The sequence below is a fragment of the Acinetobacter sp. YH12069 genome, assembly GCF_013419675.1.
GTDB classification, from domain to species: Bacteria; Pseudomonadota; Gammaproteobacteria; order Pseudomonadales; family Moraxellaceae; genus Acinetobacter; species Acinetobacter amyesii.
The window spans coordinates 1-57671 of sequence record NZ_VOZS01000011.1 but is presented as its reverse complement, the minus strand read 5'-3'; the positions used below and the strand labels follow the sequence as shown (position 1 = coordinate 57671).

Here is a 57671-nt window from a genome sequence, read left to right as displayed (position 1 = left end):
TAGGCGAAGACATGGCGAATCGTGAGCGTATTCTAAAATTATTACGCTTTGCTTCGTCAAATAATGATGAAGTGAAAACATCATTTGCAGACTATAAAGCCAATATGAAAGAAGGCCAAAAGGCAATTTACTATGTGACTGCTGATAGTTTAAATGCTGCGAAAAACTCACCACAACTTGAATTGTTCAAGAAAAAAGGTATCGAAGTGCTGCTCATGACTGAACGAGTGGATGAGTGGGCGATGGAATTTGTTTTTGAGTTTGATGGAACACCATTACAGAATGTATCGAAAGGTGCAGTTGATTTGGGTGATCTACAAGATGCTGAAGAGAAGAAAGCACTTGAGGAAGCTGCTGAGCAGTTTAAACCTGTTGTTGAAAAACTGTCGGATGCGTTAAAAGATAAGACCTCTGAAGTGCGTGTAACAACACGTTTAGTGGACTCTCCTGCGTGTTTGGTGGTGGCTGAGGGTGAGTTATCACCGCAACTGGTCCGTATGCTAAAACAAGCAGGACAAGCGGTTCCCGAGTCAAAACCAGTCTTGGAAATCAATCCATCCCATCCGTTGGTACAAAAATTAGAAAGTTCGGTGCAGTTTGATGACTTAGCAAATGTTATTTTTGATCAGGCGTTGATTGCTGAAGGCGGTTTACCCGAAGATCCTGCCCAATACATTAAACGGATTAACAGCTTATTGCTGAAGTAACGGTAGATATGAAATGAACCTCCTTCGGGAGGTTTTTTATTTGGTTTTTCGATAGAGCACATGAATAAAAACGTCCATGTTTCAATCTTTAAAATAAATTAAAAATAAATAATTAATCTATAATAACGATCATTAAGTGTTGGGAATCTTAAGATGAAAATTTTAGTGATCGCTGCAGTGGGCTCGCTGCTCTCTATGGGTCTCATGCAATCTGCTCAGGCAGATAGCGCTAAGCAAAAAATGGTGCGTAATGACCGTGTGCAGGTTTCAAAACAAATCGCACAATATGATATTAATCCTTTTGTAGATAGTCGCCGTGTGATGTGAAATGATCGTGTTCAGTATAGTTTTCCTAAAGTGAAAAAAGTCGCTGAAAAACAGCCGAGTATTCTACGTAATGATCGTGTGCGTGTGATTAAGAAAAATTGAAGCTGAGTTATTTAAAAAAAGCCCATCCTGTTGAGATGGGCTTTTTATTCGCTGTGAAATAGCGGGTTCTAGAACAAGGCTTCAAGGCGCACTAAAGCGCCCACAAAGTGGCTTTTATCGTCACGATGGTTGTTGAGGTAGTTGAGATCACCTTGGATATAAAACCATTCACGTAGAAAGGGCTGTCGCCATGATACATAGGGTCCCCAACTGTTTAAACGCAGTTGATCGTTATTGTAAAAACCACCTGTATATAGGCCGTAGTTGAATCGGTTACCTTTAAAAAATTGGTGTTGGCGGTAACTGAAGTTATCCCATTTCAGATCATCATCCTGTGCATCTGCATAGGTCAGGTTGAATTGGTTTGAGATAAAGGGTTGGCCTGGACGGGCATGGGTTAATTCTAAATTGGTTCTTAGATAATTTTCACTATCGATACCATAACGATAAATTTGTTCGGCTAAAAAACTGTAATCATTGTCGAGTTGCCATTTTTTAGCTGCTTTTAAGCGGACATATAGGTCATCACCAGAACGTAAACCTAGATCAACGTCAGTTTCGAAGGGCAGTCGATCTGAAATTTCTGACCAACGTAACGCGAGCGAACTGTTATCTTCACGGGTTTGCTTATTGTCATAATTTTTATCACTACGCCCCGCAGGGTTTTCATTGGTAATTGCAGCATTATTTTCTAATTCATTATCAAGTGAGTCATCACCAAAGACCACACTCAATTTTTTTTCTAAAGTGGGAAGCTTAATTTTACCGCGAATACGTGGCTTAATTTCGTATTCATCGTGCTTATTCCAACTGTTGTCTAAAATCACCCTAAGGGTAGCATTGGCTGGTTTATCAGGCTCACTTTGCCCAAACCAGTTATCCATGCGAACGGCCGTTCGATCTGCCCAATTTCGGACTTTCTTCTGTTGTCGATCGGTCCAGCTATTATTTTCCGTTTGTTCTGTTGTCGGAACAATGGGGTGATCTGATTGTTCAGGTAAGAAGGTCGGTGTTGCATCAATCCAACGTGGAATTTGATCTAAAAAATCATAGGTCTTTGGCGTGATATACGATGAATTTTGCTCAGTTTCAGGCACATCCTGCGAATGTTCACCCTCAGTTTCATTGACGACAGCATCAGTTTCATTAGCCCAAGCAACTTGATACATCAAGCTCATTGATGCGGAAAAAAGCAAAGTCCGAATAAAGTACTGTTGTTTTTTATGCATATGTTTTGGCTCTATTTAATTATCATCTGAGTATCCTGCATCTGTAGTTTTGTTATTTTTGTCGGATAAATGCAAGCCAAACTACAAAATAAATGCAATTAATCTTGGGTCATTTGCTTAAGTGCTTGATAAAGCGAAATCACATCAATGGGTTGAGGTAATTGTTGGATCACATTTTGGATGCTCTGCCAATTTAAACCTTGCTGTCGATGGAGGATCAAATAGGGAAGGGCTTGTTCGGTACGCAAGAGTGCCATGCGTTTTTGACCGTGGATTAACCGTATTTTTTGACGTTCTTGTAATAATAACAACGGGGTATGTAGCGTCGGTTCAGGTTCATCAAAATGAATGAATTTTTGCGTATGAATTAATTGTGCCGGGATAAAGGGGTAATGGTCGTTTTGCGACCAAATCATTTCAGCCTGCTGAGACTGTTGATAGAGCTGATCAGGTTCAGCACAGAGTTGTTCTAGATTGTCCCATGATAAGACTTTAATCGCAGCAAGTTCATGTTGATGTTGTTGGCAAAATAGCCGAGAGAGTCGAATGGCTTCCATCTGCGTTTGCGCACCAAACAACAAGAGATATTTGATGAAGCGACCTTCGGTATTGATTTGTTCTGCTAAATACAGCGGCTGGTTTTTCCAATCTGTACCATCTGTCGTATGCAATAGAACATCAAGCTGCGTTGTGAGTTCAGGCTGATCCATAAACTGCAATTCATACAAGGCCAATTGCGCATCGATATTTTGCAGCGTTTGAACGCGAGCGGTGTATTGAGCGATTTGAATCTGTTCAGTAAGTTCAACGCCTGCCATTGTCGAGTTGAGATGTTCCTCTGATGGCGCATGTGTTGGTTGCTCAATTAGAACAAGAGGAGCGGTATCAGGTGCAGAAGGCTCCGGTTTATCTGTATTTGAGTTATCAAGCAACAGATCCGCTTCATTGATTTGCTTCTCGCTATGATCTAGATCGACAGATACGTCATTATTTATCGTTTCAATCGGCAGTAGGATATCCACACTTGCTGCAACATTGCTTGGTGCTGTGCTGACTTCTTCTTTTAGGCGTACGGCATGTAGACGTAGATCGGTATCACTGATTAAACATTTATATAGCTGTTGTTGCTCAATTAACCAATCATAGCATTCGCTAAAATTGCCCCATTCACTGAGTAAAGCCGTGCGCTGTTTGGCTGGAATCATCCACACTTGCCAACCTAACTCATGGTCATGCAGCAAGGCCCAACCCATTTCTGGATATTGATATAAATCACTTTCGAGTGCAGCATCATGGTTAAAATAGCCACGAAATAACAATGAATATGGCGTTTGTTTGGAAAATTCAGTTGCAGCCATTTGTGGCTTAGTTAATGCACGATAACTTAATATTTGCTTTTGAAAAATCGGTTCATCGCATAAGGCAAAAATTTCATGAATCCGACGTTTAGAAAGCGCAGTTTCATAAAAACTCAAAGCACGGTGTTCAAGTTGATGGGTCAGTACATAGATTTCTTTTATTAATTGTACTTTCTCTTGTAAATTCATTTGTCCACTTCCTAAAGGACTTTTTGTGCTTTTTCTAAATATTTAGCCAATACAATATTGGTTGCAAGTTCTACTAATTTATATTCAGCCGAATTCGGGTTTCGATATGTATTGGCCAATTCAATCAGGCGTTCAATATCTATAACCTGCGGTGAAATTTTTCCTTGTATCAGTGCCTGAAGTTCTTGCATAGGACAATGTAAATTTAAAAATAAAGAAGTCGATTAGTTAATTTGATTATAGAGATTTCATTAAAAAAAACATGGAAATAAATGTCAGCTTCTGCAAATTAAGCGTTAAATATGACAATTAATGCGCATTTTGTTTAAAAATAATACCAAATCATTAGCTTAAAGATAGGTTTTGCAAAAGATATAGCGGTATGGTTTGATCAATTTTTTTGAATTCATCATCAGCGATCGAGCGCTTTTAGAAGTTCATTTTTAATGTTAAGTAAAGAATAAAGCCCAAAGTAAAGGCATATAAAATAAAAAACCGATGGTGGGAGCCATCGGTTTTTTTTGGAAAAATCAGCTAAAAATTAAGCTTTTTTTTCTGTGTTTGTTATAACTTCAGTTGTATCAGCAGCTGGAGCTTGGCTCTCTGCATTGGCAGTTTCAGCAGTCACAGCTTTTTTTACTGGAAAATCTGGTACATAAACGATTTGTGCAGAAACAGTTGCAGAAAGCGCCATCACAGCAACAGCCATAGCATATTTGATTGCGTTCATTTGTGTATTCCTATCAATCATTAGTGACTCAAAATTGAGTCAGGGAGAAAATTAATCACTTGAATTTATGTGAAAATAATATCAAAAAATAATCAATTAAAAATGATCGATTCGGCAACGCAAGATAAACGGTATGAATTTTTATTTATATAAAACAATCTATTAGAGTTATTGCTCTAGAGCTTTTGGTGGCTGAGTGACAGCGTTGTATCACTCAGATAAAGATGAAAAATCTATGAATGTTTGGCACATTTCTTTTCATAGACTTTGCCTGCGATACCACCAATAATGGCACCGCTGATCGTGCCAAAAACGGGCAAAATACTGCCTGCAACAGCACCGATCGCAGCACCTTTGACGGTCGGAGAAAAACGCGAGAGAAAGCTATTCTTCCCTGTTTGCGACTCGTTGGCGGTTGCTTGAGGGGTTGTATTGGTAGATAGATCGGTTTCAGCAGAAGTTACTTGAGGTTCAATTGTCATGACATTACTCCCGAGCATGATCATTAGAAGAATGAAGCTTTTAGCCTAATCGGAAGCGACCGCAGCTTAAACAGAAAGCATGTAATAAATGATGGTCAGTTTGTAATCCCTCGAAGTGGAATTCACTCCTGTGTAAGACATGTAATATTTTGCTGTTTTGATGTTTAAAAAATAACCAAAATAAGCGACTTAATCATATGATGAAGATTCAAAATCATAACAATGAGGATAAATACAATGTCTGTTGCTAAAGTCGTTGAAGTAAATGCAAGTAGCACAAAAAGTTTTGAAGATGCAATTCAAACGGGAATTAATAAAGTCACTGAAACTGTGAAAAACGTTCAGGGTGCATGGATTAATGAACAAAAAGTCGTGGTGAAAGACAATAAAATTGCAGAATATCGAGTGAACTTAAAAATCAGCTTCTTGGTGGAATAAGTTTCATTTTATTGATGTTAAAAACTGATCATAAAAAATCCCCGAAGTTCGGGGATTTTTGTTTGAACACGCTGAATTATTTTTCAGGCGTTTCACAGCTTTCATCATTACATACAGGTGTAGGAGCAAGTTCAGGAAGTTCCGCAGCTTTGTCCATCACTTGTTTAAACACGTCTTTCGGTTGAGCGCCAGCTAATGCAATACGTTGCTCAAAGACAAAAAACGGTACACCGGTGACTTTAAGTTGGTCGCGTGCTACTTCTTCGTCGTATTTAACGAAATCGGCAAATTCATCTGAGTCTAATAAGTCATCAACTTCAACAGGGTTTAGACCAATACGAGATGCAACATCTTCTATGGTTTCACGTTCACCAATGGCCAAGCCTTGCGTCATATAGCTATAGAAGAACGCTTCTTTGGCTTCACTACCGAGACCTTTGCTTTGTGCAAGATGAATCAAGCGGTGCGCGTTGAAAGTATTGCCTGAATTGGCTTTTTGCCAGTTAAATTCAATACCTTCAGCTTTTGCCATTTCGGCAATATTGCGCTGCATTTCTTCAACTTCTTCAATACTACGGCCATATTTTTGAGCCAGACGTTCAGTATTAGAAATTTCTAGGCGAGCGGGCGCATCTGCATCAAGTTGATAGCTATGCCAAAACACTTCAAGTTCTACACCCGATTCTTCGGCAGCAGCTTCAAGGCGTTTTTTCGCAATATAACAAAATGGGCAAACCACGTCTGACCAGATATCTACACGCATGGGAAATCTCTTTTCTATGTTCTGGGAAAATGATGGGGGCAAATCCTAAAATTTAAAGCCAAGCAATGCAAACCATTTTTGTCGAGATGGCGTAATGTGGAATTTTTTGATGCGATTACAACGCTTGAACGATGATCTGTCGGGACATCTAATCTGTGATTAAACGTTTACCCAAACAAATTACCTCAACCTCTTCATAGCCCAATTGTTCATAAAAATTTTGTACGTCAATGTTGTCTTGGCGAATCAGTAATTGAAGTTTGGGGCAACCTAAAGCAATTAAGCGTTTTTCTAATTGCTGAATGAGGGCGGTAGCGACGCCATTTCGCTGAAAATGTGGATGTACGGCAAGATAATTGACCCAGCCTCGGTGTCCATCATAGCCACCCATGACAGTTGCGATTAATTGATCATCTTTGACAGCCAATAAAAATAGTTGGTCACGTTGAGCCAATTTTCGAAATATATCAATTTCAGGGTTATTCCATGGACGGGTCAGATCACACAGTTCCCAAAGTGCAATCACTTCATCTAAATCAGATTCGAGATAGGGGCGGATAATAAACATAATTTTTGTTTTAGCATGTATTTTGACCAATTTAGATTAGTCGAGTTTTGCAGACTTGATAAGTCATATTGAAAAATAAAAGCCATAAAAAAAACGCTCCGAAGAGCGTTTTCTTATTTCACTGTCAATTAAGCAGTTTTAACTTCTGGTTGAGCAGCTAACATGTGGCCGTTCTCTTCGAAGTTGATGTGCCAAGACAATGCTTCACGTAGAAGGTGAGGTGTTTGACCACCTTTCGCACATGCACGGTCGAAGTAATCATTTAGCGCATCACGGTACATAGGGTGAGCACAGTTGTCGATTACTGCACGAGCACGTTCACGTGGAGCAAGACCACGTAAGTCAGCAAGACCTTGTTCAGTAACTAAGATGTCAACGTCGTGTTCAGCATGGTCAATGTGAGAAGCAAATGGAACAACAGAAGAAATGTCGCCGCCTTTTGCAATTGATTTAGTCACGAAGATCGCCAAGTGTGCATTACGTGCGAAGTCACCTGAACCACCGATACCGTTCATCATTTTTGTACCGCAAACGTGAGTTGAGTTCACGTTACCGTAGATATCAAACTCAAGCGCAGTGTTGATACCGATGATACCTAAACGACGTACAAGTTCTGGATGGTTCGAAATTTCTTGTGGACGTAATACAAGTTTGTCTTTGTATTGTTCAAGGTTATTAAATACTTTTTCGCCATATTTAGCAGAAAGCGTAATAGAAGAACCTGAAGCAAATTTCATTTTGCCTGCGTCGATCAATTCAAATGTACAGTCTTGAAGTACTTCAGAGTACATGATCAAGTCTTCAAAGTTTGAATCTTTAAGACCAGTCAATACTGCGTTTGCAATTGAACCGATACCTGCTTGTAATGGACCAAGGTTTTTCGGTAAACGACCTTCTTCTACTTCTTTTTCAAAGAAAGCGATCAGGTGGTTTGCAATACCTTGAGTTTCATCATCAGGTGCAGTCACTGTAGATGGAGAGTCATGCAATTCGTTGTTAAATACGATACCTACGATTTTTGAAGGATCGATGTTGATTGCATGTGTACCAATACGTTCGTCAACTTGAGTCAATGGAATCGCTTGACGTGTTGGACGATACGTTGGGATATAAATATCGTGTAAGCCTTCGAATGCTGGGCTTAAGTTGGTGTTGATTTCAACAATCACTTTTTCAGCAAAAATTGCGAAGCTTGCAGAGTTACCTACAGAAGTTGTAGGGATGATGCCACCATCTTCAGTGATCGCAACAGCTTCAATAATTGCCACATCAGGCTTTTTAAGCTGAAGGTTACGCATTTGTTCAACTGTTTCAGACAAATGCTGATCGATGAACATCACTTCGCCTTTGTTGATGGCTTTACGTAATGTATTGTCTACTTGGAACGGTAAACGACGAGCAAGAACACCTGCTTCAGTCAATTTTTTGTCCAAATCGTTACCCAAGCTCGCGCCAGTAATTAGGGTAATTTTAAGAGGATTAGCATGAGCCTGTTGAACCAACGCTAAAGGTACAGCTTTCGCTTCACCTGCGCGTGTGAAACCACTCATACCTACCGTCATACCATCCTGAATGAATTCAGCAGCTTTTTCTGCGCTGATAACTTTGTCGTGAAGGGCAGCTAAACGGATGCGATCTAAAGACATCATATACTCTCGTGAAATTCTCAAAACTGATACGGATTGTACCGATCAAAAAAGCCATTTTGCATACCTGTTAGGCTAAGGTCTAATTTTTTGAAAAAATGTGGGTATAAGATTTTATTATGTTTTTTAAACTACTGAATAATAAAGTTAAAAATATCAATGGTTAAAGCTTAAACAAAACTGTTCGTTGCTTTTTTGAACGCTTGTTAAAAGCGTTCAGTTAAACTTTGCTTAATTTTTTCCAATGGGCTGTTGTTTAATATTTCATCATTTTCGAGTTTTTGCAGTGGTAAAGAAATGATCGCTTCGAGTCCACCTTCTGCTCGATTGTGAATTGAAAGTTGACCTTCGTGAATATCCACAATACGTTTTACAATGGCTAAACCGAGTCCACTGCCTTGAATGGTACGTGCATCATTACCACGTACAAAAGGTTGCATCAGGTCTTCAATTTGGTCTTCAGGAATCCCTTCGCCATTATCGGCAACGCGAATTTGAATATGGTCACCTTCATATTCGGTAGACAGTTCAATCGGCTCGGCACCATAGCGTTTTGAGTTATTGATTAAGTTGCCTATTAATCGTTTTAAGGACAGGCTACGTGCTTGAATAATCGGTAAGTCTTGAGGTTCAAAGCGAATATCTAAAGGTTTAAATTGAATCACTAATTCCTGCAATAGCGCATTTAAATCAGTATCTTGCGGAACCTCATCAGAGCCATCTCGCATATACGAAATGAACTGATTCAGAATTGCATCCATATCTTCAACATCGTAAATCAGACCTTCTTTTAGGAAGTCATCATCAGGCATCATTTCTGCGCTGAGTCGAATACGGGTCAGCGGAGTACGCAAATCGTGGGAAATACCGGCCAACATGATGCGGCGATCACGTTCAGTTTGTTCCAGCGTGTAGACCATGTGGTTAAAGGCTTGGTTTACTTCACGGATTTCTTGTGGCCCATGGTTGGTTTCTAAATAAGGTGCAGTGCCGTGTTTACTATAGTTGTTTGCCGCATCTTGTAAACGTTTTAGTGGACGGTTGAGCTGACGAACCAAGGTTAAGATAATGATGCCAGCAATCAGCGGAATACCCAATAACCAGCCTAAAATCAGCTCTGCGCTATAGTTGGCATAGGTTTTTAAAGGCTCGCGAACCCAGTTGCCATTCATTTCTGGAGTTTGAATCCAGATGCGTGGGTCAGGTTTAAATTGGAAATACACGGTCGCATTATCAATGCGCATTTCTTTGGCCAGTTTCTTTTCAATTTGATTGGTAAAGAACTCTGCAATGACTTTGTCTTTGACATTGGGGAATTCTTTCGGATCGGTCACATATTCGATCCCGACACGGTTGCGCATCCAGTCGTCGACATCCACTTCGGCATTGTTATGAAAAATCCGTAAATCAGGATTGTTAATGATTTCAAGCTCGACCGCGAGGTAACGAGCATGTTGTTGAATTTCGGGTAAATAGAGTGTGCGCCAAAAGAACCATAAGGACATAAACAGGCTAAAAAACACCACAAATAAGACCAATACGGTGGTCCGCATGGCTGCAGAGCGGGGTTTGATTTTATCGAGGAAGCGTTCCCAAGGTGTCCGTTTTTTTTCGGAGTAGGTAACGTAGTCGGTAAATTCCTGTGGGTCGATGGGTTCGAGTTTCACGCAGAATCCTTTAAGCAAATTTTTTGAAAGGCAGTTTTTATTCTTTGCGATGGAATCTTACTGCTGGAACGTTCTTTGGGAGGAGTTCGTTATGTTACTTTTTAAAAAAGTAACCAAAATTTTTGCCATTCGCTGAACTCGCGCACATTACTTTTATTCATTCAATTTTAAGTGACTCAGACAGCAGCGAATGGCATTTCCGGACATGAGGTACGGTGGCTCGATTCTCAGGTCTTATTTTATGGCTTATTCAGCACCATCTGGAACAAAGACATAACCTACGCCCCAAACGGTTTGAATATAGCGCGCACGTGCTGGGTTTTCTTCAACCAAACGACGCAGGCGAGAAACTTGAACGTCAATTGAACGTTCCATAGCACCCCATTCACGACCACGAGCAAGATTCATTAACTTGTCGCGTGTCAGTGGTTCACGTGGGTGTTGAACTAATGCTTTGAGTACGGCAAATTCACCCGTTGTTAATGTGACGACTTGACCTTCACGGGTTAATGTACGAGTAGACAGGTCGAGTGACCAAGGACCAAAAGACACCACTTCCATTTGTTGGCTTGGTGCGCCCGGAACTTCACGCACTTGACGACGTAATACGGCACGAATACGTGCCAAAAGCTCATTCGGGTTGAATGGTTTTGGTAAATAGTCATCTGCACCGGCTTCAAGTCCAGCAATACGGTCTGAATCACTACCACGAGCGGTCAGCATAATGATTGGGGTATCGATGCTAGATTGGCGCAGACGGCGACAAATACTCAAGCCATCTTCAACAGGTAACATAAAGTCGAGCACAATCAGGGAAAAGAGTTCCCGCTGCAACAGACGATCCATCTGAGTCGCATCATGTGCGGTTTTGACCACAAAACCTTTATCTTCTAGGAAGCGTTGTAAGAGGGTGCGTAGACGCACATCATCATCGACAACCAGAATGCGTTCGACTCGGTCGGTTTCGGCTTGTACGGCATCTGTTTTTTCAGCAGGTACAACTAAACTCATGACGTGCTCCTTATTCTTTATTGTCATCGTAAACAAAAAGTCGATTTCACTTGAGTATACGATTCATTTATATAAATTTACTATGCTCTAAAGCAACAAATATTGCAGTTAAAATCAAGACATAGATACCAAATGTATACATGTTGTTCGAATCAGTTTGCTTGTCTAAGTCTCGCTAATTTGCTGTTTCATAGTCAGTTTCGTAAAAAAATGTGTATTTGAGATGAATTGGCATTAAAAACCACGAATAAATTTATAAAAACAATTGTGGATTTTATGGTCTTGGTCTTTATAATCATGGCTTTTAGAACTTATCCTTGCAGGGATCTAATACGATGACTGACTTAGTTCAGCAGTTGGCAAAAGAAATTGCCGTACGTCCAAATCAAATTGAAGCTGCCATCAAGCTCATTGATGAAGGTGCCAGTGTTCCATTTATCGCACGTTACCGTAAAGAAGTGACGCAAGGTCTGGACGATACTCAATTACGTCAGCTCGATACACGTCTGACTTACCTGCGTGATTTATTTGAGCGCCGTGAAAAGGTAATCGAATCTCTAAAAGAACAAAACAAGTTATCTGATGACCTACTTGCTCGAGTGAATGCAGCAGAAACGAAAAATGCTTTAGAAGAGATTTACGCGCCGTACCGTCCAAAACGTACCAGTAAATCATTTAAAGCCAAAGAAGCCGGTTTAGGCCCAATCGCTGAAAAAATCTTTAATGAAGCGGTAGACCCAACCGAAGCTTTAGTTGGTTTTAGTCATGAAGATTATGCAGATGTTGAAAGTCAACTTGATGCGATTCAACACATTTTAATTGATGACTGGGCACAAAATATTGCATTAACCACTGAGCTAAAAGCGACATTTGCGAAAACTGCAGTGTTGAAAAGTTTAGTTGCAAGCGATGAGAAAAAAGAAGTCGGTAAAAAATTCCGTGATTACTTTGATTTCTCTGAAAGCTTAAACAAAGTTCCTTCACACCGTTTATTGGCGATGCTCCGTGGCCGTCAAGAAAATGTCTTGGGCTTAAAAGTCGATGGTGAAGATGATGCACCATTGGCTCGTATTGATACTGAATACAATTTAGAAACAGCACAACCACAAGCACGTGCAGATTTCTTAAAACAAACTGCAAAATTATTCTGGCTCGGTAAAGTTCGTCCTGCGATTGAACATTCATTATTGACTGAAAAACGTTTGGCTGCTGAAGCTGAAGCGATGGATGTCTTTGCTGAAAATCTACGTCATTTATTACTTTCTGCTCCTGCAGGCGCACGTTGCACATTGGGTGTAGACCCAGGCATCCGTACGGGTGTGAAATTGGCTGTTGTGAATGCATCAGGTGATGTCCTTGCACATAGCACGATTTACCCATTTGCTCCGAAAGAAGACAAAGCTGGTTCAGTTGCTGAACTTGCGCGCCTTTGCCGCGAATTCAATGTTGAATTAATTGCGATTGGTAATGGTACTGCAAGCCGTGAAACTGAAGCGGTTGTGGCTGAAATGATGGCAGCAAATACAGACTTGAACTTGATTCGTGTGTCGGTATCTGAAGCAGGCGCGTCGGTTTACTCAGCATCTGAATTGGCGTCAAATGAATTGCCAGATTTAGATGTATCAATCCGCGGTGCTGTGTCGATTGCACGTCGTTTACAAGATCCATTGGCTGAACTTGTGAAGATTGATCCTAAATCGATTGGTGTGGGTCAATATCAACATGATGTGAACCAAACAGGTTTAGCAAAAACACTAGAAGCAGTAGTTGAAGACTGCGTGAACTCAGTTGGTGTAGATGTGAACACAGCATCATCTGCAATCTTGGGTTATATCGCGGGTCTAAACAAATCGATTGCACAGCAAATCGTTGAATTCCGCAAAGAAAATGGTCGTTTTGATAACCGTCAAAGTTTGAAGAAAGTACCTCGTTTAGGCGAGCGGACCTTTGAACAAGCAGCAGGTTTCTTACGTATTCAGGATGGTTCTGAACCATTGGATGCATCTGCAGTTCACCCTGAATCTTATGGTTTAGTAGAAAAAATTGTGGCAGCGAAAGCAACCACAGTCAAAGATATTATTGGTAATACTGAAATTATTCGTCAGGTCGATGCAGCAGCATTTGTAAATGATCAATTTGGTTTGCCAACGATTCAGGACGTTTTATCTGAACTTGAGAAACCAGGTCGTGACCCGCGTCCAGAGTTCCGCACGGCTAAATTCCGTGAAGACATCACTGAAGTTGGTCAATTGACTGAAGGCTTACAGCTTGAAGGTGTGGTTACGAATGTGACGAACTTCGGTGCATTCGTGGATGTGGGTGTACACCAAGACGGTTTAGTGCATATTTCTGAACTTGCAAATGAATTTGTTGCAGATCCGCACAAAGTCGTGAAACCAGGTCAAATCGTTCAAGTTCGTGTACTAAATGTCGATGTTGAACGTAACCGTGTCAACTTGTCTATGCGTGCAGAAGGTGCTGCTGCAGCGAAACCACAACGTCAACCACGTCGTGACAATGCGCAGCAAGAACAACGTGGTGAGCGTAAGCCACATGCGAAACGTCCACAGCATGCCCGTCCGCAAGGCGACCGCCCACAAGGTCATAAAAAACCTCAAGCAGCGAAACCACAAGAAAATAAAATTGGTGGTTTAGGTGCGTTGTTATTACAAGCAGGGATTAAAGGTTCGAAGTAATCTTTAACTGTTAAAAAAACCTCCCATTTGGGAGGTTTTTTTATATAAGATTAAAACAATCAAAGCTTAAATAAACTTAGAAGACCATAATGTTACGTAGTTATTATCAGGGTTCAGTGCAACAATTCATACATACAAATGAACAAGAAATTATGGGGGCTTTGGCACTACAGCATGAATTTGCATTGGAAGATTTACAAAAGAACGCTTGGTTAAAACAAATTGAGATTTTAAAACAACAGTTGGATTTTTTAGATGAGGGAGAAATCTTTTTTGAATTCTCTATTCCACGGATGGGTAAGCGCGTAGATAACATTCTTTTGATACGTAATTTAATTTTTGTTATTGAATTTAAAGTAGGTGAAAAGAGTTACCCACAATATGCTAAGACTCAGGTCATAGATTATTGTTTGGATTTGTTGAATTTTCATGAAGGTAGTCATCAGCAAAAGGTCATACCACTTTTAATTTCAACCCAAGCTCAAAGTTGTGAACAGTCATGGTCAGCGGTATCCACTTATCAAGATACTTTATGCTGTAACACCCATAATTTACGGATTGTAATCGAACAAGCGCTTGATCAATTTGCAGGTCTTACGCAACTTAATATCAAACAGTGGGTTGAGTCTCGATATAAACCAACACCCACAATTATTGAAGCAGCTCAGGCGTTATATCAAGGTCATACAGTGGATGAAATTTCTAGAAGTGATGCCGGTGCAAAAAATTTAGCGATCACTTCGAAAAAAATCGAACAAATTATTGAAGATGCAAAATTAACAAATAAAAAAACGATTTGTTTTTTAACGGGTGTACCTGGTGCAGGAAAGACATTGGCCGGTCTTAATATTGCGAACCAGCGTTTAAAAACAAATGAACAAGAACATTCTGTATTTTTATCTGGGAATGGTCCTTTAGTTGATGTTTTACGTGAAGCATTGGTTCGAAATACCGTGGAACTTGCTAAGCAACAAACAGAAAAAAAGACGCGATCTGAGGCAGAACGTGAAGCCAAAGCCTTTATACAAAATATTCATCATTTTAGAGATCATTATTTGAAATCAAATGAGGTGCCAATCGAAAAAGTCGTTATTTTTGATGAAGCTCAAAGGGCCTGGCAAAAGGATCAGGTTTCAAACTTTATGAAACAGAAAAAAGGTATTGATAATTTTTCGATGTCTGAACCAGAGTTTCTCATTAGTGTTATGGATCGCCACGCTGATTGGTGTGTCGTTGTTTGCCTGATTGGTGGTGGGCAGGAGATTAACACTGGAGAAGCAGGTGTTTCTGAATGGCTATCAGCATTAGAACATAAATACCCGAAATGGAAGATCTACTTTTCTAACAAAATTTTGCAGGATAAAGTCTATTTAACTGATCCTAAACAACAATTCTGGGTTCAAAAAAATGGAAAAAATGAGGAAGATTTACATCTTGCTGTTTCTGTCCGGTCATTTCGCAGCGAACAAGTTTCACATTTGATTCAACATGTATTAGATGGTGATGCAAAGTCCGCGAAAGAAACTTACCATATGATGTCCCAAGATTATCCTATTCTGCTTTGTCGTGATTTTAATGTTGCTAAACAGTGGTTAAAAAGAAAGGCTAAGGGTTCAGAGCGCTTTGGGGTTATTGCTAGTTCGGGTGCCAGACGTTTAAAAGCCGAAGGTATTGATGTAAAGAATAAAATAACACCTGCAGATTGGTTTTTGAATTCAAATACAGATGTACGTTCTGCGTATTATTTGGAAGATATTGCAACTGAGTTTGATGTGCAAGGCTTGGAAATAGATTACAGTTGCGTGGCATGGGATATTAATTTTTATTTTGATCAAGATTGGCAATTTCAAGCCTTTAAAGGTAGTCGATGGCAAAATATAAGGCAAACTGAAAAGCAGAAATACCTGTTAAATGCATATCGAGTGCTACTGACTCGGGCGCGACAAGGTATGGTGTTGTATATACCATCTGTAGATGACAGTGACTGGACTCGTCCCAAGAAATATTATGATTCGACGTATAATTTTTTGAAGCAATGTGGTTTCAATACGCTATAAAAAACCTCCCATTTGGGAGGTTTTTTTATTTCTTTTAAGGCCTATCAAAGATAAATGAGCTGAATCTTAAACTTCGCAATAAAGTGTAAAAATCACACAAATCACGTATCAAAACACACTATAGAATCGTTCGATTGTCAGACAATATAAGTCACGCCATAAAGTGGTCACAAACTTTAGGCTTTACATACTTACATCTAATTATTTGATATTTATTATAAACGGTAAAATGATGACATCTAAAATTGAACGACATCGATTTCATATTCACGACTTTTTATCTGGAACAGTGGTATTTCTCGTAGCTTTATCGCTATGCCTCGGCATTGCATTGGCTTCTGGCGCACCGATTCTCTCTGGCATTATTGCTGGCATTGTCGGTGGTATTTTAGTTGGGGTACTGAGTGGCTCACATATCAGTGTTGCAGGCCCAGCAGCAGGTTTAACAGCAGTCATTTTGGTACAGCTTGAATTACTGGGCGGCAACTATGCCGCCTTTTTATTGTGTATTGTTTTTGCCGGTATTTTACAGATTGGATTTGGCATATTTCGGCTCGGTTTCTTTGCCAACTTTATTCCGAACAATGTCATATTGGGTTTGTTGGCAGCTATCGGTCTGATCTTGATTGGGAGTCAAATACCTTATTTGTTTGGCTTGAACCAATTTTCATGGTCTGTGCTGTGGCAGTCACAGCCGCTCGATTTGCAATGGGATATCGGTGCCGTTCTGATCGGTATAGGTAGCATTGTCTTGATGTTGCTTTGGGAGAGGAGTCCATGCAAAAACTGGGTTCTGCCTTCAGCCTTGGTTGCTGTAGTCCTCGCTGCACTATGTAATGCCATGTTGGTGCTTAGTGGTTCGCCTTTGGCAGTTCATCCATCGAACCTCATCCAACTTCCAAATCTTTGGGATCAGCCACAAAATGTGATGATTTTTCCAGATTGGACCGCTTTAAATAATCCTCTGATTTACACGGGTGCTATCACTTTGGCGGTCGTGGCGTCATTAGAAACTTTATTGAATTTAGAAGCAGCAGATAAATTGGATCCGCATAAGCGCTCTTCACCCCCAACCGAGAGTTATGGGCGCAAGGCATCGGCAATGTCGTTTCGGGCGTTATCGGCGGGATGCCGCTAACGTCAGTAATTGTTCGTAGTTCGGTCAATGCCAGTGCTGGAGCTAAAAGTAAATGTTCTGCCATCTTTCATGGCGTATTGCTCTTGTTTGCCGTGCTGTGTTTAGTGCCTTTGATGAACATGATTCCGCTTTCAGCATTAGCTGCAATTTTAATCCTCACAGGTTTTAAACTGACACATCCCAAATTGTTTAAACAGCTGTATTTAAAAGGTTGGAAACAATTTATTCCTTTTATTATTACCTTATTGGCGATTTTATTCACAGACTTATTGCTCGGAATCTTGATTGGTTTAGCCAGTAGTGCGGCCTTCATTTTATATGCCAATTTTAATAAGGGGCTGAAGGTGTATAAAGAGCATCATTTACATGGGGTGATTACACGGATTGAATTGCCTTCACAAGTCAGTTTTCTCAACCGGTCGGCATTAATCTCGGCATTGGAACATATCCATCGCGGTGAACAAGTGGTGATTGATGCCACACATGTGAGTGATATGGATGCTGATATTTTCCAACTCATTCAAGAGTACCAACAGGAAAAGGCTGTGCAGCGTAAAGTGCAAGTACAGTTGATTGGTTTCAAGGCACACTATGCCGATGCGCAGGAGGCGGCATTAGATATAGATATCAGTACCGCAGCTTTACAGCAACGTTTGAACCCAGAGGACGTGCTCGCTTTGCTTAAAGCAGGCAATAAACGTTTTGTACAAAATGAGCGTTTGCAACGAGATATCTATCGGCAACTGCGGGTGACCGCTGAAGAAGGGCAGCATCCGATTGTGGCAGTGTTAGGTTGTATGGATTCTCGTGCGCCGACTGAAATGATCTTTGATGTTGGAATTGGTGATTTATTTAGTTTACGTATAGCGGGGAATGTAGCGGGGCAAAAAGTTTTGGGTTCATTAGAATTTGCCTGCGAAGCCAAAGGCGCCAAAGTGATCGTGGTGCTTGGTCATACGGACTGTGGTGCGGTTAGCAGTGCCTGTCAGTTGCATTTAGCTGGTCAATCGATTCAAAGCCTGACGCGTATGCCACATATTCAATATGTGCTGGGGCCACTCAATGAGTCTGTATCGCGTGTTGCCGAATTGATGCAACCACAAACGCTGAGTCCGGCATTTTTAGAGCAAGTGACGCAAATGAATGTGCATTACAACATCCGCTATATTTTGCAAAATAGTGAAGTGCTACGGCAGTTAGTGCAAGAAGGCAAAGTGGCGATCGTTGGTGCGGTGTATGATGTAAAAACTGGACGGGTTAATTTCTTCGGATAAATAAAATCGGATAACATAAAAAAGGATCATCATGAACACATGATGATCCTTTTTATTGAACTAAAATACATTAGCGAATCATCGGTACAATCCAACTGGTAATGATCAGCAAAATACCGAAATGTCCCAATTTACGGGTGACATATACCAATTTTGACGGCTTTTGTTCCAATTGTTTCGCATAGTCTTCGATGCTAATGCCTTGTTTTGCATTACTGGTAAATAAAAACACCGCCAAATCGATACAAATTAAAATCGTACCAACGTCTGCCACCACTTCCATTAAATCGTATTGGCCGCTGATCAAGGCGGTTGACACTTGATAAACAAGGAAAAGTGCAAAAGCGATGCAGGCATACTGCAAAACAGTTAAAAATATCCGCATAAATCTATACTAAATAAGCTCAAAATTTTGAAATAGGATTATAGCGTCCCTCGCAAGAGATTACTGTAACGCTCAGAGTGCTTGCATGACTGCTGGGAAATGTTGCATTTCAACCAACTCCAAAAACTCATCGCCCATACGCTGACTTTCAGCCACACATTGATTCCACATTTTAATGCGTTGTTGGTTGTCTAAGCCTTTGAGGGTAAAGTCTTTACGGTCAGGCAGTCGGCCAAGCGGCAAGCTTGCAAGGTATTCTTGTGAAGGTGACAGTAACAGGGTACGCGCCTGATTTTCAGGATTGGCTTGGCGTTTAAATAATTTATCAAACCAACCTGGGGTGATGCTATCCGTGAAATGTGGATACAGCACGATGCCCTGACTTTGGAAGGGTAGGTCAATATGATAGTCAATCAGGCCGCCATCGCGGTAACTGCCTTGTGGCGCATCAGGGATATCACGTATCGCGGCCATAACACCAGGAATAGATGCAGAAGCCATAAGCCACGGCATGACACTGTCTTGAGTCAATGCATGGTAATGCGTGGTAAAGCCATCATCCGCCACGGTAAATTGATGACCTGACACAGGCTGACTAATTACACGCTGCATGAAATAACGACTGTGTTTACGTGCGAGCGCTGTCGTGCCCACGATCCCTGCGACAGAGGCTAACAGCGGCAGGGCTTTATCACTTTGGAAAATATGCTGAGCTTTGACTGAAAGCACAGTGAGGTGATAATCCGGGTGATTAACCAGTGCCGCTTCTTGACCTTGAATCAAATCGATCAGCATGCCACGACACACATCGCTGACTTCTTGACGGCTCATCTTTTTATGAAAGCTCAGATTGGTATACAGCTCAGAGAGGCGTTTCGTCCCTTCAATGGCTCCCCAAGCAGCAATACTGGCAAAGCGCCAACTGCCAATCGATGAACCAATTAAAGTACGCTTTTGTTGCGCGCGTGGCAAAAAGTCAGCAAAAATCGCCTGATCTAAACCTTGAATACCAATGCCTTTCGGACCACCCGCAGCACCGGGCAGGATATCCACTTGAGCAGCGTTTAAACCCTCTTGTTCAATCAGTTGGCGGGCTAAATGGCCAGCACGGATATTGAGCGCAGGCGGTCTTTTTTGCAAAATTTGAGTCATGGTAGTCGCTTAAAATACAGTCGTAGAATTATTCTAGTGCGTTTTTGCACAGACCCAATGGCTGAAACTTCCGACAAATGACTTCTCAGTCATATCAGGGCGTCTCTCAGGAATGCTGTAATAGTTGTTCGTTATGCCGATGCAATTGAAACAAACTGAGGCAGACGATTGCCCATGTCGCCATTGGAAAGACCGCCCAAGCAAATAGGTTAATGATAAAAATCACGGCCCCAGCTAATAACCAATAATTTAACCCCGCCATCAGCTTTTGCTGTGGCAAACAAAGTAGGAATAAACAGGGAAGTGCATTAAAGAGAATGATCCACCAAAATGTAGCGCTATGCTGCATCCGATACAGGGTGGTGTTGGCTGGCGGTTGCCAGTTTAGAAAAGGCATGTGCATATTTAATTGAACCAACACATCAAGCAGGGTCGCAAAACTATACAGCGAGGCTGTTGCACATGCTCGGAGTAAATTTCGACCATACAGTACCCCTAAATAACTGTATGACATGGCGTTCAGCCTTATTTAATTTTTTGAATTTTTTGTTTTTATAGCTTTAAGCCCTTTATTGTCAAAGGGCTTAAACGAGCTACATATTATTTAAATACAAAGATTATTTAAACACACGCCAAATGGCAAGTAAGCTTGAAAGTGCAATTAATACGATGGAAACGTACCATGGCGCAATTATCGCTATGGAGAGGAAGATGGCCATAACACTGCCAAAGACCCAACTACGCTTTTGCTGATGTTCCATTTGCAAGCGCATGCTTTGCAGTTCATTGAGTTGTTTTGCATGCCAAGCCGACTGATTTTTTAAACCATTCAGACTGTCGATCATCAGCGTTGGTAAATCTTGCGCACCTAAAAGTAAGTCTGGAATTTTTTGTCCGAGTTCTTTTAAGTTTTTCTGCGGATTCATTTGGGCTTTAATCCAATCGGTGAGGATTGGTTTTGCTAAACTCCAAATATCCAATTCAGGATAGAGATCAGTTCCTAAGCCTTCGACATGGATCAAGGTTTTGAGCAGCAACATCAGTTGTGGCGGAATCTCTAAATGGAAACGACGCGCAATATCCATCACTTGAATCAGAATGCCGGCGAAGTCCAATTCATGCATTGGTTTAGAGACCATTGGGCCAACAGTGCGACGCATTTCACGTGCTAAGGCATCTTGATCTGTACCCGGTGGAATCCAACCCGCTTGATGCACGATTTGAATCAGCTGCATAAAGTCGCTGTTCATAACCGCAAGTAGCATGCGTGCTACGGTCATTTGGTCGTGCTTTGAAAGCTCACCCATAATCGCGCAGTCCAAGGCAATAAAGCGTGGATTGCTAGGATTGATGGTTTCGACGAAGACATTCCCCGGATGCATGTCTGCATGGAAGAAGTTGTCGCGGAACACTTGGGTAAAGAAAATGGTGAGCCCTTTTTCGGCTAAATCTTTACGATCCATGCCCAAGCGATCAAAGGTCGCAATATCTGAAATTGGTACACCCGTAATACGCTCTTCGACCATGACATCACGGCTGTCCATATAGACTTCAGGCACGTACATCATGCTTGAACCGGTGAAGTAATGACGCATACGACGCGTGTTATCCGCTTCTAAAGTCAAATCCAATTCATTGAGAATAATTTGACGGTAGTCTTGAATAATTTCAGACAGATGCAGGGCACGAGCGGCTTCTAGGCGTTTTTCAAGGAACTGACCAAGCCACTCTAATATTTCAAAATCATGCAGAATTTGATTGCGAATATTCGGGCGAGTCACTTTCACTACGACTTCGCGACCATCATGCAGTGCAGCAGTATGCACTTGTGCGATAGATGCTGCGGCTAAAGGCTGCTCGTCAAAGCGTGCAAATAAGGTATTCACATCCGCTTTGAGTGATTCCTGAATGCGCATTTTGGCAACGTCATTTGAAAAAGGTTTTACACGGTCTTGTAAAAGCACCAATTGCTGTAAAACTTCAGGTGGAATCAAGTCACGACGGGTAGACAGTAATTGACCGAGTTTAATGGCCAAAGGTCCCATATCTTCTAAAGCTTGTTTTAGCTTCAGTGGATTTTTACGTTCTTTGCTTAAACGTGCTGCAGGATGTATACGAATGAGGGAAAGAATATGACGGGCTTTTTCCGGTAATTCTTCCGCAGGAAACAACGTGTCGAGTCTATAGTGCGCAGCAATGCGCCAAAGGTCGAGTAAACGTGAAACGTGCGGAATCATATATGCAATTACCTAGTCTTAAGTGTTGTCTTGTAATGAGTCAATTTGGCTGTGCAGCTGCTGAATTTTTGCTTCTGCACGGTCCAGATTTTGATTCAAAATTCGGGTGTCTTGATTCAGGTCATCCATTTGCCAGCGTGGGGCAAGCAAGCCTGAATCTTCTTTTAACGCGTCTTCAGCAAAGAACAAATGGCTTTGTAAAGTACGTTTGAGATGTTTGGGTGCAAGTTGCAACTTAGCAATTTCATGCGCAAGGCTTGGACCAATCCAAGGGCTTAGATGCGAAGCTAAATCGGGCTCAGCTTGTTGCATAATGCGCTGGATATCCTGCAATAAGTGATAATCACCTTGCAATGGGATATTGCCGACATCTTCAGCCAACAGCAGTTTCAGGAGCTCGACGACTGTTTTGACATGCAAGGTCGCCGTTGCTTCAGTCATACTTGACTGCTGCTCGAAAGGGCGTTGCTCAAAGATGGATGCAGTTTCAGTATGTCCTGTTGGCGTCGGTTCTAAGCGAACTTTATGATCATCAAAAAACACATCCACCGACAGCTGTGGTGAGTCGATCACCACACGAAGCATTTTGCCTTGCAATTCATTCAGTTGGATGCGAGTAATAGCATCCAGATCAATGACATGATGAATTAAGCGTTCAACTGCACCAAGTGCGAGAATCGACCACATAGTTCAGCCTGCAGTATTAAAGTTTGAAACCACGGTGTACAGCCACGATACCACCCGTTAAGTTGTGGTAATCACAGTTTTGGAAGCCTGCGTTTTCCATCATACCTTTAAGAGTACGTTGGTCTGGGTGCATACGAATCGATTCTGCAAGGTATTTATAGCTTTCAGAGTCATTCGCTACGATTTTACCCATGATCGGTAATGCAGTGAATGAGTATAAGTCATACAGTTTTGAGAATGGTTCAAATACCGGTTTAGAGAATTCTAAAATCAGTAAACGACCACCTGGCTTAAGAACGCGGTACATTGCAGCAAGAGCAGCATCTTTGTCAGTCACGTTGCGTAGACCAAATGAAATGGTCAATAGGTCAAAACTGTTGTCTGCAAAAGGTTCTAAAGTTTCAGCATTGGCCAAAACGAAATCGACATTGGTACAACCAGCATCAATGAGGCGGTCACGACCGACATTGAGCATCGATTCATTAATGTCTGAAAGCACCACATGACCTGTCGGGCCAACTTCACGGCTAAATACTTTGGCAAGGTCACCAGTACCGCCTGCAATATCTAGGACGTGCTGACCGCGACGTACACCAGACATGTTAATGGCAAAACGTTTCCATAGACGGTGAATACCAAATGACATTAAGTCATTCATGATGTCGTATTTTGCAGCCACTGAGTGGAAAACTTCCGCTACTTTTTGTGCTTTATCTTCGCTGCTCACGGTTTGATAACCAAAGTGCGTGGTTGCCCCAACGTTACCAGTATTCGCGCCACGTGGCAGATTATATTTGGGTACTGAACCTGTCACAGGTGTGTCGGTCAGACGTTGTTCTAAAGATTGTTGCTGACCTTGCGCTGTCCCTTGTGGTAAAGGCTCAGTTAAGAATGGACTCACTTTGTCTGTATTTTGTGCCGACTCAGGTGTAGGGGCAGGCGTTTGATTCTCGTTAGACATTAGAGTCACTCCTAACTTATAAATAGGGTTAATGTTGCTTTGCAAGCATGATGACAGATTCTCTGTTGTTATACAGCAGTCATTTGCATTTGTTGTGAATAATATACAGAAAAAATAAGGGTCTGCTGTAATTGCTTTGCAAATCCCCTATAAAAAATCTGAATTCAGTCTTGCAAGCCCAGTTTGTTTTATATCAAACATGGGCTTTGTGGGATGTAAGTTTTGTTAAGCCGCAGGCTGAAACGGGTTAGGGTCTCCAGCATGTACACGGTCAACGATTTGGCGTTCTACAGCGGTAAATTCGCGGACAAATTTTTCTGCTGACTTGAGCGGTTTCATCGCCAAGAAGCCATCTTGCATAAAGTCGTACATCACTTCGAAGTTGTATTTGTTTGCTGCGCCCTTACACATTTTAAAGGCGGTATAGACCATAAACGAGCGCATATATTTATCTAAATTACGACCTAAATCGTCTAACAGTTGCAGTTGCAACATGCGGTCTTTGCCCTGATCGAGCTTGAGATAGGTCTGGCGCATCATTTCATCGGTCAGGGTTGGATTATTTGGATAATCTTCCAGTAATTGAATGGCCACTTGTTCGTCAAGCTGTACGGCCAATATCGCAAGTTGTACGCCCGAAGTGCCGGTCTTAATGGCATTGTCTGGAATTAGTTTTTCTGCTTTATGCGCATAGCGGGTGAGACGTGCAATTTGTGCAGCTAATGCATCAAAATCAGGACCGCCATATAAACGGTTAATAAAATATTCAGACATCAGTACATTGTGTTTTTCAGCAAATTGCACAGCATGCGTACGTTGCATGCGCTGTTTTTGCCACTGTTGGACATCTTGTAAACGCTGTAAAATTTCTGGCTTTTTGTGGTAGTTCAACTGGTAATACAGTTCAAGTAAATCATCTAATACTGCAAGTTTGGACATTGAGTGTCTCAATTATTTTTTAGATGTTTGAATCTTAGTGGGTGTTGGAGCTTAGGGCTATGACAAAGTGACGAAATTACAGGTTAATCTGAGTCAGTTTGTTGCAGAAATGGTCATATTTTGCATTTCAGCATATACATGAAAGCATTGTTGTGTGATGAACGGCATGGTTATACTCAAAACAGAGTAAAACCAAGGGTCTGCCATGAGCTTAAAAGAAACAGAATTTCAATTGATGGATGAAGAACAACTCTCGGTTGAGCTAATTGAAGCGCAATATCAACTGAAAAATACCAGCCGTCAGCCTAATGCCAAAAGCGTGTTGATTTTAGTGAGTGGAATCGAGCTTGCGGGTAAGGGCGAGGCTGTCAAACAGCTCCGCGAATGGGTCGATCCACGCTACTTAAGGGTGAAAGCGGATGCCCCGATCATGTTTAATCAAAAACAAACCTTTTGGCAGTCTTATGCACGGTTTATTCCTGCCGAAGGGCAAATTATGGTGATGTTTGGAAACTGGTACAGTGATTTGCTCAGTACCGCTATGCATGTGTCAAAGCCTTTGGATGAAACCTTATTTGATGAATATGTCGAGAACATGCGAGCCTATGAACAAGACCTAAAAAATAATCATGTCGATGTGATTAAAGTCTGGTTCGATTTGTCTTGGAAATCCTTACAAAAACGTTTGGATGAAATGGACCAGAGTGAAGCGCGTTGGCATAAATTGCATGGTTTAGATTGGCGCAATAAAAAGCAATATGACAACCTACAACGTTTACGTCAGCGTTTTAGCCATGACTGGGTCATCATCGACTGTGAAGATGAGCAAGTCCGTGATCAGCAATTTGCACAGCATATTTTACGTACTTTAAAGCATTGTCCAGCACATGAAACCACGGCGGTCGGGCGCTGGAAACAAGCCAAAACACCACAGGCTTTATTGGAACCTAGCACTGCCGTCGCTGATGAAGCTGATTATAAAAAAGAATTAAAAAAATTAAGCCGCAAGGTGGCTGAAGCTTTACGTTTTGATTCACGCAATGTGGTGATCGTGTTTGAAGGGATGGATGCCGCAGGGAAAGGCGGGGCAATTAAACGCATCGTCAAAAAGTTAGATCCGCGCGAATATGAAATTCATACTATTGCAGCACCCGAAAAATATGAGCTACGCCGTCCGTATTTATGGCGCTTTTGGAATAAAATTCTCCCTGAAGAAAAGATCACGATTTTTGACCGCAGTTGGTATGGTCGCGTCTTGGTTGAGCGGATTGAAGGCTTTGCCAATACGGTTGAATGGCAGAGGGCGTATGATGAAATCAACCGTTTTGAAAAGGATCTATATGACAGTCAAACGGTCGTCATCAAGTTTTGGTTAGCCATTGGAAAGGATGAGCAAGCTGCACGGTTTAAAGCTCGAGAAGAAACCGCGCATAAGCGTTTTAAAATTACTCCAGATGACTGGCGGAATCGTGACCGTTGGGATGACTATCTCAAAGCTGCCGCAGATATGTTGCAACGTACGGATACAGAATATGCGCCGTGGCATGTGATCGCTACCAATGACAAACATAGTGCGCGCTTACAGGTATTAGAGACGATCTTAGCGCAATTGAAAGCAGATTAATTTTATGAAAAAAGCCACGCAATTCGTGGCTTTTTTCTTCATTTTCAAAACTCGCTCATTTTCAGATTTACTTCATCTTTAGATCTATGGTTTAAATCACTTTGATTCTTAAATATTGTTGATGCGCTATACATCGTTTCGTTAACCATTGTTAGGCGTTGGGACAGGTTGGTTCGGAAATTTCTGTTGAATACGCTTCGCCAATTGGTAGCTTTCTTCTACATGGGTTTCAGCGACTTTTTTCATCACAATATAACCCAAACTGGCTGCCACCAATTGTCCACCTAATGGAATAAATTTAGTGACTTGTTTGGTAATATATTTTGCTGCAATGTTATTTAGCGATTTTTTCATCGCGGTTCGTGCAACCACTAAACCAGAAAATTCGACACCACGTTTACGCAGTTCTGTCCAATGAATTTGTTTGGTTTTTGGATCATACACACTAATTTGATCTGGCGCTAAACCAAAACGCGCATTAATTTCTGGAATGAGCTGTGACAAAATTCCGACGTCAATCACCACATCCAAAAATGGCACAGGAATAATGGCTGCACCTGCTGAAAAATAAGCACGTTTTTTCACAAGCTCTAAGCATTCAGCGCGAATAATGTCCAGATTTAAGTTAGGGTCGATGGAATCAGGAATGTTATCAATTTTCATAAGCAAATACCCTTGATACTGGATTGGTTTTTTTCTCATAAAGTATCATTAAGATACTTGTTTAAAAGCATTTTTTGCAATCTATTCTCTTGTCAAAGTCGCATAGACAGCCCAAGATGTATAGTAAATAATCATTGTTGTTTTGTAGTAGTTGGTCACGCAGGCTGTATAGGTAATCCATGGCAATACATGTAATTCAAAGTCAACGAATCGAAGTTTTGGTGGATTGTCTAATCGAAAAATTGAAATCGAATCAATCGACCAATGCTTTGTCCGTCTTGCAAGAACGACATATCGTGGTGCCCGATCAAGCCATTGCTGCATGGTTAGAAAAACAAATTGCTGAAAAAATCAGTATTAGTGCCAATATTAAGCATCATCGTAAAATTTTAGGGTTGCAGTGGAAAGCCTACGATTGGGCCTTGCCGAATAAACAAGACCGAGAGCGGATTAAAGGTATCAACATGCCGCCGTTGATTATGCAATGGCGTATTTATAATGCTTTAGCGGTTTTTATTGCAGCTGATCAGTTTGATGCAGCACAGATTCCGACAGATGTTCAGCCCTTAGTTCAGCGTATTTTTGACAGCACAGCACAGCTCTCAGATCGAAAAAAACGTGAGCAAAAGCGGCAAGAAATGTTGTACTGGATCGCTGCTCAAGTCACTCGGCTTTTTACCAACTACATGGCCTTTCGTGGCAGTTGTATTCATACCCCAGATGAAGGTGTTGAGCACTGGGTTTGTCCACATTGCGATACTGACTGGCTAAAAGCGTGGAGTTATAACCAGCCGTTAAATATTATGCAACTTACAGGTCTGAAACCTCAACAAGCTGATGAATATCTACCGACTCAGGCTCGACAACTGGAGCATTGGCAGCGTTGGCTGTGGCATCAAGTATTCCAAAAAGACTTTAATGACCGTCAGGAAATAGACAATAAATTTTGGTTTGCCTTGGCGCATGCTGAGCAAAATCGGCAGCAGCAATTTGATTTGGATGCTGAGGATGATGAGCGCGATGATGATGAGCGTCACCAAACCTATAACGGTTTGCCTGAACAGATTTTCGTCTTTACGACCTTAGAATTACCCCCTGCACAACTGAAATTTTTATATCGCTTGGCAGCGTATACCGAAGTGCATCTGTTGTATTTCAACCCATCGCGTGAGTATTGGGCAGACATGGTCGATCCCGTATGGAAAGATCGTTATAACTTGAAATTACAACAGCGTTATATTGAGCGAAATCCCAATGTCAGCACGGCACAAATTCAGGCCTATCTGAGTACGACCAATGCCGAATTTCGTGAATCTCAGCATTCATTACTGACGCGTTTAGGTAAACGTGCGCGGGATAACTTTGCATTATTGGTGAATATGTCTGGTGGCGAAGGTTGGGAAGATATTTTTCCAGACACCGAGCCGACAACGCTGCTCGCTCAAATTCAATATGACATCATGACCTTAGAAGAACCCAAGCAGCATCAATATGCACTCGCGGGTTCAGATGAATCGATTCAATTTCATGTCTGTCATTCTAGCCTGCGTCAGTTAGAGGTTTTACGTGAACAGTTGGTGCATTGGTTGGCCGATGGCACGGAACAAGAGCCACGCCATCCGAGTGATATCTTGGTCTTGGTGCCAAACTTAAAAGAACTGGAACCGCATATTCGGACGGTCTTTTCGACGACTCGAGGCATGGGTCGCAGTGCTGTGGATTTACCTTATATCCCAGTCAAAATTGCAGGGGTGGTCAGTCAAGATATTCAAAATGCATGGCAAGCCTTTGTTGGACGCATTGAAATTAGTCAAGGTCGTTTTACCGCAGAAGATTTTCATGATTGGCTGAATTTGAATGCGGTGCAAGAACTGTATCAGCTCGACCATGTGCAAATGGAACGTATGATGGAACTGCTGATTCAAGCCGGTTTCCGTCGTGGTTTAGACGAACAGCACATGTTGGCTTATTTGTCCGAGCAAGACCGAGATTATCGTTATACCTTTAAATTTGCATTAGACCGTTTGGCTTTAGGGATTGCGATTCCACAACATGCCGTATTTGAGGACACGTTAAGTTTTGCAGGGGTGTTGAGTAGTGATTTTGAGTTGGTGCAAACTTTAATTCAGATCTACCGAGATATCAGTGCGCGTCGAGATTGGCTCAATCCAAATCTCAGCGCACAGACGGTCAAAGCATGGTTGCAACAATTAGACGCAGATTTGAAGCCTTTTGTGGAGGCCAGTGGTCGTGCATTTGAAACCATTCGCAGTGTAATGCGTGCGATGACGCAACGTCTGCACAATGCTCAAAGTGATAAAGTTGAGTCGCTCCCCAATAGCTTTAATTTGCCATTATCTTTGCTGCTCAAAGAAATACAACAAGGCATCGATAGCTCTGCCGATCAGATCGAACCGACAGGATCCGTGACCTTTGCGGACATGGGGAAAATCCGCCAAGTCCCATTTTCATTGGTGGTGTTGATGAACATGGATAGTGGTAAGTTTCCACGTCGTGATCAGCAAGTGCCTTTTGATTTGATGGATGTGTTTAAACCGGTATTGGGTGATCGCTCACGTTTGGAAGATGATAAAGGTGCATTTTTAGATGCCTTGTTATTCGCCCGACAGTCCTTGTGGATTTTCTATAATGGCTTTGATGTCAATGATGGTGAAAGTCGTGAGCCATCATCCGTGATTTATGAATTTAGCCAATTCCTCGCACGGATGATTCAGCCGCAGCAATTGAACCAACCACATGATGCCATGCTGGATTTGGATGGCTTACGCATTCCACAGCAGCTCGAGCCGCTATACCATATTTATCCTTTGCAGCCATTTGACCCGATGGGTTTTCAGCAGTCGAAAAACCTACGATATAAAGATCAATGGTTTGCTGTGGCGGAACATATTTTAGATCAGTCTGGTCAACGCCAATCGTGGATTAACCGTGATTATCCTGTGCATGATGAACAAGAAGTACGGGTTTTGGATGGTCAGGAATGGATTAAAGATGTGGTGTTTCCAGCTCGTGCATATTTGAAAACGCTTGGCGTGGCCAGTGTCTATACCGGTGACCAATTACCACAGCAAGAGCCTTTATTGCTCGACCGTTTACAGCAATATCATGTCCGTGACTTATTGCAAAAGCATTATGTGCAACCTGCCTCTCGTGTCCATCAAGCTGAGGATCAGAACTCTACGACTCCAACTGAACCGGATATGGCCTTGTTCCAAGATGTACTGCCTGTGGGACATAGTCAAATAGCGACTTGGAAGCTCAGTTTACAAGAGCAGGCACAGTTATTAGAGCGTTTGGATGGACGCCGTGTAACCGCGACCACCTTACAAAACTTACAGCTTGAACCGCATTTGATACTGAGTATCACCGTGCCTGAAGACTCTCAGAGTATGCATTGGTTAAGCTGTATGGCGTCTGGGGCAAAGCCTAAGCGTCAGACGCAAACCTGGCTCGAATATCTGCTGTGGTTGAGCTATTTAGACTTAGGCGATGAGGGCGCGACGTATCGTCGTGAAGTGATTTGTAATGATAAAAGCATAGTCTGTTGTGGATTAAGCTCTGCACAAGCCAAGCTGCAGCTCAGTGAATGGGTGGCGATGTGGAAACATGCACAAAAACGTCCTGTGGTGCTGCCTGCTGCCTTAATTCGCCAAGAAAAATGCACTTGGGTGGAGAATGAAACAGGCCAGCTCATGCCAGATAATTTTGCAAAGCTTCAAGAGGAATGGCTGAAAAATCATAGTTTTGGTGGAGTGGAGTTGGAGTCGAATGAAGCCAATAGCCACCATCGTGATTGGAGCTTTATTTTACAGCAACAAGCGGCAGATGAGCTTCTGGCATTGTCCTGTCGTTATTATGCAGAACGTTTATATCATGTGATGGATACCGAGGCGGATGACGGCCTAAAAAAACTCAATGTCATCAAGCCTGAGGTGAAAAAATGAATATGCCACAGCAAACGATGAAAATGTCCACCAACCCGATTGCAGACATGAGCTTTACCGGACTGCACTGGATTGAAGCCTCTGCGGGTACTGGGAAAACCTATACGCTTTCCAGTCTGATGGTGCGGATTTTTCTCGATCGCTATATGCCAAATCAGGTCATTGCCACCACCTTTACACGTAAAGCCACAGCGGAACTCAAAGCGCGGGTACGACTGCGGATTGAAGAAACCCGTGACTTTATTTATGGCCTGCTCGCGGCACCTCAAAATGAGTTGGCCGAACTTCAGCAAAGTTTGAGTGACCCTTTGTATCAGCAAGTGCTAAAAGATCATGGGCATCACTTAGATTATGCCTACAATCGTCTGAACGTGGTCTTACAACAATATGAAGAACTCTTTGTCGGAACTTTAGACAGCTTTAGTCAAAAGTTATTACGTGAATTTGCCTTTGAAAGTGGTCGTATCGAACAGGTGCAAATCAGTGATGATGAAGACCTGCATATTGAACGGATCATTCATGATTTATTAAGAGATTGGATCCAGCAGCAGCCTGCACATTTGATTGAATATTTGATGTTGAATCATCAGTTGAAAGGTCCTGAATATTATCTGGGCGTGGTAAAGGAAAGTCTAAATTTCCCATCGGTGGATTTGCGCGTCCCTGAATTACCCGAAAATGCTTTGGCGCATTTTGAAGCGATGTGTCATCAGCTTGCGCAAATGCTGCCTGCCGCTCGTGTAGAGCTTGCAGCGTGTTTTGATGCAGGAAGTCATTATAAAAACTTGGTGGACGCTCGACGTTTTAATAAAGGTGCATTCTTTGTTACCTTTAATACACGCATTCCCGAGTTTTTACAGCACTTTGAAGCAGCGGGTAGCCAAGGGGTTTTGACTCAGTCCGATGTGTTACAACAGACAATGAAAGCCATTCGTTCATTGTTTTATGATCCGAATAAAACTGAATTTAAGCCACGTGTCTTTAAAGACAAAGTCGTTGAAGAACAGCCGGATATCTCAAAAGAATTTTATCAACATGCTTTTGTTCAACAACTCCGAGCGGTGCTCAGCGCTTATGAACATATCAATCAAGCAGAACAATATCTAAATTTTTATTTGGCGCAGGAAGTTAAAAAGCGTTTGCCTCAAGTGTTGTCCCACGCTGGGGAAACCACCTTTTCACAACAAATTCGGACCTTATCGGAAGCCTTACAGCAAAGCTCAGCCGCAGGGAAAGACAGTTTTGCTGCTCATGTTTTAGCACGATATCCGCTGATTTTAGTCGATGAATTTCAAGATACCAACCAAGATCAAGATGACATGCTGTCTAGCATTTGGCGGGTCAAGGAGCGCTTACATCAGGGTTGTATGATTATGGTCGGCGACCCCAAACAGGCGATTTATGGGTTCCGTGGCGGTGACATGCTGACCTATCGTAAAGCGCGTCATGATATTCAAGCCAAGGGTGGGCGTTGTTATACCTTGAACAAAAACCATCGTTCAGTCAAAAACTTGGTTGAAGTGGTGGATGCCTTGTTTCATCGGCAAATGGACTTTGGTGAGCAAGTTGAATACACCCCGATTCAAGCAGGTGAGCGTGAGCATCCGCCGCTGATTGATCATGAGCAAGTCAATCCACAACCGCTGCGTTGGTTGGCTTTGGATGAAACGCTAAATGAAGCAGAGCAAGTGGCTTGGCAGATTCAGTCCTTGCTCAACCAAGCTCAGCAAGGACATTTATATTTTCAAGACAATAATACCCAGCGAGCACTGACAGCAAACGATATTGCGGTCTTGGGGCAAAACCATTTCGACTTAGAGCAAGTACAGCAATGTTTATTGCAGCTGGGCGTTCCTTGTTATAAAGCATCTCGGGACAGTGTCTATAAAAGTTCCGTCGCACAAGACGTTGCCGCTTTGCTGACGGCGATTTTAAATCCTTATCAAGAAGCCAAGGTGAAACGTGCGCTACTGAGCCGTTTATTGGGTTTTGATCTGAAACAATTGGTCGCACTCGAACAGCAAGCGGATGGACTGAGCGACATCATCGAAAAACTCGAACAGGTCCGACAAATTTGGAATGAGCAAGGATTCCGCAGCGCGTGGAATAGCTGTATGACGGTCTTTCAGGTGTGGACGCGGTTGGTGGCTGGACAAAGTCGAGATAATGAACGCACAGTGGTGAATTTACGCCATATCGCAGAATTATTAAGTCAGCAAAGTGAACACTACACCGGTGCGCATAAGCTCTATCAATGGTTTATTCGCCAAATCAATTTAGGCATCAATAATGAAAGCACCCAAGAGCGAAAATTGACCGGGCAATTGGGGGTGCAACTGATGACGATTCATGCATCCAAAGGCTTAGAGTTTGGTTGTGTGTTTTTATTGGGAGCAAATGCGGGCTTAAGTGAAAAAGGCAATTTGAATTTTTCCCTTAAAGACAATCAGCAAAAAAGCCTTGGGTTAGAACGTGTGATTGCCGTGAAGTCTTCGGACTTACCCGAAGATGATATTCAACAAAATGATGCGCGCAATGAAGCAGAGCATCATCGCTTGTGGTACGTGGCGTTGACCCGTGCCAGTTATCGTGTCTATGCCGTGCTACGTCATCATGAAGTAGAAAAGAAACAATTGGCAGAAGCGCGTTCAGGACTGACTTTTTGGCGTGGAAGCGCACCAGATCTGTTCCAACACGCAGATAGTGTGGATGCCGATGTCTTGCGTGCAGCACCACCGATGTTGACTCAGACTCAGGTTGAAGCTGTTGTGTTAGAGGCGGAAGAGATTCCCAACAGCCATTTTTATCCACGAGAAACCACCAGTTTTACCGCGCTCACGCGCACGGCGCATAAGGCGCACATACAACGTGACCAACTGGCAGCGGCAATGAACGAACAGGAAGACAGTGCTGCCGATGAAGTTGAACAGCTTGAAATCGTTGAAGCAGAAACGGCAGAGAAAATAAGCTGGATTAAACGGCATTTTCCAAAGGGAACCAAGCCCGGAAGTTTCTTGCATAAATTGATGGAAAAAGTTCGATTTAGCACCCCAGAAGAGAAGTTGGCCAAAGCCATCGCATCACGTTTTCATAGTGATGTTGAGTTTGATTCGCCGCAAATGTTGCAAAACTTGATGAAACAGTTTGGTCAAACGGCAAACCCTGAGCAAGATGAAGCTGAACTGATTGAAGAAATGCGGGAATGGTACAGTCAAATTATTCATACACCATTGCATGATGGTTTTAGCCTGCATCAGTTAAACGATGGTGAATATCGTTCAGAAATGGACTTTCATTTAAGTATGGCAGATCGTGCATTGGCGATACGTAAAATACGCATGCTATTTGAAAGCCTAAAAGAGCCAGATTTACAAATACAAGATTTGAATGATGTGTTTACAGCACGCTATCTGACGGGGTCGATTGACTTGGTGTATTTTGATGGTCAGCGCTATCACATTGCCGATTATAAAAGTAATTTCTTAGGCGATCAGACCGCACATTATGATCATGCCTATATTCGAGAAAGTATGAGTCATTCCAGTTACTGGTTGCAGGCTGCATTATATTTGGTGGCCCTGCATCGTTATTTGAAAGCCGTGATGAAAGACTATGATATGACGCAGCATTTGGGTGGGGCGAGTTATCTGTATCTTCGTGGTATGGATGGACAGTCCGATCGTGGAGTATATCACTGGAAGCCGGCGGATACATTCATTCAAAACCTCGATGCAATATTGAGCGAAAAGGTTGTGGCTAAAACGTGAAAAAGCACGAAAAAGATAAAAATATTCACGCTGAAACAATAAGTTGCTTTGTGGATAAGTTTGAGGATAACTGTGTGGAAAATGATCAAAAAGCCTTGTCAGCACAGCCTTTGCACGCGGGACAAGAAAACACTGTAGAAATGCAGGTTTTAGTTACCCAAAATCCCCAAGAAACTGCTGATTTAGATGCGGTTTTGCCGGATTGGATTGACTATTTAATCCAACATTATTTACCCAATCAGGCCAGTCATCCTGCTGCAAATCAGTTAATTCAACAATTGATGCAAGCCGTGGAAAAAGGCGATAGTTGTATTTTGGCCGAAGATGCGCAGATTCAATGTTTGGCTCAGATGGTTCAGCATGAGCAAGCTGCAAAAACACCTGTTGCGCCTTTTATTTTTGATTCACAGCGACTGTATCTCTATCGCTATTGGGCACTAGAAAATGCTTTAGCCAAGCAAGTTGCACGTTTAAAACAGCAAACAGAGCAAAATCTCAATCAAACGCAGATGCTTAATATTGAAAAGGATTTACTGACCGATCCCCATCAGATCCAAGCACTGCACATGGTGTGTCAGCACAATTTTAATATCATTACCGGTGGGCCTGGGACAGGTAAAACTTATACCTTGGCTCGGATTATTGCCGTGTTGAATGAGCAAAATCCAAATTTAAGAATTGCGATGGCAGCGCCGACAGGAAAAGCGGCGCAGCGAATGGAAGAAGCCTTACAAGCAGCGTTTAAAGATCCTGCATTGCAGCATTATTCGATTATTCACAAACATTTGAAACCCGTAACTTTGCATCGTCTATTGGGTTTAGGGACGCGCGCTATCCCGCGGTTTAATGAGCGCCAACGCTTACCCTATGACGTCATTGTGGTCGATGAAGCCTCCATGTTGGATTTAAGTTTGGCGCAGATGCTATTCGCGGCAATCCCTCAACACAGCAAGCTGATTCTCTTAGGGGATGCAGAACAGTTGGCTTCGGTCGATGTTGGCGCTGTTTTGGCCAACCTTCAGGATGTTGATGCCTTACAAGCCAACCGTACCCATTTACAGACCAGCCGCCGTTTTGTACAGGGTGCAGCCATTGGTGAGTTTGCTCGTTTTATTCAACAACAAGAACAACAGCAAACAACCACTGAAGTTCTGGCGAAATTCGAACATCAGGTGGTATCTGCATCCGAACTTCAGCCGATTCAACTGACACCGAATATGAGCGATGTGATTCAGTTGCAATATCTCCCCGACGCTACGAACAGTGCGGCACATTGGGCAAAATATTATGATCAACTGATGTATGGTTTTCAGCCCTATGTGGCGTGGTTAAAACAATGGCCAGAGCAACCCGCTGAATATGCAAATTGGTCAGCCCAATTGATTCGCTATTTTGATGATTATCGGATTCTATCGGCCATTCGACATGGAAAATTAGGCTTACACGAACTCAATCAGCAGATTGAACTTCGGGTCTTAAATACCTTGGGTGTGTTGAAACAAGGGGATTGGTATGTCGGTCGTCCAGTCATGATGACCTATAACGATTATCAACTTGGACTATCAAATGGTGATATCGGGATTTGCTTAAAACGACCGATGACGGAAAAGTCGCAGTTTGAGGTTTATTTTCCAAGTTTGGATAAATGGGTGGTGGCAACACGGTTACCTAAAAGTATAGAAACCGCCTATGCCTTGACCATACATAAGTCTCAAGGTTCTGAATTTACCCATACGGCGGTAGTTTTGGAAAATCATGCTACCGAAATGATGAGTAAAGAGCTGATTTATACCGCCATCACTCGTGCCAAAAAAGTGGTGAGTTTGCTTGTTGCAAAAGATGCATTGGCAAAAGCGCTTATAAAAAGAACAGCGCGAGTTAGTGGTCTGTTAGAAAAAATTAACAATCACCTACCTTTGTAAAGCCTAGGCAAAATGTACCGTATTTTGTAAGAAATGGCTTACATCGATTCAGGAGATTTGCGCATAGAGCTTTTTAGAGCTTTTTGAGAAGATGACTTCACAGAAAAAGAACTCAACACGGATGGTTGAGTAAAATCGCAAAAGTATAAGAATAACGTCAAAAGACAGCGAACTTACAGTGAAGTAAGGAAATAGGAAACTTACAGCCGCTAAGCCTTGTAGTTTTGGGAGAGACTACAGGGCTTTTTTATGTCTGGAAAATAAGAAATGCCTATACGCTGTAACAGAAAAGAAATAGAGCTTAACTGATGTACGAAAAAGCTTACATATAGATACGAAAAATACGACTTTTATCTAATAGCCGTTGTGGCAAAATCTACCACATAAGGAAGTGCAAGTTAAAACATGGAATGTTTGACATAAGGACGCGGAAAAGCGCCACATAAAACAATAAATAATAAAACAATAACTAAAAAAGAAGAAACTACAGCGCAAAAAAGCCCGAGCCTAGCTCGGGCTTTTTTTTTAATCATTCCACTTTGAGTTTTGCATGCTAAACATCGAGTGGCAAAATATATCAAAAAATCAGTTTAAAATTCATTCAATGACATCGCATTCAACATGTTAGAAATATGCGGTTTTGTGTCGCATAAAGTATCGAAACATATAAAAAATTTATAATGGAATCGATGTGAAAAAAAAGGCGCTATTATCGTCATGAAAACCTGACGAAGTCGGCCATCTCTTTTTGCAATTGGGACGATTTTCCCTTAATATAATGCACTTGCTGTAGTGATGCACGGCAGTCAGCTGATTTATCAGTTGATTCGTATCAAAAGTTAACTTTATAAGCATCTCGGAGAAATCGAATGGCTTTAACAAACGCAGATCGCGCAGAGATCGTTGCAAAATTCGCTCGCGCTGAAAACGACACTGGTTCACCAGAAGTTCAAGTAGCTCTTTTAACTGCTCAAATCAATGATTTACAAGGTCACTTCAAAGAGCACAAACACGACCACCATAGCCGTCGCGGTCTTATCCGTATGGTTAACCAACGTCGTAAGCTTCTTGACTACCTTAAAGGTAAAGACGCTACTCGTTACAGCGCATTGATTGCTGCTTTAGGTTTACGTCGTTAATTCGATTTAAACTTTTATTTTCGGACTATTGCATGCTTAGTGCTGTATTACTGAAAACTAAAGTCTATCCAACCTTGGTTGGATAATGGGGAAGGGGCGATGATTCGCTCCTTCTTTGTGTCTCAAATTAGCATTTTTAATTAATGTTTTTAATATCTAGTGAGGTCGGCTTCTAAGCTTTGTCATTTATGTTGCAGCGTTTGGGGCGTTGAGTGAATGCCAAACCTTAGGGGTCTCCACTAGAATAAAATCAGGAAAAAATAAAACATGTCGATGTTTAATATTATTCGTAAAGAATTCCAATACGGTCAGCATCAAGTTGTCCTAGAAACAGGTCGTGTTGCGCGTCAAGCGAACACTGTAATCATCACTATGGGTGGTGTACAAGTTCTTGTTGCCGTTGTTGCTCAACCAACAGCTAAAGCAGGTCAAGACTTCTTCCCATTGACTGTTAACTACCAAGAAAAACAATATGCTGCAGGTCGTATCCCGGGCGGTTACGGTAAACGTGAAGGCCGCGCGTCTGAAGCTGAAACTCTTATTTCACGCTTAATCGACCGTCCAATCCGTCCGTTGTTCCCAGAAGGTTACTACAACGAAATCCAAGTGACTGCGACTGTGATTTCTTCTGACAAAACGATGGATGCTGACATTGCTGCAATGTTAGGTACATCTGCTGCACTTGCAATTGCGGGTACGCCTTTCCGTGGTCCAATCGGTGGTGCGCGCGTTGGTTTAATCAACGGTGAATACATCCTTAACCCGAACCACGAACAGCTTAAAGAATCTGACCTTGACCTTGTGGTTGCAGGTACAGAATCTGCAGTATTGATGGTTGAATCAGAAGCGAAAGAACTTTCTGAAGACCAAATGCTTGGCGCTGTATTGTTCGGTCATGACGAAATGCAAATCGCGATCCAAGCGATTAAAGAATTTGCTGCGGCTGCTGGTGCAACAGAGTCTACTTGGACTGCACCTGCGAAAAACGAAGACCTTCGTGCAAAATTAAAAGAAGCGTTTGAAGCGAAAATCTCTGAAGCATACACAATCGCTGTTAAACACGATCGTTATGCAGCACTTGATGCGCTTCAAGCTGAAGCTGTTGCTCAATTCGTTCCAGAAGAAGACGTTGACGGTATCGCTGACGACTTAGCTGAATTATTCGAAGACCTGAAATACCGTACAGTACGTGACAACATCTTGTCAGGTAAACCACGTATTGATGGCCGTGATACTAAAACAGTTCGTGCGCTTGACGTACAAGTTGGCGTGTTAGACCGTGCTCACGGTTCTGCATTATTCACACGTGGTGAAACTCAGGCGTTGGTAACAACAACTTTGGGTAATACACGTGATGCGTTAATGGTAGATACATTAGCGGGTACGAAAACTGACAACTTCATGTTGCACTACAACTTCCCTGCATACTCTGTAGGTGAAACTGGTCGTGAATCTGGTCCTAAACGTCGTGAAATCGGTCACGGTCGTTTAGCGCGTCGTGGTGTACAAGCTGTACTTCCAGCAGCTGACCGCTTCCCGTACGTGATCCGTATCGTATCGGACATCACTGAATCTAACGGTTCATCTTCAATGGCTTCTGTATGTGGTGCTTCTCTATCACTTATGGACGCAGGTGTTCCACTTAAAGCGCCAGTTGCGGGTATCGCAATGGGTCTAGTCAAAGAAGGCGAGCGTTTCGCAGTTCTTTCTGACATCTTGGGTGACGAAGACCACCTTGGCGACATGGACTTTAAAGTAGCAGGTTCTGCAAACGGTATTACTGCACTTCAAATGGACATCAAGATCGAAGGTATTACTGAAGAGATCATGGAAGTTGCATTGAACCAAGCGTATGCAGGTCGTATGCACATCTTAAATGCAATGAACCAAGTGATTTCACGCGCTCGTCCTGAAATCTCTATGCACGCGCCTACATTCCAAGTGATCAACATCAACCCTGATAAGATCCGTGATGTGATTGGTAAAGGCGGCGCAACGATTCGTGCGATCACTGAAGAAACTAAAGCAGCAATCGATATCGAAGATAACGGTACAGTTCGCGTATTTGGTGAAACTAAAGCGGCTGCTTCTGCTGCTGTTGCGAAAATCCAAGCGCTTACTGCTGAAATCGAACCAGGTACAATCTACACTGGTAAAGTGATTCGTATCGTTGAATTTGGTGCGTTTGTAAACATCCTTCCAGGTACTGATGGCTTACTTCACATCTCTCAAATTTCTAACGAACGCATTGCGAACGTTTCAGACGTATTATCTGAAGGTCAAGAGATCAAAGTACAAGTTGCTGATGTCGACAACCGCGGTCGTATCAAATTAACCATGAAAGACATCGAACAAGCTTAATGGTTTGTTGATTCACAGGGTTTCGGCTCTGTGAATGGATTCTAAAAAGCCTTGAGTGCAGTCAGAGTATGAACTTTGACTTGCTCAAGGCTTTTTTTATGGCATCATGCAAAAAGTAAACACAATAATAAATGAGATATGCAAACCTATTATTTTTTTCAGCATCCAACAGCCGCGCATATCTATGTGCAAGACCAAGTGCAATGTGAGCATCATCCTGAACTTGAGCCTGAGTTTATTTGGATTGATTGTACCCGTGAAGATGTCGTTAACCGCCCTGAGCAATGGCAGCGTGAGATTATTCAGGCGTGTGATCTACGGGTCAATGAATATCATCTGTGGGATATTTTAAATCTAGAGCATCCGTGTGCCTTTGACACACTCGATGATTACGATTTATTAATTTTTAGAAAAATGGTCACCCCCGATGACCAAATTGTTGCAGGCGCCGACGCGCTTGAAAAGCATGAGCGGGTCTTTGGTTTGGCGACTACCCCGATCAGTTTTTTGCTCACGCCCCAAGTGCTGATTACGGTTCGTGAAAAGGGCAACAAAGCCATTGAAAGTTATATCCAGCGGATTGAAACCTTAATTTCTCGTCCGATTGATGAACAAAATAAACCACGAAAATTAGCCATGACGCCCTTAGATTTGGCATTGCGCTTACTGAATAATATGGTGGATGGATACTTGGATTTACGTGTTCCTTTGACGCGCCGTGTCGAGTTTTGGCAGCAAGAGTTATTACAAGGGCATCGACGGTTTACCAAGTGGCATCAACTGTTGCAGGAAAATATGGCCTTTCAGCAAGTGGAAAACTTGTGTGAAGAGCAAATTGAAGCCTTGCAAGAACTGCGTGATGAAGTTGTGGATAATTACCCGCATTTGAAAGGCAAAAAGCGCAGTGAAAAGCAGGATATCATGCTGGTTCGCGTAGATGATTTAACTAGCCATATCGAACGCATTCAAAAACACACCACACGATTACGCAGTGCCGTGCAGGCCGCCATTGATCTGCATTTTTCAGCCGTTGCCAACCAAACCAATGAAAATATGCGTATTTTAGCGATTATTACGGCGATTTTCGCACCATTAACCTTATTAACTGGTATATACGGTATGAACTTTGAGTTTATTCCCGGACTCAAATCGCCAACCGGTTTTTGGATCATGCTTGGTATCATGTTGATTACCACGATTTTACTGCTGTATTATTTTTATCGACGGCATTTGGTGGGGCGTGGCGAAAAAAGTGTGATTGATATGCTGGCACAGCAACATGGCGATCAACACATGAATTTGTTTTGGTTTATGGATTATGAACCAATTAAACAAACGGTGAAGGGCACAGTCAAAGGTACGGTTAAAACTATGAAAGAAATTGAGAAGCTGACGAAACTCAAATAGTTCGCGTTAGCTTCTCTGATGGATGGGTCTGCTTTAAATCCTTTGATAACTTCGAGACTCACCAAGGGTGCATATTTGAGTTTGCCTTTGCGTTTTAAGCACACTTCGACCAAGGGCTTGTACGGCATTGGGCGTATTGCAGTAAGTGTTCCACTATACGTCCCGTCGGCATTTTTGACGATGGTCACATCACCGCGTGAATATCCTGTTTGGTCATCCATGGTTTTTCAAATACTCGTTTATCACTGGCATGTAATAGACTACTGAAACTGAGTAATGCCACCCAATAGGACATGATGCATGTGCATGATGAATCCTTTGTCATGATGTAATTGTTTTACATTTTGTTTTTTAAAGAATCTGCAGTACAACGCGATTTGACCGATCCTTATGGTCTTAGCAATTCAATTGCTTAGCCTCGTGGGTTGTACTGCGAACGACATGCATCATGAAAATTCCCCTATACGAGTCGATATCTCAAGAGATATCATCATTTTCATTACTTTTCAGTAAGCGGTAAATTTCATCTTTTAGCTTTAATTTCTTACGCTTAATGGTCTCAATATCCGTGTTGTAGTGATTAACAGGATCTAATTCCAATTGAATGATTTCGCGATCCAACTCATCATGTTCTTCAAAGATCCGCGCAAAATGCGGATTTTCATCACGTAACTGAGTGACCAAATCACGGTACTCAGGAAACATGTTTTTGACTTTTTTATTGCAATCTCGTGTTTTCATGGTTGTCGATCATTTCCTCTACAAGAAAAAAGAAAAACGCCCTGCAGGACAGAGCGTTCACGAATACATTTAGTGCGAATGAAGCTGTTGGTGTTTCACTTGGCGACGTAGTTGTTGGACTTCATCAATCAGGTCGAGCATCATGGCGACCGCAGTAAAACTGGCATCGAAATCTCGTTGAAGCCGATAGGCACGCCGTGCGCGAGATATATCATCGCCAAAAAATTGATGAATCCTGTCTTCTGAACGGCTAGGCAGAATATCGTATTCGAGTAGTTGCAGAACCCATTCTGGACTTTGCCCACAGGCAGAGGCAAAGTGTTGTAGATCAAAACTACTTTTTTCGTCTACGATTTCAGTCTGTTTACATCCGTCACAGACAATTTCACGATAATGAATTGTTGTCATGGTGCTCTCCTTAAGACTGTCGTGGATTAAATGACGGAAAAGCTTGAGCAAAAGCCGCATAAGCTTGTTGCTCTTGTTCTGTTTGTGCAGCTGGTATCACTATATTTAAAACCAGGTAAAGCTGTCCGGGTGTTTTGTTTGGTATCCCTTTGTCCTTTAATCGTAGCTGCTGTCCAGTACGCGCATTTTTAGGAATCTGTAGCTCTAATGTTTTGCCATCAGGACTGGTAAATGCAATTTTTTGACCCAATGCTGCTTCCCAAGGACTGATATTCAGTTGTTGGAAAATATCAGCACCTTCTACACGGGTTTGCTCGGTTTGTTTATACAAAATTTCAATGTATAAATTACCAGCAGCTCCACCGTTATAGCCAGCTTGCCCTTGGCCCGAGAGTCGAATTTGTTGACCTGATTTCATGCCTGCAGGAATTTTGACTTGTAGGGTTTTACGTTGAACTTCAGGCTCACCATGGGCATTTAAGCTCGGAATCTGCAAGGTGATATTCTGCGTTGCACCATGAAATGCGATTTCTAAATCCACTTCTAAACTGGCGTGTTGGTCTTCACCACGGAAGCTCTTGGTTTGGCGGTTTGCACGTTGATACTGATAGTCACCGCCACCAAAGCCTTGCCCAAAACGACCAAACAAGTCTTCAAATCCACTAAAGTCCGCATGCTGACCATCACTCGTCGATTGGCGATAAAACTGAGATTGGTCAAAACCACCTTGGTTGCCAGCATTAAACCCAGCAAATCCTTGAGGATGATCGAGTTCAAAATCGTATTGTTTTTTCTTTTCGGCATCACTCAAAGTGTCGTATGCAACATTAATCGCTTGCATGCGCGCTTCAGCATCAGCTTCTTTACTGACGTCAGGGTGATATTTACGCGCCAATTTTCGATAGGCTTTTTTAATTTGATCTGCCGAAGCATCTCTGGCGATCCCTAAAGTTTGATAGTGATTGTCTGGCATACTCTCTGTATAAATATTGATTATGTTTTAATCAATATAGAAGGGTTCATCAAACTGTCATAGGGGCAAACAGCATCTTATTGTTTCAAAACATGACAATAAAAAAGCCTCACGAGGAGGCTTTTAAAAACACATTTAAAATTAATATTTTATCCAAGTGACACTACGACCAATCACAGATACACCAACATACCCACGTATAGTTAAATGTTTTCCTGAAGCACTAAGTCTTGCTTTGCCTTTATAGATTTTTCCACCAATCGGGTCCAGAACTTTACCATTTTGGAATTCACGTGGATTTTTTGGATCTTGTTTAAAGTCCCAAATAAATGGCAAGCCGATAAAAGGTTTATTTTTCAATTCACCTGGGCAGTTCGAGCAGACGCCCATTTTTTCAGTGCCAGGGACATTGCGTGTGGTGACAATGATGCCTTCATAGCTTCCATCGGCTTTTTTGCGAATTTCAACGTCTGCACGTGAATATCCGGTGCGGTCATCGACAGTTTTCCACTTACCCACTAGCGGATCGGTTTCCGCAGCGATTGACAATCCTGACAAAGTGCTAAGTACTATTCCGGCAAATAATTGTTGATATATTTTTTTCATTTCATCCCCTGAAAATTCAGAATTGTGTTTTTAGAGTAAGTTACCTAATTTATATATAAAGACCTACAAAATCAATGTGATAGTTTGTGATGTATTTGGCAGAATTTCTTAAAACGCTGCTTTAATATGGAGTTTTTACTCTAAATTTTAAGTTAAAAAAGGCCTTTAATGATTTAAAGGCCTAGTGCTTAGTTTTTGACCCAAGTGACATTGCGTCCAATTGCAGAGCCTTCAGTACGACCATTGATGATCAAATGCTTGCCATTATTCATTAAACGAGCGCGTGCATTGTAGTGCTTGCCTGATTTGGGATCGAGCATCACTCCACCCACAAATTCATTGGGCTTTTCTGGATCAGCGCTTAGGCCGCTTAAAGTGGTTAAACCGACCATGGGTTTATTTTTCTGAGCACCGGTGCATTGCGTGCATGTCGAAACATTTGCTGTTCCGGGTGCGCTTCGGCTTTGGATAATGGTGGCCGAATACAGGTCATGCTTATCTTTACGAATCACCACATCGGCAAGGGAATATCCTGTTCGATCATCAATGGTTTTCCATGTCCCCACTAAGGGGTCAATCGCTGCAAAAGCAGAGGATAAACTGCAGATGGAGAACATGCCGAACAGGATAGAAGGGAGGAATTTAACAGCCATACAATTACCCACATTACACAAAAAGCGGATGCCTAAAACTTAAAGGCATAAAAATATTATGGGTTTAATGTAGCCTGAAATAATATGAATATTCTAGTGATTTTTTAAGAATTGGTATTTATATTTTGAGCCAAAACATGAACGAGTTGGCGCTAAATGAGGTTTATGCTGAACGTCTACGCACTAGTAAAATAGTCGGAATTCATCTCAAAGTAGATTATTATCGGCATGATGAACTCGTCTGGAGTTGAGTTCATCATGCCAATGAAAGCCAAATGGCGACTTTAGTTGACGCGGATCCAAGATACCGTCCGGCCGAGAAGCGTGGTTCCAACATAACCTCGAAGTGTCAGGACATTGCCGCGCGCATTCAATTGCCCTTTACCTTGATAAGTATTGCCTGAAAGTGGGTCGATCACCTTGCCATCGGTGTACGCATTCTCTTTTGCATTATGTTTAAAGCCAGAGAATATCGGTAAACCAATTAAGGGTGCATTTTTGAGTTTACCTTCGCATTTTTCACAAATCGTGGTGACAGGGCGGTTGGGGATGGCATGTACTTTGGTGATTTTACCGCTATAGCTGCCGTCTTTTAATTTAGTGATTTGGACTTCAGCACGAGCATAGCCTGTTTTATCATCTATGGTTTTCCATGTCCCGACGAGGTCTGCTGCATGTACTGTCATTGGGCCAAAGTAGAACATGGCTAAAGCAATAGCGAGTGTTTTGAGTTTCATAATTTATCCAGTTTTTTTTACATTATTTTTCAATTAAAAATAAAGCTTTGTTGGTTTTTTTGACTTTATTTCTGGCGCGATTCTACTCGAAAAAAAATTGATCGCAAATACAGCTGATCATGTTGATGCTTTATAGTTCGAACCCATTCGACTAAGCGCAAGAAAGTAGTAGGTCTAAATTTTATCGGGACAATAAAAAAGCACCCCGAAGGATGCTTAGATTTAGGCTTTTAATCATGCAATGATTTAGCTAAGGTGTTGACCAAAAAGGGATAAAGCTTCTTCTGCAGTAAAGGTATATTTTGTATTACAGAATTGGCAGTCCATTTCAATTGGGTTTTGAAACTCTAGAGTTTCACGAACTGCAGCAACACCAATTTGTTCAAGTGCTGTCGCACAGCGTTCTTTTGAACATGTGCAGCCAAATTTTAAGGCTTCAGTTTCAGGTAGACGAACTTCTTCTTCGTTATATAAACGATATAAAATTTCGTTTGCAGATAAAGACGTTAACTCTTCTGCTTTTAATGTCTCGGTCAGCATGGTTAAACGTGGCCATAGATCTTCATCAACTCGGCGTTGTTCTTCTTCGCTGTTACGCGGCAATAACTGGATCAGCAAACCACCTGAACGGCTGTTGCTGCTTGCTAAGACGATGCGTGTCGGGATCTGTGCAGAGAGATCATAATATTGCATCAAGCAACCCGCTAAAGTCGGTTTGTCTAAAGGTACAATCCCTTGATAACGCTCACCAAATTCAGGCTCGATATTAATGAAAAGTACTGGGTTTACCAAGGCTTTGAGTACCGTGCTGCTGTCTTCAGCGGTTTGAAAGTGCGGGTCTTCTTCATAATCTGCAAGTGCGCGAACTTCACCGAGATGATTACATTCCGCCATTGCCCATTTAAAAGTGCCTGCAGCCTGAATTTGTAAGCTAATACGACCTTTAATTTTTAAGGTGCTGGCCAACAAGGCAGTCGCGCTGAGCATTTCACCCAAGAGAATTTGTACAGCAGGTGCATAGTCACGCTGTGCAAGAATCGTTTGTAGGGCTTCTTCAAGATGAACCACTTCTCCACGAACAGGGCTATCTTCAATAAAAAAGCGTTGGCGTAAATCTGACATAAAATTCTCCATAACCCTGCTTTAATGGTGACGATATTGTAAAACACAAGTCATTCATTATCATCTCTTGTGACATCAATACGATGACGTTGTAAGCTGCGTTGTAAATCAACACCTGTAGGTTTTTCAAGGGCTTGCGCATCGCTTTCAAACAAATGTTCCAGTTCAGCTAAAGCGTTACGATGCGTTTCATAAATTTTTTGTTCATCGGTATAGATTTGCTGCTGTTGAGTCAGCAGTTTCTCATCATAATCACGGAACAATTCGATACTCTTATAGGCATCTTCATCGCTGATGCCTAAGTCGCACAGCATGTGATAGGCCATTCCTAAAGAGGATAAATAGGTTTCACGCCAAATATGCTCAATCCCCAAATCACGCAGCAGATGCACCTGATGACGGTCACGCGCACGGACCAATAATTTTAACTGAGGGTAATTCAGGCGAATATGACGCGCCACATTCATCGAGTCTTCAATATCATCTATGGCAAGGACGAACACTTTGGCATGTTCAATGCCCGCAGCGCGTAAAATATCTGGTTGTGTGGCATCGCCATAATACAGATGACCACCATAATTACGTACGAAATCGACTTTGTCTAAGTTGCTATCAATGGCGGTAAAAGACAAATGCTGTAAATGCGCCACACGAGCAATGATTTGTCCAAAACGTCCAAAGCCCGCAATAATCACAGGATTATGTTCATCCGGAATGTCGTCATATTCGGGGATGGTTTTTGGATTAAAACGTGGCAAAATTTGTGATTGTATTAACCAGTACAACATAGGGGTCAACACCATCGACAAAGTGACGATGAGGGTTAATGGCTCCAAAATGGCTTGCTGTACGACATTTTCACTTTTCGCCACACTAAAGACCACAAAGGCAAATTCACCGCCTTGAGCCAAACAGGTCGCCAGTAAAATACTGTTGCGCCATGAATTTTTAAGATAACGCGCAATCGCCGTAAGTGACGCCATTTTGATGAGCATCAGTGCCAATGCACCACCGATAATGAACCATGGCATTTCAACGAATAATGACAGTTCTGTGGTCATGCCCACAGTCATAAAGAACAAACCAAGTAAAAGCCCTTTAAACGGAGCAATACTGGCTTCGAGTTCATGGCGGAATTCCGAGTCTGCCAATAGCATGCCGGTCAGAAATGCTCCGAGTGTGGTACTGATGCCCAGTACATCCATCAACACCACGACACCCAGCACAATAAATAAGCCAACAGCAGTGATCAGTTCATGCGCGCCACTTTTCGCGACGAAACGGAAAAAAGGCCGCATTAAGTATCGACTAAATAAAAATAAGCCTGAAAAAGTTGCAATGATTGCAGCGAAATAGGCGATTCCGTGATGTGATGATTCTGTCCCTGCGAGCAGGGGAATGACTGCAATCAGGGGAATTGCGGCCATATCTTGAAACAGCAAAATCGAAAAGGATTGCTGCCCATAGGTGGTGTTCAATTGCTGCTTCTCACTCAGCATCTGCAAGACAAAGGCAGTAGAGGATAGTGCGAGAGCGAAACCGATAACGATGCTGGCTGCAATGCCTTGTTGTAATGCAAAAAAACTGCCTAGCGCTAAAAACAGACCGGTCAGACCAACTTGTAAACTCCCCATGCCGAAAATAGAACTACGCATGCTCCATAGACGCTGTGGACGAAGTTCAAGGCCGATCAGGAACATCAGTAAGATCACGCCAAACTCAGCGAGCTCTTGGATCGCTTCGGGATCACTGGCAATGTTAAAGACATCGGGGCCGAGCAAAATACCGGTGAACAGATATCCCAATACCGTTGCAATACCAAAGCGCTTGAGCAAAGGGACAAGCAATAAGGATGCGCCAAGGAAAATTGTGATCTGTAACAGTAGTGACATTTACTCGTCCTAGAGTTGTATTTTTGGTCGAAAGTTTCAATTCAGTATGACTGATTTTTCAGACTGAATTGTACGCGTTTAACTGAGTTCCTGTGGGTCTATATCGAGGCTCAATTTCATATTTGATGGCTTGTTATGCAAGATGTTTTGCCACCAATAACGCAGATAATAATGTAAGCGCGCACGATCTGTAGACAGTAAAACCATGTGGGATTGGTAACGCCCTGCTTTGCGCTCCATCGGGGCAGGAATCGGTCCCCAAATGTCAATAATTCCAGCAGCGTCCTGACGTAGCAATTGTGCATGTTGCTGTAAAAATTCAGTATTGAGTTCTTGGTTTTTTGACTCACAGCGTACCAATGCGGCATAGCGAAACGGTGGCATTTGTGCCATTTCCCGTTCTTTCATGGTTTCTTTGGCAAATTTTCGGTAGTTCTCATTGACCAAAATATTCAAAAGTGGATGGTCGGGTCTTAGGGTTTGTAAAAACACATCGCCTTTACGTTCACCACGGCCGGCACGCCCTGTGACTTGCACAATGAGTTGAGCGGTACGTTCGATGGCACGGAAGTCCACACTCAGCAGACCTGAATCGATATCTAAAATCGCCACCAAGGTGACGTAAGGGAAGTGATGACCTTTGGCCAGCATTTGTGTACCAAGCAAAATAGCAGGCTCACTTTTTTGAATTTTGTCATAAATCTTTTGCCAACTGCCGACCCGACTGGTGGAATCACGATCGACCCGTATAACGTCATGCTGCGGAAATAGCTCATTTAGGCTTTCTTCAACCTTCGCTGTACCCATACCCACGGATTTCAGTTCTTGGTGATTACACTGTGGACAATGCTCTGGCATACGGTGAATGGTGCCGCAGTGGTGACAATGTAGGTGTTGATAGGGTGTGCGGTGTACCGTGAAATTGGCATCACAGTGCGGACATTTGGCCTGCCATGCACAGCTTTCACAAATTAAAACTGGGGCATATCCACGACGGTTTAAAAACACTAACACCTGTTCTTTTTTTTCAAGGCGCTTACGGATTTCAGCAATTAATAATTGGCTGATTCCATGCTGTTTCTGTGCCACTTTCAAATCAAGGATGTGCATTTTCGGCATGACTGCGGTGCCCGCACGTTGGTTCAATTCCAGTACGGTCATTTTGCCTTGTTTCGCCAGTGCATAACACTCGATACTAGGCGTGGCAGAACCTAAAATTACAGGGCATTGTTCCAGATGCCCACGGTAAAGTGCGACATCCCGAGCGTGATAGCGAAAGCCTTCTTGTTGTTTAAAGGACAGATCATGCTCTTCATCAATCACAATTAAACCTAGATTCGGCAGTGGGGTATAAATCGCAGAACGCGTGCCTAAGATAATAGACGCCTTGCCCGTTTGCGCCGCTTGCCAAGCTTGCATACGTTTTGAATCGTTCAACCCCGAATGTAGTAGGGCAATATTGCAATGAAAACGTGATTGGAAACGGCTAATGGTCTGTGGGGTGAGTCCAATTTCAGGTACCAAAACCAAGACCTGTTTGCCTTGCTTAAGAACCTCTTGCATGATTTGTAAATAGACTTCGGTTTTACCGCTGCCGGTCAGACCATCAAGTAAAAATGCCTGATATTGATTACGCGCCTTTAACACCCGATCAATGGCTTTCTTTTGCTCAGGATTTGCAGTGAGTGGCATTTGCGCCATGCTCATGGGCATCGGGCTAAAGTCCTGTTCCGCCAAGACACATTGGCAGATGCCTTTTTTCTCTAATGCTTTGAGTGTCGCGGTTTCCACACCTGACAAATTTAAAAGATTTTCACCTGTGCCTGTGGGATGTAATTTTAGTATTTTATACGCCTCTTGTTGACGCTCTGAACGTTTAATTTTGGCTTCAGCATTATGGTCAATCAGATTCCATGTACGTGCCAATAAATTATAGGGCTTTCCTTGGCGTAACAGCGTCGGAAGGGCACTTTGCATCACTTCACCAATCGGAAATTGGTAATACTGTGCAGACCATGTCAATAAATTTAAAACTTTCTCATCTAAAATGGCACGATCATCAAGAAGTTCGGTAATGGCCTTGAGTTTAAATCTTGAATCGAGTGGTGCATCGGGAGCAATTTTTTCCACGATGATACCGGTCAAATTTTGCCGACCAAAAGATACAGCAACGCGTACACCTACTTCAGCTTGTTGGTATTGCTCTTGGTTTAAGCTGTAATCGAAGCAGTCGTATAAATATACCGGAACGGCGACTCGAACGCGGTAAATAGGTGTTGCAATGCTCGCTGAATTTGCCATAAAACGTGGATAAGTTCCTGATTAAATTTCGTCGTGATCGTAAAGGAGTTGTGTTAGAGTGAGCTCATATTTTATATCTAAGAATATGAATGATTTTGATGGTCAGACGCAACTGCGCTGATAGAAATTTTGGAAAATTAGAGCATTACAATGCCTGCATATCAGTTTACTGCCATAGACGCTTCAGGGAAGCAGCAGAAGGGTGTACTTGAGGGTGATTCTGCGCGTCAAATTCGTCAACAGCTCAGAGATCAGTCACTCATTCCAGTTGCTGTCGATCCGATAGAGCAAAAAGACAAACACGCGCAGCAGCGCTGGTTTCAAAAAGGGCTGAATGCCTATGACTTGGCTTTATTGACTCGCCAACTTTCAGTTTTGGTTGCCGCTGCAATACCATTAGAAGAAGCGATTCGTGCTGTGGGAAAACAAAACGAAAAAGCCCATGTGCAAAACCTGTTGATGTCGGTGCGTTCTAAAGTTTTGGAAGGACATTCTTTAGCCAACGCACTACAACAAGCGGGACGCTTTCCTGAACTGTATATTGCCACGATTGCAGCAGGTGAGCGTTCAGGTCATCTCGATCTCATTCTCGACCAACTTGCTGATTACACCGAAAACCGCTTCGCCATGCAAAAAAAAGTGCAGGGTGCGATGATTTATCCCATCATCCTGATGTTAATGTCTTTCGGTATTGTGATGGGACTCATGACCTATGTGGTCCCAGATATTGTCAAAACCTTTGACCAAAGCAAAGATGCCTTGCCGTGGATAACGGTCGCTTTAATGAAAGCCAGTGATTTTATTCGAATGGCCTGGCCATTTTTATTGGTCGGTAGCGTAGTTTCGATTTTTCTCTTGGTTCGATTCCTCAGAACAGCGGCGGGACATTATGCCTTTGACCGATTGACCTTGAAATTACCGTTATTTTCCAAACTGTCTAAAGGCATTAATGCCGCTCGTTTTGCCAGTACCTTGTCGATTTTAACCAAGTCTGGCGTGCCTTTGGTCGATGCTTTAAAAATTGGCGCAGCGGTCAGTAATAATTGGGTGATTCGAGATTCGGTCAACCTTGCGGCAGAGAAAGTAACAGAAGGTGGTAATTTAGCAACACAGCTTGAGCGAAGTGGTTATTTCCCACCGATGATGGTACAAATGATCAAAAGTGGTGAAAGTTCAGGCGAATTAGATCGGATGCTCGAACGTGCGTCGACGATGCAAGACCGAGAAGTGACGACTTTAATTTCAACTTTATTGGCGTTGCTTGAACCGCTGATGTTGGTATTTATGGCGAGCATTGTACTGGTGATCGTGATTGCTGTGATGCTGCCAATCGTGAATATGAATAATATGATTTAAGACATTCGAACAATGATGTGAACAGAGATTTGTAACATGCAAGTGAAGACAAAAAATATGAAGCAACAAGGTTTTACTTTAATTGAAGTGATGGTGGTCATTGTCATTTTAGGTGTTTTGGCAGCGCTGATTGTACCGAACGTGATGGGCCGTGGTGAAAAAGCCAAAGTCGATACTACGGCGATTACTTTAAAAAGTGTCGCTGGCTCATTAGATCAATACAAAATGGACAATGGTAAATTCCCTTCAATGCAAGACGGCGGATTAAATGCTTTGGTCACTAAACCTGAGTCTGCTAAAAACTGGTTGCCAGGTGGCTACATCAAAGGTGGCTATCCAAAAGACAGTTGGGACAATGACATTCAATATGTGATTCCCGGTTCTGAAGGCCGTCCTTATGATCTTTATTCATTTGGTGCGGACGGTCAGTCTGGTGGTGAAGAAAATGATGCTGATATTTACTATAAACACTAACTGAGAATAATTATAAATTCAGTTTTAATGGAATTAATCACTTCACTTAATAGGGTGTTTCAATATTGAGTGAAGTGATAATAAATCTTAATTATAAAATTAATATTAAGTTATTGAATTTAATTTAAATTACATAATGCAAAATATGTGATATTTATAATAAGAATTATTCCCAATTTTATTGATTACAATAATCGCAAAATATGAATAAATATAGGCTTTTCATTTAAATAAAACCGCGCATAATATCTTTTATGGTACTTTTTTAGCCATGGAGGATAGCATGAAAGCATTATTATTAACGGATGAAATTAACCAATTTCATTGGTCTATGCTGAAATCTGTTCTTTTGATTTTAAGTATTCTGCCGATCAGTCAAGGCATTGTGTATTTATGGCAAAGCACTGAGGGCAGTAGCCAAATTATGGTGGGCTTCTTTGCCATGAGCTTAATGAGTTCATTACTGGCTTTAAGTTTTTGGTCTGCATTAAAAGCGACTGTGGCAAATTTAAAACAAGAACATGCATCTGCCATCGAACAACTGGTTGTTCGTCTTTATCGATATATTCCAATGGTATCTTTAGCTGCCATGCTTTCCTATTTAGTTACGCAGTTATAACCCCAAAATTAAACCTTCAAAACTGGAGCTTGCTCCAGTTTTTTTATGTCTCGTGTTAATGAACAGTTCGTAGCGTACATCAGTGCATACTTCTACATGGTACGCGCTCTAACATAACCTTGCTTTGTCCGTTTTGACGCATCGAATGTCTGTTTCACATATGGTCAGCCTGAATGAAATTTTTATAATCTTTACATATCAGATCTTAGATAGTTGGATGAAGTACAACAAAGAAAAGAAAGAGGGAAAAATGCAACAGATCGATTGGCAAGATTTTTTGAAAGTTGAATTACGTGTGGGGAAAATTGTGCAGGCTGAAGTCTTTGAGCAAGCACGTAAACCCGCGTACATTCTCCATGTGGATTTTGGAGAGGAACTGGGCATTAAAAAATCCAGTGCGCAAATTACACAGCTATATCAGCCGGAAAATCTATTGGGAAAATTGGTCGTTGCCGTCGTGAATTTTCCAAAAAAACAAATTGGTCCGATCCAGTCAGAGTGTTTGGTCACAGGCTTTCATAATGCAGAGGGGCATGTTGCTCTTTGTGTGCCTGATACAGAGATTCCCCTAGGCACCAAGTTACTTTGAAAAAGTAGGGTGAACTGGCACCCTGAAAGTTTATCAATAAAAAACCGAGCCAAAGCTCGGTTTTTTTGATCTTTTGTAGCGGAATTAACGGCGTGATTTAAAAGAAATATCAACTTTACGCGGGCGATAAATCCAACCGAGAATCAACAACAAGAATGAGAAAAACAACACAGGCCAATCACTTAAGCGAGTGTAAAGTGTCTCGCCTTGCATGGCAGGTAAATCACCACGCAGTACCGCATCTTTATCCATCGGTGCTTGTTTCACAATGTGGCCATTATGATCAATAAAGGCGGTAATGCCAGTATTGGTTGCACGGATAAACCAACGGCCATTTTCTTTGGCACGCATTTGAACCATTTGTAGGTGCTGATGTGGGCTCGCTGTTCCAGTAAACCAAGCGTCATTGGAAATAGTCACTAGGTAGTCACTTTGACTGGCATTACGGCGCGTTAAGTTAGGATAAGCCACTTCATAGCAAATCGCCGCACCTAAATCATGACCTTTAACATTCAAAGGCTTTTGGTTGTTTGCACCACGTGAAAAGCCACTCATCGACGGGTCATTTTGTAGGGCAGGTAGTACCCAACTTAACATCCCTGAAAGCGGAATGTATTCACCAAAGGGGACTAGACGTTGCTTCTTGTATAGACCAGAAGATTCATCACCAGTTGCCATGATGGTGTTGTAATACATAGGGTGTTGGTTTTGCTGTGATTCTGCCAAGTCCCAATAGGGAATACCTGTCACCCAAGCCGTACCTGTTTTATTGGCTTGGACTTTCATCGCATCCAAAAACGGCTCAATATCGGTTTGGAACATTGGAATGGAGGATTCTGGCCAAACAATGACATCACGGCCCCATTCGGTCCGACTTAATGACGCATATTTCATTAAGGTTTGAGCTTGGTATTCTGTTAACCATTTTAAATCTTGTGGAATATTGCCTTGAATTAAGGAAACACTCAGCGGTTTTTCATTTTTAGGCTGAACAAATTGCAGTTGCGCTGCACCCCAAGCACCGAGCAAAACAAGGGCAGATGGAACAATCCAGAAGATGCGTTTACGTAGGATTTCAACCAAGGCACAGGCCAATACAATGACCGCAAAAGACACTCCAAAGATCCCGAATAATGGCGCATAACCATCGAGGAATCGTTCAGTAAAGGCATAACCTGCAAACAGCCATGGAAAACCGGTAAAGACCCAAGTTTTACTCCACTCGAAAAACACCCACAGTGGCGCAAAGGTCAGTGGTGTTTCTGGAAAGAAGCGGCGGTAGAGCCAACTCTGAACTGCGGTAAACAGCCCCATCACAATTGCCATAATGGCAATCATCAAAACACTGAGTGCTGAATTGGTATCACCATAGACATGGATCGAGGTATACAGCCAAAAGGCCCCGACAAACCATAAGCCAAAGCCATAAGCTAGACCAATGAAAAACGATTGTTTAGGGGCACGCTGACTTAAGCAAGCATACAGCAGGGCTGGAGATAAAATTGCCAACCACCAATAATGATAAGGTGCCAGCGACAAGCTGAAGATGGCACCTGAAAATAATGCAATCAGCAAAGGATAGATGAAAGGTAGCTGTTTTTTTTGTTCTGAGTGGTTTAGCAGCTTATCAAAGTAGGTTCTCATTTACGGACAGCTCGGATCAGATGAATAGTACGTGCATCTGCCTCCAAAATGGTAAATTCCCAGTTTTCAAGTTCAATCACTTGACCTTGTAAATCACTGACCAAGCCCATTTCTTGTAGCAGTAAGCCGCCCACAGTTTCTACTTCATCATCTGAAAAATCAGCATCTAAAAGATTGTTAAAGTGTTCAATTGGTGTAAGTGCTTGAACCAACCATGTATTTGCACTTAGTGGGTCTTCATCTGGAATGATAAATTGAGCTTCTTCATCGACTTTGTCGTGTTCATCTTCAATTTCACCCACAATTTCTTCAAGAATGTCCTCTAAAGTGACTAAGCCTGAAGTTGTGCCATATTCATCAATCACTACAGCGATATGGGTTTGGGTATTTTTCAACATACGTAAAACTTGGTCAGAACGCGCGCTCTCGGGTACAAATAAGGGTTGACGCATTAATGCACGAATATCGACTTTGGTGGTCGGTTCTGTCAAAAATGGCAACAAATCTTTGGCCAACAAAATACCGACAACATTGTCTGGCTGGTCTGAGGAAAAGACTGGGAAACGTGAGTGTGCAGATTCAACAAGTACATGCAAAATATCTAATAGCTCATCATCTTCTTGCAAGCTGATCATCGCAGTACGGGGGGTCATGACCTCGCGGATTTTAGTTGCAGGTAAGTCGAGTACCCCTTCGAGCATGGCAACTGTATCGGGTTCTAAGAAGCGACGTGAATCTTGTACCAATTTCAACAGTTCGTCACGGGTTTCTGGTGCAGTGCCCAGCCATTTACGTAAGCCGCGCATGCCCCACGACGGGCCGGATTCCTCTTGCATGATCTTTCCTAAAGACTCTTAATATCTAATAAATGATGATTTTATCATACCGTAGAAAATACAGTTGTCTATTGTTAATGTTGATCTAGATGATGAGCGATCAAGTCATTTTAAGACGTTATCATCTGCATTTTTCAAGCTAACATTCGGTCGTTAGGATTATGCTAAAATAGCCCTAGATTTTAATACTGAGTTTTCTAATGTCTGAGCCTTCTGTGCCCCCATCAATTCAATTAAACACCCGTGGCTTACGTTGCCCTGAGCCTGTGATGATGTTGCATCAAGCCATTCGTAAATCAAAATCGGGTGATATTGTTGAGGTTTTTGCAACAGATAATTCGACCTCTTGGGATATTCCGAAATTTTGTATGCATTTAGGTCATGAGCTTTTGCTTCAAGAAGAACGTCTTGATGAAAATGGAAATAAAGAATTCCATTATTTGGTTCAGAAAGGTTAATTTAAGAGATTGTAAAAAATAATAATTATTAAGATGTTACATTTTTATTAATAAAATAGGCTGGTCAAGTCTGATGGCTAGCCTATATCATTCGCAGCATAATTATACAAAGTTTAAAAAACAGACTTTTAAAATGTTAAATTCGATTGCTCTTATACTTGAAAAATTAGGCTTATCCGCCCAAAAACGTGCCATTCATTTGCAATTTTCCAATCCTGCGTTGAATGAAGAGCTTTTTATTCAACGTATTGATGGGGAGCATGTCTTAAACCAAGGCCTGCAAGCGACTTTGATTTGCCTATCTACTAATGCACTTATTCCACTAAAACAATTTATTGGCGTACAAGTCGCCGTTGATCAAGTGACCGATCAGGGCGAACTCTTCCGCACCACGGGTATTATTACCGAAGCCACCCAAGGCCAGAGTGACGGTTCACTCACGCTGTATAAACTCACTTTAGAAGATGCAACATCGCTGTGGCATAAACGCAGGAACAGCCGTGTGTTTATGAACAAATCTGTTCGCGATGTCAGTGAAACTCTCTTTAAAGAATGGCAAAGCAAAAGTCCGCTCTTTGCTGCCAGTCTAACGCTAGATCTAAGCGGTTTAAGTCAGAACTATGATGTACGACCTTTCATCATGCAGTCGAATGAAAGCGATTATGACTTTT

The 57671-nt window shown here is 42.2% G+C and carries 47 protein-coding genes and 1 pseudogene (1 of these 48 running past the window's edge); 19 read left to right on the top strand and 29 right to left on the bottom strand.

The window, feature by feature from the left end; genetic code table 11:
- Both htpG and FTU16_RS09805 read left to right on the top strand, forming a co-directional pair.
- On the top strand, positions 1–707 hold the final stretch of the coding sequence (gene htpG, locus FTU16_RS09810; protein ID WP_180163165.1) for a molecular chaperone HtpG. The gene continues 1213 nt to the left of window position 1, outside the view; 707 of the gene's 1920 nt are visible here — the last part of the coding sequence; its start codon lies beyond the left edge, outside the window; it ends in the stop codon at positions 705–707.
- 153 nt (positions 708–860) lie between these two features.
- Positions 861–1034, top strand: a complete 174-nt coding sequence (locus tag FTU16_RS09805) for a hypothetical protein (RefSeq protein WP_180163164.1) — start codon at positions 861–863, stop codon at positions 1032–1034.
- Between the two features lie 170 nt (positions 1035–1204).
- On the opposite strand, the gene FTU16_RS09800 is transcribed toward FTU16_RS09805, so the two are convergent.
- From FTU16_RS09800 to FTU16_RS09780, 5 genes are all read right to left on the bottom strand, one after another.
- The gene (locus FTU16_RS09800; RefSeq protein ID WP_180022685.1) at positions 1205–2365 is read right to left on the bottom strand and encodes a hypothetical protein; all 1161 of its coding nucleotides are present in this window, start codon (positions 2363–2365) and stop codon (positions 1205–1207) included.
- A 98-nt stretch (positions 2366–2463) separates the two neighbouring features.
- On the bottom strand, positions 2464–3912 hold the full coding sequence (locus tag FTU16_RS09795) for a hypothetical protein (RefSeq protein ID WP_180163163.1): 1449 nt from the start codon (positions 3910–3912) through the stop codon (positions 2464–2466).
- A gap of 11 nt (positions 3913–3923) precedes the next feature.
- Complete coding sequence (locus tag FTU16_RS09790) at positions 3924–4103, bottom strand: hypothetical protein (RefSeq protein WP_078189814.1); 180 nt, start codon at positions 4101–4103, stop codon at positions 3924–3926.
- A gap of 350 nt (positions 4104–4453) precedes the next feature.
- Positions 4454–4642 (bottom strand): hypothetical protein, encoded by a 189-nt coding sequence (locus tag FTU16_RS09785; protein ID WP_111885834.1) that lies wholly within the window; start codon positions 4640–4642, stop codon positions 4454–4456.
- Between the two features lie 233 nt (positions 4643–4875).
- Positions 4876–5124, bottom strand: coding sequence for a glycine zipper domain-containing protein (locus FTU16_RS09780; RefSeq protein ID WP_218950844.1), 249 nt, complete (start codon positions 5122–5124; stop codon positions 4876–4878).
- Between the two features lie 237 nt (positions 5125–5361).
- Here FTU16_RS09780 and FTU16_RS09775 point away from each other — a divergent pair, with 237 nt between their 5' ends.
- On the top strand, positions 5362–5562 hold the full coding sequence (locus tag FTU16_RS09775; protein ID WP_067761311.1) for a dodecin family protein: 201 nt from the start codon (positions 5362–5364) through the stop codon (positions 5560–5562).
- A 76-nt stretch (positions 5563–5638) separates the two neighbouring features.
- Here the strand turns inward: FTU16_RS09775 and FTU16_RS09770 are convergent, their stop codons facing one another.
- The 5 genes from FTU16_RS09770 to ompR all read right to left on the bottom strand — a co-directional run bounded on the left by FTU16_RS09770 (position 5639) and on the right by ompR (position 11217).
- Positions 5639–6325, bottom strand: coding sequence for a DsbA family protein (locus FTU16_RS09770; protein ID WP_078189812.1), 687 nt, complete (start codon positions 6323–6325; stop codon positions 5639–5641).
- Positions 6326–6473: 148 nt separating this feature from the next.
- Entirely contained in the window at positions 6474–6893 is a 420-nt protein-coding gene (locus FTU16_RS09765; protein ID WP_168377983.1) for a GNAT family acetyltransferase, read from the bottom strand.
- Between the two features lie 128 nt (positions 6894–7021).
- On the bottom strand, positions 7022–8539 hold the full coding sequence (locus FTU16_RS09760) for an acetyl-CoA hydrolase/transferase family protein (RefSeq protein WP_180007250.1): 1518 nt from the start codon (positions 8537–8539) through the stop codon (positions 7022–7024).
- A 206-nt stretch (positions 8540–8745) separates the two neighbouring features.
- Positions 8746–10206: an ATP-binding protein gene (locus tag FTU16_RS09755; RefSeq protein ID WP_111885830.1), complete on the bottom strand. Its 1461-nt coding sequence runs from the start codon at positions 10204–10206 to the stop codon at positions 8746–8748.
- Between the two features lie 246 nt (positions 10207–10452).
- A complete protein-coding gene (gene ompR, locus FTU16_RS09750) occupies positions 10453–11217 on the bottom strand; it encodes a two-component system response regulator OmpR (RefSeq protein ID WP_078189809.1) in 765 nt (254 codons plus the stop codon).
- Positions 11218–11552: 335 nt separating this feature from the next.
- Between ompR and FTU16_RS09745 the strand changes: the two genes are divergently transcribed.
- From FTU16_RS09745 to FTU16_RS09735, 3 genes and pseudogenes are all read left to right on the top strand, one after another.
- Positions 11553–13913 (top strand): Tex family protein, encoded by a 2361-nt coding sequence (locus tag FTU16_RS09745; RefSeq protein WP_180163162.1) that lies wholly within the window; start codon positions 11553–11555, stop codon positions 13911–13913.
- Positions 13914–14002: 89 nt separating this feature from the next.
- Complete coding sequence (locus FTU16_RS09740) at positions 14003–15970, top strand: DUF2075 domain-containing protein (RefSeq protein ID WP_180048785.1); 1968 nt, start codon at positions 14003–14005, stop codon at positions 15968–15970.
- A gap of 232 nt (positions 15971–16202) precedes the next feature.
- Positions 16203–18382, top strand: a pseudogene (locus FTU16_RS09735) (SulP family inorganic anion transporter).
- Positions 18383–18452: 70 nt separating this feature from the next.
- Here FTU16_RS09735 and FTU16_RS09730 read toward each other — a convergent pair.
- The 7 genes from FTU16_RS09730 to FTU16_RS09700 form a co-directional block, all read right to left on the bottom strand.
- A complete protein-coding gene (locus tag FTU16_RS09730; protein WP_078189807.1) occupies positions 18453–18767 on the bottom strand; it encodes a hypothetical protein in 315 nt (104 codons plus the stop codon).
- A gap of 72 nt (positions 18768–18839) precedes the next feature.
- Positions 18840–19919, bottom strand: coding sequence for a patatin-like phospholipase family protein (locus tag FTU16_RS09725; RefSeq protein WP_180163161.1), 1080 nt, complete (start codon positions 19917–19919; stop codon positions 18840–18842).
- A gap of 106 nt (positions 19920–20025) precedes the next feature.
- Positions 20026–20433, bottom strand: coding sequence for a hypothetical protein (locus FTU16_RS09720; protein WP_180163160.1), 408 nt, complete (start codon positions 20431–20433; stop codon positions 20026–20028).
- A gap of 103 nt (positions 20434–20536) precedes the next feature.
- Positions 20537–22156 carry an AarF/ABC1/UbiB kinase family protein gene (locus FTU16_RS09715; RefSeq protein ID WP_180163159.1) on the bottom strand — a complete coding sequence of 540 codons (1620 nt, stop codon included), beginning with the start codon at positions 22154–22156 and terminating at the stop codon, positions 20537–20539.
- A gap of 18 nt (positions 22157–22174) precedes the next feature.
- Entirely contained in the window at positions 22175–22843 is a 669-nt protein-coding gene (locus tag FTU16_RS09710; protein ID WP_180163158.1) for an SCP2 domain-containing protein, read from the bottom strand.
- Between the two features lie 16 nt (positions 22844–22859).
- A complete protein-coding gene (ubiE, locus tag FTU16_RS09705; RefSeq protein ID WP_078189802.1) occupies positions 22860–23804 on the bottom strand; it encodes a bifunctional demethylmenaquinone methyltransferase/2-methoxy-6-polyprenyl-1,4-benzoquinol methylase UbiE in 945 nt (314 codons plus the stop codon).
- A 225-nt stretch (positions 23805–24029) separates the two neighbouring features.
- A complete protein-coding gene (locus tag FTU16_RS09700) occupies positions 24030–24743 on the bottom strand; it encodes a hypothetical protein (protein ID WP_180026789.1) in 714 nt (237 codons plus the stop codon).
- A 205-nt stretch (positions 24744–24948) separates the two neighbouring features.
- Here FTU16_RS09700 and FTU16_RS09695 point away from each other — a divergent pair, with 205 nt between their 5' ends.
- On the top strand, positions 24949–26367 hold the full coding sequence (locus tag FTU16_RS09695; RefSeq protein ID WP_180163157.1) for a phosphate--AMP phosphotransferase: 1419 nt from the start codon (positions 24949–24951) through the stop codon (positions 26365–26367).
- Positions 26368–26508: 141 nt separating this feature from the next.
- On the opposite strand, the gene FTU16_RS09690 is transcribed toward FTU16_RS09695, so the two are convergent.
- A complete protein-coding gene (locus FTU16_RS09690) occupies positions 26509–27030 on the bottom strand; it encodes a hypothetical protein (RefSeq protein WP_180024754.1) in 522 nt (173 codons plus the stop codon).
- Between the two features lie 179 nt (positions 27031–27209).
- Between FTU16_RS09690 and FTU16_RS09685 the strand changes: the two genes are divergently transcribed.
- The 6 genes from FTU16_RS09685 (at position 27210) to FTU16_RS09660 (ending at position 41591) form a co-directional block, all read left to right on the top strand.
- A complete protein-coding gene (locus FTU16_RS09685; protein WP_180163156.1) occupies positions 27210–30995 on the top strand; it encodes an exodeoxyribonuclease V subunit gamma in 3786 nt (1261 codons plus the stop codon).
- Positions 30992–34762 (top strand): UvrD-helicase domain-containing protein, encoded by a 3771-nt coding sequence (locus FTU16_RS09680; RefSeq protein WP_180163155.1) that lies wholly within the window; start codon positions 30992–30994, stop codon positions 34760–34762. Before FTU16_RS09685 ends, FTU16_RS09680 begins: the two co-directional genes overlap by 4 nt.
- Before the next feature lie 140 nt (positions 34763–34902).
- Entirely contained in the window at positions 34903–36684 is a 1782-nt protein-coding gene (gene recD / locus FTU16_RS09675; protein WP_180163198.1) for an exodeoxyribonuclease V subunit alpha, read from the top strand.
- An 869-nt stretch (positions 36685–37553) separates the two neighbouring features.
- On the top strand, positions 37554–37823 hold the full coding sequence (rpsO, locus tag FTU16_RS09670; RefSeq protein WP_005007057.1) for a 30S ribosomal protein S15: 270 nt from the start codon (positions 37554–37556) through the stop codon (positions 37821–37823).
- A gap of 273 nt (positions 37824–38096) precedes the next feature.
- Complete coding sequence (gene pnp, locus FTU16_RS09665) at positions 38097–40184, top strand: polyribonucleotide nucleotidyltransferase (protein WP_171262611.1); 2088 nt, start codon at positions 38097–38099, stop codon at positions 40182–40184.
- Positions 40185–40322: 138 nt separating this feature from the next.
- Positions 40323–41591: a magnesium transporter CorA family protein gene (locus FTU16_RS09660; RefSeq protein WP_180041037.1), complete on the top strand. Its 1269-nt coding sequence runs from the start codon at positions 40323–40325 to the stop codon at positions 41589–41591.
- Positions 41592–42068: 477 nt separating this feature from the next.
- Here the strand turns inward: FTU16_RS09660 and FTU16_RS09655 are convergent, their stop codons facing one another.
- The 9 genes from FTU16_RS09655 to FTU16_RS09615 all read right to left on the bottom strand — a co-directional run bounded on the left by FTU16_RS09655 (position 42069) and on the right by FTU16_RS09615 (position 51024).
- On the bottom strand, positions 42069–42332 hold the full coding sequence (locus FTU16_RS09655; RefSeq protein WP_180002890.1) for a YdcH family protein: 264 nt from the start codon (positions 42330–42332) through the stop codon (positions 42069–42071).
- Positions 42333–42401: 69 nt separating this feature from the next.
- Entirely contained in the window at positions 42402–42740 is a 339-nt protein-coding gene (locus FTU16_RS09650) for a chaperone modulator CbpM (protein WP_078189792.1), read from the bottom strand.
- A gap of 10 nt (positions 42741–42750) precedes the next feature.
- The gene (locus FTU16_RS09645; RefSeq protein WP_180163154.1) at positions 42751–43713 is read right to left on the bottom strand and encodes a DnaJ C-terminal domain-containing protein; all 963 of its coding nucleotides are present in this window, start codon (positions 43711–43713) and stop codon (positions 42751–42753) included.
- Between the two features lie 141 nt (positions 43714–43854).
- Positions 43855–44319, bottom strand: coding sequence for a DUF2147 domain-containing protein (locus FTU16_RS09640; RefSeq protein ID WP_168377965.1), 465 nt, complete (start codon positions 44317–44319; stop codon positions 43855–43857).
- Positions 44320–44507: 188 nt separating this feature from the next.
- Positions 44508–44972, bottom strand: a complete 465-nt coding sequence (locus tag FTU16_RS09635; RefSeq protein WP_180163153.1) for a DUF2147 domain-containing protein — start codon at positions 44970–44972, stop codon at positions 44508–44510.
- Positions 44973–45256: 284 nt separating this feature from the next.
- A complete protein-coding gene (locus FTU16_RS09630) occupies positions 45257–45709 on the bottom strand; it encodes a DUF2147 domain-containing protein (protein ID WP_180163152.1) in 453 nt (150 codons plus the stop codon).
- Between the two features lie 246 nt (positions 45710–45955).
- Positions 45956–46831 carry an Hsp33 family molecular chaperone HslO gene (hslO, locus tag FTU16_RS09625; RefSeq protein ID WP_078189788.1) on the bottom strand — a complete coding sequence of 292 codons (876 nt, stop codon included), beginning with the start codon at positions 46829–46831 and terminating at the stop codon, positions 45956–45958.
- A 50-nt stretch (positions 46832–46881) separates the two neighbouring features.
- The gene (locus tag FTU16_RS09620) at positions 46882–48723 is read right to left on the bottom strand and encodes a monovalent cation:proton antiporter-2 (CPA2) family protein (protein ID WP_180163151.1); all 1842 of its coding nucleotides are present in this window, start codon (positions 48721–48723) and stop codon (positions 46882–46884) included.
- A 78-nt stretch (positions 48724–48801) separates the two neighbouring features.
- On the bottom strand, positions 48802–51024 hold the full coding sequence (locus tag FTU16_RS09615; RefSeq protein WP_180163150.1) for a primosomal protein N': 2223 nt from the start codon (positions 51022–51024) through the stop codon (positions 48802–48804).
- 150 nt (positions 51025–51174) lie between these two features.
- Between FTU16_RS09615 and gspF the strand changes: the two genes are divergently transcribed.
- The 4 genes from gspF (at position 51175) to FTU16_RS09595 (ending at position 54062) form a co-directional block, all read left to right on the top strand.
- Complete coding sequence (gene gspF / locus FTU16_RS09610) at positions 51175–52380, top strand: type II secretion system inner membrane protein GspF (RefSeq protein ID WP_078189785.1); 1206 nt, start codon at positions 51175–51177, stop codon at positions 52378–52380.
- A 57-nt stretch (positions 52381–52437) separates the two neighbouring features.
- Positions 52438–52854 carry a type II secretion system major pseudopilin GspG gene (gene gspG / locus FTU16_RS09605; RefSeq protein ID WP_373683025.1) on the top strand — a complete coding sequence of 139 codons (417 nt, stop codon included), beginning with the start codon at positions 52438–52440 and terminating at the stop codon, positions 52852–52854.
- A gap of 283 nt (positions 52855–53137) precedes the next feature.
- Positions 53138–53473, top strand: a complete 336-nt coding sequence (locus tag FTU16_RS09600) for a hypothetical protein (RefSeq protein ID WP_078192809.1) — start codon at positions 53138–53140, stop codon at positions 53471–53473.
- 250 nt (positions 53474–53723) lie between these two features.
- Positions 53724–54062 carry a tRNA-binding protein gene (locus FTU16_RS09595; RefSeq protein ID WP_180042366.1) on the top strand — a complete coding sequence of 113 codons (339 nt, stop codon included), beginning with the start codon at positions 53724–53726 and terminating at the stop codon, positions 54060–54062.
- Between the two features lie 84 nt (positions 54063–54146).
- Here the strand turns inward: FTU16_RS09595 and lnt are convergent, their stop codons facing one another.
- Both lnt and FTU16_RS09585 read right to left on the bottom strand, forming a co-directional pair.
- Complete coding sequence (gene lnt, locus FTU16_RS09590) at positions 54147–55706, bottom strand: apolipoprotein N-acyltransferase (protein ID WP_180163149.1); 1560 nt, start codon at positions 55704–55706, stop codon at positions 54147–54149.
- Entirely contained in the window at positions 55703–56542 is an 840-nt protein-coding gene (locus FTU16_RS09585; protein WP_078189781.1) for an HlyC/CorC family transporter, read from the bottom strand. Before FTU16_RS09585 ends, lnt begins: the two co-directional genes overlap by 4 nt.
- A 200-nt stretch (positions 56543–56742) precedes the next feature.
- Between FTU16_RS09585 and tusA the strand changes: the two genes are divergently transcribed.
- On the top strand, positions 56743–57000 hold the full coding sequence (gene tusA / locus FTU16_RS09580) for a sulfurtransferase TusA (RefSeq protein WP_078189780.1): 258 nt from the start codon (positions 56743–56745) through the stop codon (positions 56998–57000).
- A gap of 133 nt (positions 57001–57133) precedes the next feature.
- A partial coding sequence (locus tag FTU16_RS09575; RefSeq protein WP_180163148.1) for a phage late control D family protein occupies positions 57134–57671 on the top strand: 538 nt, incomplete at its 3' end.

Excerpts from the sequence above, each read along its gene's own strand:
- FTU16_RS09805 (WP_180163164.1), top strand. The coding sequence starts at position 861 with ATGAAAATTTTAGTGATCGCTGCAGTGGGCTCGCTGCTCTCTATGGGT.
- FTU16_RS09800 (WP_180022685.1), bottom strand. The coding sequence starts at position 2,365 with ATGCATAAAAAACAACAGTACTTTATTCGGACTTTGCTTTTTTCCGCA.
- FTU16_RS09795 (WP_180163163.1), bottom strand. The coding sequence starts at position 3,912 with ATGAATTTACAAGAGAAAGTACAATTAATAAAAGAAATCTATGTACTG.
- FTU16_RS09790 (WP_078189814.1), bottom strand. The coding sequence starts at position 4,103 with ATGCAAGAACTTCAGGCACTGATACAAGGAAAAATTTCACCGCAGGTT.
- FTU16_RS09785 (WP_111885834.1), bottom strand. The coding sequence starts at position 4,642 with ATGAACGCAATCAAATATGCTATGGCTGTTGCTGTGATGGCGCTTTCT.
- FTU16_RS09780 (WP_218950844.1), bottom strand. The coding sequence starts at position 5,124 with ATGACAATTGAACCTCAAGTAACTTCTGCTGAAACCGATCTATCTACC.
- FTU16_RS09775 (WP_067761311.1), top strand. The coding sequence starts at position 5,362 with ATGTCTGTTGCTAAAGTCGTTGAAGTAAATGCAAGTAGCACAAAAAGT.
- FTU16_RS09770 (WP_078189812.1), bottom strand. The coding sequence starts at position 6,325 with ATGCGTGTAGATATCTGGTCAGACGTGGTTTGCCCATTTTGTTATATT.
- FTU16_RS09765 (WP_168377983.1), bottom strand. The coding sequence starts at position 6,893 with ATGTTTATTATCCGCCCCTATCTCGAATCTGATTTAGATGAAGTGATT.
- FTU16_RS09760 (WP_180007250.1), bottom strand. The coding sequence starts at position 8,539 with ATGTCTTTAGATCGCATCCGTTTAGCTGCCCTTCACGACAAAGTTATC.
- ompR (WP_078189809.1), bottom strand. The coding sequence starts at position 11,217 with ATGAGTTTAGTTGTACCTGCTGAAAAAACAGATGCCGTACAAGCCGAA.
- FTU16_RS09745 (WP_180163162.1), top strand. The coding sequence starts at position 11,553 with ATGACTGACTTAGTTCAGCAGTTGGCAAAAGAAATTGCCGTACGTCCA.
- FTU16_RS09740 (WP_180048785.1), top strand. The coding sequence starts at position 14,003 with ATGTTACGTAGTTATTATCAGGGTTCAGTGCAACAATTCATACATACA.
- FTU16_RS09730 (WP_078189807.1), bottom strand. The coding sequence starts at position 18,767 with ATGCGGATATTTTTAACTGTTTTGCAGTATGCCTGCATCGCTTTTGCA.
- FTU16_RS09725 (WP_180163161.1), bottom strand. The coding sequence starts at position 19,919 with ATGACTCAAATTTTGCAAAAAAGACCGCCTGCGCTCAATATCCGTGCT.
- FTU16_RS09720 (WP_180163160.1), bottom strand. The coding sequence starts at position 20,433 with ATGTCATACAGTTATTTAGGGGTACTGTATGGTCGAAATTTACTCCGA.
- FTU16_RS09715 (WP_180163159.1), bottom strand. The coding sequence starts at position 22,156 with ATGATTCCGCACGTTTCACGTTTACTCGACCTTTGGCGCATTGCTGCG.
- FTU16_RS09710 (WP_180163158.1), bottom strand. The coding sequence starts at position 22,843 with ATGTGGTCGATTCTCGCACTTGGTGCAGTTGAACGCTTAATTCATCAT.
- ubiE (WP_078189802.1), bottom strand. The coding sequence starts at position 23,804 with ATGTCTAACGAGAATCAAACGCCTGCCCCTACACCTGAGTCGGCACAA.
- FTU16_RS09700 (WP_180026789.1), bottom strand. The coding sequence starts at position 24,743 with ATGTCCAAACTTGCAGTATTAGATGATTTACTTGAACTGTATTACCAG.
- FTU16_RS09695 (WP_180163157.1), top strand. The coding sequence starts at position 24,949 with ATGAGCTTAAAAGAAACAGAATTTCAATTGATGGATGAAGAACAACTC.
- FTU16_RS09690 (WP_180024754.1), bottom strand. The coding sequence starts at position 27,030 with ATGAAAATTGATAACATTCCTGATTCCATCGACCCTAACTTAAATCTG.
- FTU16_RS09685 (WP_180163156.1), top strand. The coding sequence starts at position 27,210 with ATGGCAATACATGTAATTCAAAGTCAACGAATCGAAGTTTTGGTGGAT.
- FTU16_RS09680 (WP_180163155.1), top strand. The coding sequence starts at position 30,992 with ATGAATATGCCACAGCAAACGATGAAAATGTCCACCAACCCGATTGCA.
- recD (WP_180163198.1), top strand. The coding sequence starts at position 34,903 with ATGCAGGTTTTAGTTACCCAAAATCCCCAAGAAACTGCTGATTTAGAT.
- rpsO (WP_005007057.1), top strand. The coding sequence starts at position 37,554 with ATGGCTTTAACAAACGCAGATCGCGCAGAGATCGTTGCAAAATTCGCT.
- pnp (WP_171262611.1), top strand. The coding sequence starts at position 38,097 with ATGTTTAATATTATTCGTAAAGAATTCCAATACGGTCAGCATCAAGTT.
- FTU16_RS09660 (WP_180041037.1), top strand. The coding sequence starts at position 40,323 with ATGCAAACCTATTATTTTTTTCAGCATCCAACAGCCGCGCATATCTAT.
- FTU16_RS09655 (WP_180002890.1), bottom strand. The coding sequence starts at position 42,332 with ATGAAAACACGAGATTGCAATAAAAAAGTCAAAAACATGTTTCCTGAG.
- FTU16_RS09650 (WP_078189792.1), bottom strand. The coding sequence starts at position 42,740 with ATGACAACAATTCATTATCGTGAAATTGTCTGTGACGGATGTAAACAG.
- FTU16_RS09645 (WP_180163154.1), bottom strand. The coding sequence starts at position 43,713 with ATGCCAGACAATCACTATCAAACTTTAGGGATCGCCAGAGATGCTTCG.
- FTU16_RS09640 (WP_168377965.1), bottom strand. The coding sequence starts at position 44,319 with ATGAAAAAAATATATCAACAATTATTTGCCGGAATAGTACTTAGCACT.
- FTU16_RS09635 (WP_180163153.1), bottom strand. The coding sequence starts at position 44,972 with ATGGCTGTTAAATTCCTCCCTTCTATCCTGTTCGGCATGTTCTCCATC.
- FTU16_RS09630 (WP_180163152.1), bottom strand. The coding sequence starts at position 45,709 with ATGAAACTCAAAACACTCGCTATTGCTTTAGCCATGTTCTACTTTGGC.
- hslO (WP_078189788.1), bottom strand. The coding sequence starts at position 46,831 with ATGTCAGATTTACGCCAACGCTTTTTTATTGAAGATAGCCCTGTTCGT.
- FTU16_RS09620 (WP_180163151.1), bottom strand. The coding sequence starts at position 48,723 with ATGTCACTACTGTTACAGATCACAATTTTCCTTGGCGCATCCTTATTG.
- FTU16_RS09615 (WP_180163150.1), bottom strand. The coding sequence starts at position 51,024 with ATGGCAAATTCAGCGAGCATTGCAACACCTATTTACCGCGTTCGAGTC.
- gspF (WP_078189785.1), top strand. The coding sequence starts at position 51,175 with ATGCCTGCATATCAGTTTACTGCCATAGACGCTTCAGGGAAGCAGCAG.
- gspG (WP_373683025.1), top strand. The coding sequence starts at position 52,438 with ATGAAGCAACAAGGTTTTACTTTAATTGAAGTGATGGTGGTCATTGTC.
- FTU16_RS09600 (WP_078192809.1), top strand. The coding sequence starts at position 53,138 with ATGAAAGCATTATTATTAACGGATGAAATTAACCAATTTCATTGGTCT.
- FTU16_RS09595 (WP_180042366.1), top strand. The coding sequence starts at position 53,724 with ATGCAACAGATCGATTGGCAAGATTTTTTGAAAGTTGAATTACGTGTG.
- lnt (WP_180163149.1), bottom strand. The coding sequence starts at position 55,706 with ATGAGAACCTACTTTGATAAGCTGCTAAACCACTCAGAACAAAAAAAA.
- FTU16_RS09585 (WP_078189781.1), bottom strand. The coding sequence starts at position 56,542 with ATGCAAGAGGAATCCGGCCCGTCGTGGGGCATGCGCGGCTTACGTAAA.
- tusA (WP_078189780.1), top strand. The coding sequence starts at position 56,743 with ATGTCTGAGCCTTCTGTGCCCCCATCAATTCAATTAAACACCCGTGGC.